The sequence below is a fragment of the Microcoleus sp. SVA1B4 genome, assembly GCF_036700545.1.
GTDB lineage: Bacteria > Cyanobacteriota > Cyanobacteriia > Cyanobacteriales > Microcoleaceae > Microcoleus.
In genome coordinates, this window is sequence record NZ_JAUBPB010000060.1 from 1 (window position 1) to 41543 (window position 41543).

At 46.9% G+C, this 41543-nt stretch carries 39 protein-coding genes and 1 pseudogene; 20 read left to right on the forward strand and 20 right to left on the reverse strand.

Annotated features, from left to right (window positions below; genetic code table 11):
• The first annotated feature begins 280 nt into the window (after positions 1 to 280).
• The 3 genes from QT987_RS22700 (at position 281) to QT987_RS22710 (ending at position 3301) form a co-directional block, all read left to right on the forward strand.
• A complete protein-coding gene (locus QT987_RS22700; protein WP_333244607.1) occupies positions 281 to 877 on the forward strand; it encodes a Uma2 family endonuclease in 597 nt (198 codons plus the stop codon).
• A gap of 154 nt (positions 878 to 1031) precedes the next feature.
• The gene (locus QT987_RS22705) at positions 1032 to 2231 is read left to right on the forward strand and encodes an FAD-dependent monooxygenase (protein ID WP_333244610.1); all 1200 of its coding nucleotides are present in this window, start codon (positions 1032 to 1034) and stop codon (positions 2229 to 2231) included.
• A 254-nt stretch (positions 2232 to 2485) separates the two neighbouring features.
• Positions 2486 to 3301: an alpha/beta hydrolase gene (locus QT987_RS22710; RefSeq protein WP_333244613.1), complete on the forward strand. Its 816-nt coding sequence runs from the start codon at positions 2486 to 2488 to the stop codon at positions 3299 to 3301.
• 27 nt (positions 3302 to 3328) lie between these two features.
• On the opposite strand, the gene QT987_RS22715 is transcribed toward QT987_RS22710, so the two are convergent.
• From QT987_RS22715 to QT987_RS22740, 7 genes are all read right to left on the reverse strand, one after another.
• Complete coding sequence (locus tag QT987_RS22715) at positions 3329 to 3886, reverse strand: hypothetical protein (RefSeq protein ID WP_333244615.1); 558 nt, start codon at positions 3884 to 3886, stop codon at positions 3329 to 3331.
• Positions 3883 to 4128 carry a DUF4365 domain-containing protein gene (locus QT987_RS22720; protein WP_333244618.1) on the reverse strand — a complete coding sequence of 82 codons (246 nt, stop codon included), beginning with the start codon at positions 4126 to 4128 and terminating at the stop codon, positions 3883 to 3885. The genes QT987_RS22715 and QT987_RS22720 overlap by 4 nt, the downstream gene beginning before the upstream one ends.
• A 46-nt stretch (positions 4129 to 4174) precedes the next feature.
• Positions 4175 to 4336 carry a hypothetical protein gene (locus QT987_RS22725; RefSeq protein WP_333244621.1) on the reverse strand — a complete coding sequence of 54 codons (162 nt, stop codon included), beginning with the start codon at positions 4334 to 4336 and terminating at the stop codon, positions 4175 to 4177.
• Between the two features lie 55 nt (positions 4337 to 4391).
• Positions 4392 to 4673 (reverse strand): DUF2442 domain-containing protein, encoded by a 282-nt coding sequence (locus tag QT987_RS22730; protein ID WP_333227438.1) that lies wholly within the window; start codon positions 4671 to 4673, stop codon positions 4392 to 4394.
• Between the two features lie 3 nt (positions 4674 to 4676).
• Positions 4677 to 4910, reverse strand: a complete 234-nt coding sequence (locus QT987_RS22735; protein WP_333244706.1) for a DUF4160 domain-containing protein — start codon at positions 4908 to 4910, stop codon at positions 4677 to 4679.
• A gap of 111 nt (positions 4911 to 5021) precedes the next feature.
• Entirely contained in the window at positions 5022 to 5114 is a 93-nt protein-coding gene (locus QT987_RS30030; protein WP_445299726.1) for a nucleotidyltransferase domain-containing protein, read from the reverse strand.
• A gap of 53 nt (positions 5115 to 5167) precedes the next feature.
• Positions 5168 to 5398 carry a hypothetical protein gene (locus QT987_RS22740; protein WP_333244625.1) on the reverse strand — a complete coding sequence of 77 codons (231 nt, stop codon included), beginning with the start codon at positions 5396 to 5398 and terminating at the stop codon, positions 5168 to 5170.
• Between the two features lie 222 nt (positions 5399 to 5620).
• Between QT987_RS22740 and QT987_RS22745 the strand changes: the two genes are divergently transcribed.
• Complete coding sequence (locus tag QT987_RS22745) at positions 5621 to 5851, forward strand: hypothetical protein (RefSeq protein ID WP_333057522.1); 231 nt, start codon at positions 5621 to 5623, stop codon at positions 5849 to 5851.
• A gap of 96 nt (positions 5852 to 5947) precedes the next feature.
• Positions 5948 to 8716: a DUF3536 domain-containing protein gene (locus QT987_RS22750; RefSeq protein ID WP_333244628.1), complete on the forward strand. Its 2769-nt coding sequence runs from the start codon at positions 5948 to 5950 to the stop codon at positions 8714 to 8716.
• Positions 8717 to 8727: 11 nt separating this feature from the next.
• On the opposite strand, the gene QT987_RS22755 is transcribed toward QT987_RS22750, so the two are convergent.
• Positions 8728 to 8985 carry a hypothetical protein gene (locus tag QT987_RS22755; RefSeq protein WP_333244631.1) on the reverse strand — a complete coding sequence of 86 codons (258 nt, stop codon included), beginning with the start codon at positions 8983 to 8985 and terminating at the stop codon, positions 8728 to 8730.
• A 13-nt stretch (positions 8986 to 8998) separates the two neighbouring features.
• Between QT987_RS22755 and QT987_RS22760 the strand changes: the two genes are divergently transcribed.
• Entirely contained in the window at positions 8999 to 9232 is a 234-nt protein-coding gene (locus QT987_RS22760) for a ferredoxin-thioredoxin reductase variable chain (RefSeq protein ID WP_242722517.1), read from the forward strand.
• Positions 9233 to 9523: 291 nt separating this feature from the next.
• Here the strand turns inward: QT987_RS22760 and QT987_RS22765 are convergent, their stop codons facing one another.
• The 4 genes from QT987_RS22765 to QT987_RS22780 all read right to left on the reverse strand — a co-directional run bounded on the left by QT987_RS22765 (position 9524) and on the right by QT987_RS22780 (position 12895).
• Positions 9524 to 9757, reverse strand: a complete 234-nt coding sequence (locus QT987_RS22765) for a hypothetical protein (protein WP_333047608.1) — start codon at positions 9755 to 9757, stop codon at positions 9524 to 9526.
• A 283-nt stretch (positions 9758 to 10040) separates the two neighbouring features.
• Entirely contained in the window at positions 10041 to 10835 is a 795-nt protein-coding gene (locus tag QT987_RS22770; protein WP_333244634.1) for a YdcF family protein, read from the reverse strand.
• Positions 10836 to 10921: 86 nt separating this feature from the next.
• The gene (locus tag QT987_RS22775; RefSeq protein WP_333244637.1) at positions 10922 to 11248 is read right to left on the reverse strand and encodes a hypothetical protein; all 327 of its coding nucleotides are present in this window, start codon (positions 11246 to 11248) and stop codon (positions 10922 to 10924) included.
• An 87-nt stretch (positions 11249 to 11335) separates the two neighbouring features.
• Positions 11336 to 12895 (reverse strand): AAA family ATPase, encoded by a 1560-nt coding sequence (locus QT987_RS22780; protein WP_333244639.1) that lies wholly within the window; start codon positions 12893 to 12895, stop codon positions 11336 to 11338.
• Positions 12896 to 13047: 152 nt separating this feature from the next.
• Here QT987_RS22780 and QT987_RS22785 point away from each other — a divergent pair, with 152 nt between their 5' ends.
• The 6 genes from QT987_RS22785 (at position 13048) to QT987_RS22810 (ending at position 16401) form a co-directional block, all read left to right on the forward strand.
• Positions 13048 to 14064, forward strand: coding sequence for an adenosine kinase (locus QT987_RS22785; protein WP_333244643.1), 1017 nt, complete (start codon positions 13048 to 13050; stop codon positions 14062 to 14064).
• Positions 14065 to 14199: 135 nt separating this feature from the next.
• Positions 14200 to 14853 carry a Uma2 family endonuclease gene (locus QT987_RS22790; protein ID WP_333244646.1) on the forward strand — a complete coding sequence of 218 codons (654 nt, stop codon included), beginning with the start codon at positions 14200 to 14202 and terminating at the stop codon, positions 14851 to 14853.
• Between the two features lie 116 nt (positions 14854 to 14969).
• Positions 14970 to 15290, forward strand: a complete 321-nt coding sequence (locus tag QT987_RS22795; RefSeq protein WP_333244649.1) for a DUF433 domain-containing protein — start codon at positions 14970 to 14972, stop codon at positions 15288 to 15290.
• A 121-nt stretch (positions 15291 to 15411) separates the two neighbouring features.
• The gene (locus QT987_RS22800) at positions 15412 to 15702 is read left to right on the forward strand and encodes a DUF433 domain-containing protein (protein ID WP_333244652.1); all 291 of its coding nucleotides are present in this window, start codon (positions 15412 to 15414) and stop codon (positions 15700 to 15702) included.
• 11 nt (positions 15703 to 15713) lie between these two features.
• Positions 15714 to 16049: a DUF5615 family PIN-like protein gene (locus tag QT987_RS22805; RefSeq protein ID WP_333244655.1), complete on the forward strand. Its 336-nt coding sequence runs from the start codon at positions 15714 to 15716 to the stop codon at positions 16047 to 16049.
• A 100-nt stretch (positions 16050 to 16149) separates the two neighbouring features.
• The gene (locus tag QT987_RS22810) at positions 16150 to 16401 is read left to right on the forward strand and encodes a DUF2281 domain-containing protein (RefSeq protein ID WP_333244658.1); all 252 of its coding nucleotides are present in this window, start codon (positions 16150 to 16152) and stop codon (positions 16399 to 16401) included.
• 89 nt (positions 16402 to 16490) lie between these two features.
• On the opposite strand, the gene QT987_RS22815 is transcribed toward QT987_RS22810, so the two are convergent.
• Genes QT987_RS22815 through QT987_RS22825 form a run of 3 tightly spaced genes read right to left on the reverse strand, consistent with a single transcriptional unit; the run spans position 16491 to position 17174 of the window.
• Positions 16491 to 16763 carry a type II toxin-antitoxin system RelE family toxin gene (locus QT987_RS22815; protein ID WP_333244661.1) on the reverse strand — a complete coding sequence of 91 codons (273 nt, stop codon included), beginning with the start codon at positions 16761 to 16763 and terminating at the stop codon, positions 16491 to 16493.
• Positions 16760 to 16963: a hypothetical protein gene (locus QT987_RS22820; RefSeq protein ID WP_333244664.1), complete on the reverse strand. Its 204-nt coding sequence runs from the start codon at positions 16961 to 16963 to the stop codon at positions 16760 to 16762. The genes QT987_RS22815 and QT987_RS22820 overlap by 4 nt, the downstream gene beginning before the upstream one ends.
• A 40-nt stretch (positions 16964 to 17003) precedes the next feature.
• Entirely contained in the window at positions 17004 to 17174 is a 171-nt protein-coding gene (locus QT987_RS22825; protein ID WP_333244668.1) for a hypothetical protein, read from the reverse strand.
• Between the two features lie 428 nt (positions 17175 to 17602).
• Between QT987_RS22825 and QT987_RS22830 the strand changes: the two genes are divergently transcribed.
• The 5 genes and pseudogenes from QT987_RS22830 to QT987_RS22840 all read left to right on the forward strand — a co-directional run bounded on the left by QT987_RS22830 (position 17603) and on the right by QT987_RS22840 (position 25043).
• Positions 17603 to 18676 (forward strand): hypothetical protein, encoded by a 1074-nt coding sequence (locus QT987_RS22830; RefSeq protein ID WP_333244670.1) that lies wholly within the window; start codon positions 17603 to 17605, stop codon positions 18674 to 18676.
• 84 nt (positions 18677 to 18760) lie between these two features.
• A pseudogene (locus tag QT987_RS30035) lies at positions 18761 to 18841 on the forward strand (DUF6888 family protein); the annotation flags it as partial.
• Positions 18828 to 18905, forward strand: coding sequence for a DUF6887 family protein (locus QT987_RS30040; RefSeq protein WP_445299725.1), 78 nt, complete (start codon positions 18828 to 18830; stop codon positions 18903 to 18905). The pseudogene QT987_RS30035 and the gene QT987_RS30040, both read left to right, overlap by 14 nt.
• A 475-nt stretch (positions 18906 to 19380) precedes the next feature.
• Positions 19381 to 23514 carry an ATP-binding protein gene (locus tag QT987_RS22835; protein ID WP_333244673.1) on the forward strand — a complete coding sequence of 1378 codons (4134 nt, stop codon included), beginning with the start codon at positions 19381 to 19383 and terminating at the stop codon, positions 23512 to 23514.
• A 206-nt stretch (positions 23515 to 23720) separates the two neighbouring features.
• Positions 23721 to 25043: a response regulator gene (locus QT987_RS22840; RefSeq protein WP_333244677.1), complete on the forward strand. Its 1323-nt coding sequence runs from the start codon at positions 23721 to 23723 to the stop codon at positions 25041 to 25043.
• A gap of 341 nt (positions 25044 to 25384) precedes the next feature.
• On the opposite strand, the gene QT987_RS22845 is transcribed toward QT987_RS22840, so the two are convergent.
• Together QT987_RS22845 and QT987_RS22850 are read right to left on the reverse strand one after the other, a co-directional pair.
• Positions 25385 to 25924, reverse strand: coding sequence for a GIY-YIG nuclease family protein (locus QT987_RS22845; RefSeq protein ID WP_333244680.1), 540 nt, complete (start codon positions 25922 to 25924; stop codon positions 25385 to 25387).
• 59 nt (positions 25925 to 25983) lie between these two features.
• Positions 25984 to 26310, reverse strand: coding sequence for a hypothetical protein (locus QT987_RS22850; RefSeq protein WP_333244709.1), 327 nt, complete (start codon positions 26308 to 26310; stop codon positions 25984 to 25986).
• 323 nt (positions 26311 to 26633) lie between these two features.
• Between QT987_RS22850 and QT987_RS22855 the strand changes: the two genes are divergently transcribed.
• A complete protein-coding gene (locus QT987_RS22855) occupies positions 26634 to 27431 on the forward strand; it encodes a hypothetical protein (RefSeq protein WP_333244683.1) in 798 nt (265 codons plus the stop codon).
• Positions 27432 to 27602: 171 nt separating this feature from the next.
• On the opposite strand, the gene QT987_RS22860 is transcribed toward QT987_RS22855, so the two are convergent.
• Both QT987_RS22860 and QT987_RS22865 read right to left on the reverse strand, forming a co-directional pair.
• Entirely contained in the window at positions 27603 to 28466 is an 864-nt protein-coding gene (locus tag QT987_RS22860) for a sulfite exporter TauE/SafE family protein (protein ID WP_333244686.1), read from the reverse strand.
• A gap of 87 nt (positions 28467 to 28553) precedes the next feature.
• Positions 28554 to 29396 (reverse strand): pentapeptide repeat-containing protein, encoded by an 843-nt coding sequence (locus QT987_RS22865; RefSeq protein WP_333244711.1) that lies wholly within the window; start codon positions 29394 to 29396, stop codon positions 28554 to 28556.
• Between the two features lie 291 nt (positions 29397 to 29687).
• Between QT987_RS22865 and ilvD the strand changes: the two genes are divergently transcribed.
• The gene (ilvD, locus tag QT987_RS22870) at positions 29688 to 31373 is read left to right on the forward strand and encodes a dihydroxy-acid dehydratase (RefSeq protein ID WP_333244689.1); all 1686 of its coding nucleotides are present in this window, start codon (positions 29688 to 29690) and stop codon (positions 31371 to 31373) included.
• Positions 31374 to 31490: 117 nt separating this feature from the next.
• On the opposite strand, the gene QT987_RS22875 is transcribed toward ilvD, so the two are convergent.
• The gene (locus QT987_RS22875) at positions 31491 to 32021 is read right to left on the reverse strand and encodes a hypothetical protein (protein WP_333244691.1); all 531 of its coding nucleotides are present in this window, start codon (positions 32019 to 32021) and stop codon (positions 31491 to 31493) included.
• 1270 nt (positions 32022 to 33291) lie between these two features.
• Here QT987_RS22875 and QT987_RS22880 point away from each other — a divergent pair.
• On the forward strand, positions 33292 to 41543 hold an 8252-nt coding region (locus QT987_RS22880), incomplete at its 3' end, for a PAS domain S-box protein (RefSeq protein ID WP_333244694.1).

Consider the following 41543-nt stretch of genomic DNA (forward strand, 5'->3'; position numbering starts at 1 on the left):
CATGTGTCCTATTTTATAACACTTTTTTTACTCTGCTTACTTTTTTTCTCTGCTACCCCTACTTATTGAGCGGATACTGATTTTCGATTTTCGATTTGGGATTGATTCCACGGATAAATCACGTGGCGGGTACCACCTTTGAAATTCGCTTGTCACACGCTGGAACTATCCTACGGGCAAGAAATCGGATTTACAGTGGAGAAAGCTACTTAAAGTTATAATAAACAAATCGCCCTTCAAACCCGATCGTTTCTCATCTGGAAATAGACTGGAGAATCAAATGACTGCAGCAATCATCGCACCACCCAGAAAAGAATCACCCCTTCTGTTTGACGGACTCACTTGGAGAGAGTTCAAAGCAGTTGAGCAATTGTTAGACCGTCCAGGATATCGACTGTCTTTCCTGGATGGAGTTTTGGAGATTAAACTAATGCCGGGAGAACCCCACGAAATTGTTAAAGCAAGAATTGGTGCATTGGTGGAACTGTACCTGCTGATGGCGGGGTTTGACTTTACTCCAACTGGCTCAATGACTCTGGAAAGTGAAACCGGAAAAGTCAAGCGAGAGGCGGATGAATCTTATAAACTTGCTCCTGGTCGCAGGCTACCCGATCTGGCGATCGAGATCGTGTTTTCCAGTGGCGGGATCGACAAGCTGGAGGCATACAAGCGGCTGAAAATTCCTGAAGTGTGGTTGTGGGAAGATGGATTGTTAGAGGTTTATCACCTCCGGGGAGAGGGCAATACACTTCATTATGAAAAGGTTTCCAGTAGTGAGGAAGTGAAAGGAATCGATTTGGATTTGTTGTTGCGTTGCATCAATATGGTGAATCATGTTGATGCGATTAAGACTTTTCGGCAAGCACTCCAAAAATAGCTGGGATTAAGAAACTTCTCCAAAAAAGCAGGTTTTGAACAGGAAGGATGCCTGTTCCACAATAATTATGGGAGATGTCTAATAGATTGTCGCGCACCCTTTAACCACCTCTGTTCGCATCTCAATATCCGCAACAAGCAATGGAAAATACCAAATGACACAAGTTGTAATTGTGGGATCGGGGCCAACTGGTGCGGCACTTAGTTTGCTGCTGGTGAAACGAGGTATTGCTGTAACGTTGGTTGAGGCTGCAAAAGATTCGTATCGAGTGTTTCGCGGTGAAGGGTTAATGCCCAGCGGATTGGATGCGATCGCACAAATGGGCTTATCCACAATGCTAGAAGGTGTTCCACACCGACAAATTGATGCCTGGGAGTTCATTGTGGGCGATCGACAACTATTTCGAGTTGATGAACCAATGGGGTCAAATCGACCTTGTACACTGGTATCACAACCGCCTTTGCTAGAAACACTAATTGTAGAAGCTCAATTGCATCCAGAGTTTGAATTTATCTCAGGTGTGCCGGTCAAAGATTTACTGTACAACAACGATCGCATTGCGGGTGTAAAGCTAGGAGATGGGCGAGAGATTCCTGCTGCACTTGTGATTGGCACAGATGGTAGAAACTCGGTTGTACGACAACGTGCAGAATTAGAGTTAGTAAAACAGCCGAATAGTATAGATGTTCTGTGGTTTAAACTTGCCGCTCATCCTCGGTTTGTGGCGGATAATGTATTTTATTCCATCCTGAATGGCGGTAGCGGATTCAGTGTCTTTCACGGGGCAGAATCAGGAAAACTTCATCTGGCTTGGGTGCTATCTGCCGATGACAAAACTGATTGGAAACACACAGACTGGGCAGAAACTTTCGCATCGCGATCGCCTGCGTGGATGGCTGAACATTTCCGCAACTGTGCCGATACGATCGAATCTCCGATGCGATTATCTGTTGTGGTTGGTCGCTGTCCGCGCTGGCATCGACCAGGAATCATACTTTTGGGGGATGCGGCACATCCGATGTCTCCGGTTCGCGCTCAAGGAATTAACATGGCGTTCCGCGATGTAATTGTTGCCGCCAATCACCTTGTACCTTTATTGAAAGCAGGGGCTAATTCCGAGGATATTGACTTAGCATTATCGCGGATTCAGGCAGAACGCGAACCGGAAATTATTCGCGCCCAACAACTGCAAGCACAAGAAGCGTGGAAAGGCGAACAACTGCGAAAAAATGGATTATTGCGTTTATTGATGATGCAAGCTGCTCCGTTTTTGGGTGAAAAAATTAAACAATTTTGGGTAAAAGGACAGTATGAATTGCGCCAAGGAGTAACAGATGTAAAATTGGTTGTGTAAAATGAGGAAATTGAAACCTGACTTACCCGTCCCAACCAAAGAAACCGGGTTTTTACCTTTTCTGCGATGCTCTAATATCAATTCCGGTTGTATCGGAATGATTAAACCACAGAGGGCACAGAGGACACAGAGAAAGAGAAGAGAGAGATAATAATTCCGATGTTAACGGATTTGATATAACCGAGTATTTTTGCGAAAAATCCGGTTTCTGACTACCCGTGCGTCTAGGATTATAAAACTTAGGAGAAGTTTTTATGCGATCGACAAATATCAAAGGACCGATCGGCACTATTCACATCATCGAAGCCAGCCCCCCTGTCACCGCTGCGGAATCCGAGTCGCTGCCGGTGGTGTTCGTGCACGGTATGACGGTTTCTGCGAGCATCTGGGAGGCGCAGCTTGCCCATGTCGCCCGTACCCGACGCGCGATCGCCCTTGATATGCGGGGACACGGTGATTCTGCACCGCCGGAGGACGGCAACTATGCGCCCGCCTCCTGTGCAGCGGATGTTTTCGCGGTGCTCGATGGGCTGGGACTCGATCGAGTGGCGATCGTCGGGCACAGTTTCGGTGCTTGTATTGCCCTCGCCACAGCAGCCAGCGCCCCGCACCGCATCGCGCAGTTGATTCTGGCAGACCCACCTGGAGATTTTACCAAGGTGCCTGCAGATGTGCACGAGGCACGCATCGTCCCCTACCAGAGGGCTCTGGAGACGGATGATTGGCGGGCGGCTGTGGAAACCAGTTTCAATGAGGCGCTGACAGGAAGCAGGGCCCATACGCGCGATCGGATTCTCGCTTGCTTGGCGGCGACTCCACAGGATTGCCTGTCTGGAATGTCTCGCGGGATGTTTGCCTTTGATGCTGTTGATAATCTCGATCGCTACCTAGCAGCCCCTGGAACGCGGGCCCACGCGATTATTGCTCCCTCAAACACTTTTCCCTTCAGCCTCCACATCCTCCGTCCCACACTGACGACAAGTACGCTACCCGATACTGGACACTGGCTGATGCTGGATGCGCCGGAGGCCTTTGCTAGGGAACTTGATATCTGTTTGAAAGGTGTTTAATATAGATTTCGACAAAATCTGTTAGTTTTACCACGATTCATCGAGGGTTAAGTTGTGGGGGTTTTTGAGGATGAAGGCATTGTTGTCTTTGATATTGTTGTCTTTGATTAAGTCACCGCTACAGAGAATCGGTAAGCGTTCTTGATAAGCTTTAATCGCCAGGATATAATCTTTGTCGGCGAGTGAAGTTTGAATTTTCTGCAATTTGGCAACTACAAGACCGATGAGAGTAATTTCGCCACTTAATTTTTGGGTATTTGGGGTGTGAATTTGCATAACTATTCCCTGAATTATCGTGTTGGGAATGCGGGTAAGTAGTTCGCTTAAAATTTCAATTTGAGGGCGATTTTCGGCGTTTTCTAGGGTTTGAATTACGCTGCTGATACGCGCTCCATAATCTCGGAGATTTTGCCGATTAGGTAGCAATATTTCTAATTCTTCTCCGTCGGTTGTTGGTTTGTGCCAAAGTGTGGCATTATCTAAAAAAGGTTGGTCTGCATGCCAGCCGTGAGTTTGTAAGTAATTTCTCAGTTGATTTAGCTCGATGGTTTCGAGAGTTTGGCGATCTTTTACGGTGAATTTCATGGTTGGACTCCTTGGCTAATTCCCTCCATAATTGACTGAAGGGCGGCGACTGTAAATTGGTTGGTTCTGGGGATGGTGACGGTGACAGCGTTTGTGTTTTGTGTTTTTGGCTTTCCCCGCAGCGAGCTCCAATATCTGCAGCTTCTCATGCAGAGTTCTGTTTCGGACTGGGTTAACCAGTCTTCGGGTGTTTCGGGGATTAAAACTACAACTAAAATTCGGGGAATGGCGAAGTTATCCATTCTTAAGTCGTCGTAGTTTTTGAGCTTTAGGGGGTAGCGGATGGAGTTAGCGAGGTGCTCTGATGGGGCCAGTCCCGCCTTTCGCAGCTACTCCCCAGTCTACGCTGTCATCGTCTACGAATGGTTTGTAGAGGGAATAGCCGGCAACGGTGGTGACAGCTTGCAGGTAGATGTTGCTGAATTGTTCTTTTTGTTGGTTGATGTCCACTTTTTACGTAGCGATTATTCTTGTTAACCTGTTTGGTTTTAGCTCGTAGATAAAATTACATCATGTTGGTTATGGTTTCCTTGATTTGTATCGGTTGGTTGGTGACAATGGAGTAGAGAACATCGGGGTCTAAATCAGCTCCATTTTCCCAGTAAATTGTCCCCCATTCTGGATTGAGTTTGACTTGGTTAAAGTAAGTCAAGTCTTGCAGGGGGGCGAATATGCCGGTGAATTCGATTAATTGGCTGATGTCAACTACTCCCTCTTGGTTATCTTCAAATTTGAGGTAAAGTTGATAGTTTTCTAATGGTTGAACTGAGCTAATATCTTTGAGCATTGTTTATTCCAAAGGGGCAATAGGTTCTAATGGTGTTTGAAGTCTGGCAAGTTGCCAGTTTTGCATGAGCTCTGTTTGATGAAGGGCAGCCCACTCTACAACTAATCCTAAGATGCGTGGGGAAAGTTCGCCTTCTAGGATTGAGAGGGTTTCGATATCAATGATGGCTTTTTGTTGATTGTAGCGGGCATGAAAGTGCGGGGGCGGGTGGTCGTTATAGTACATCGTAATGATGATGCCTAAAAATCAACCCAGTTCTGGCATTAGATTGTCTCCTCTACAATTCTTTCGGCGTGTTTTCCCAGATTTCGTAAGACTAAATCCGCTCAATATATTCTTTAATATTGCTTAAAACGTGCGTTTTGGTTCCAATTCTACTAAAAAATCTACCTCGCGATCTGCTGTTGCTTCACCCCTGGCAACCGAACCAAAAACGCGCACATTTAACGCGGCTGGGTGAGTCGCAATTCTCAGGATATCGGAGGGCTTGGACTTCAGCAATTCCTCAATTCCCCTAACTCCACCCTCGCCAGATTTTCTTGAATCATCGCCTCTAACTTGCCACTCTCGGCAAATTGCCTCTCCAACTTCCCCGTCAAATGCAGCCTCTTCTCGTCCAAACCCTCCTCATCCTCCAATGCCTCCGCCTCCGCCCCCACATACCTCTCAGGGGTTAAAATATAACAGTTACCGTTTTGCTTTTTTGTTGTCTTTTGACTCCGCACCAGTGTTACATCTCTTCTGGAAAGTACATTTGCAGCAAATCTGCCCCGCCCTAACCCAACCGGCCTAACTTCTCCAGAACTTAGGTAACAAGCACCTAAAGTATGATGCGAAACTCTGGCTAAACTCTTATTCTATAAATCGATCGGGCATTAAACCGATATCCACAATCGCCAAGATTTATCGCCAAATTTTAAATTTTTCCGGCGAAAACTTGCTATTTAATGAATAAGACTTTAAGATCCAGCAATGTAAATCAAAATCTCAATGAGCAGCCCTGCAAGCACGAACCCGAAATGGGTCGCAAGTGCCAAAAAGCAGCAAAAGCTACCTTTTTTAACTCTTTCAACAGCAAAGCATTGGCAAACAAACCAGGGATCGACGGTTGGCATCTTGGAACGAATGCTTTGCTAGCAATACTACAAATGTATCAAAACTTATCTGCCAAAATTTAGCCCGAACAGATGCCTAGCTGAAACTCTTGCTGCGTAAGGTTTCAGTTTCTAAATAGGCTGGTTTTATTGTCTTTAACTACTTGAGGATTCGATCGCATGGTTTCGATTTCTACTACTCAATCCGATGTGCTGCCTTTGTCTTCGCCAACCGTAACGGCTGCAACCCAAAGCAGTGCGGCGACTGCAACTGGGGTGTGCGTGACGGTTCACGGTCACTTTTACCAGCCACCCCGGGAAAACCCTTACCTGGACGCGATCGAACGCCAAGCCAGCGCCTCTCCAGCCCACGACTGGAACGAACGCATTGACATCGAGTGCTACCGCCCGAACGCCTTTGCCCGCATACTCAACGATCGGGGCGAAGTGGCGGGGATCGTCAATAACTACGAGTATATGAGCTTCAACATCGGGCCGACCCTGATGAGCTGGCTCGAACGCTACGACGCGGAAGTCTACCAGCGGATTCTGGAAGCCGATCGCAAAAGCTGTCAGCGGCTCAACGGTCACGGCAACGCGATCGCCCAAGTGTACAATCACATCATCATGCCCCTCGCTAACGAGCGAGACAAATATACCCAAATTCGCTGGGGGATCGCAGATTTTCGCTCCCGGTTCGATCGCGAGCCCGAAGGAATGTGGCTCGCCGAAACCGCCGTAGACTACGCCACCCTCGAAGTTTTAGTCGCTGAAGGCATCCGCTTCATTGTCTTAGCCCCCTCCCAAGCCGAACGCTGCCGCCCGCTAATCGGGCAAAACCACGAAGGGGAACATGGGCATAATTCCGAATGGCACGAAGTCGGCGGGGGTCAAATCGATCCGACTCGCCCGTACCGCTGCTATTTGAAGCCGGAAATGCGGTTGATGGCTGACCACCAACTCTCGCCGCTGAGCACTCACTATTTTGGCCGCCAGCACTCCCAAAATTCCGAAGCCCCACCTGCCAACACTCCCTACATTGATATCTTTTTCTACGACGGCCCGATCTCGCGGGATATGGGCTTCAATGACGTTCTCAGCAGCAGCCACCACTTGGTCGGGCGCTTGGGTCAAGCAGTGCGGGGAGACCACCGACCGGCTCAATTAATCTGCGTGGCGACGGACGGTGAAACTTTCGGCCACCACAAACACAGTACGGAAAAATGCCTCGCCTACGCCTTCACAGAAGAGTTTCCCCGCCGAGGCTGGACGGTGACGAATTTTGCTCATTATTTAAGTCAAAATCCGAGCGCTTGGGAAGTGGAACTCAAACCCGTGACGGCCTGGAGTTGCTCTCACGGGGTCGATCGCTGGCAAGATGATTGCGGCTGCGGTGGTGGCGGCGGATGGCACCTCAAATGGCGCCGCCCTCTGCGGGATACTCTCAATTGGCTGCGCGATCGACTGATTCCGATTTACGAAGAAGCAGGGCGCAAGCTGTTGTGCGATCCCTGGAAAGCCAGAGATGAATATATTGAGGTGATCCGGGATCGATCGCCCAGTAATGTTGACAGTTTCCTCCAACGCCATCAAGTGCGCCCCCTCGATGCCGGAGAACAGGTGGACGCCCTGCGACTGCTGGAAATGCAGCGCCACACCCTGTTAATGTTCACTAGCTGCGGCTGGTTTTTTGAAGAAATCTCGCGGCCAGAAGGCGTGCAAATTCTGCGCTACGCGGCCCGGGCGCTCGAATTGGCGGGGGAAGTTACGGGTATCCAGCTAGAAAAGGATTTTGTCGCTCAACTAGCCCTCGTACCCAGCAACGTTGAGTATTTCCAAACAGGGGCCGAAGTTTACCGCAAACTCGTGGTAACAGCCCAAATTAGTCTCAAACAGGTGGCCGCCCACTACGCGATCAGTTCTCTGTTTGCCAAATATCCCCGCGAACAGCGAGTTTACTGCTATCAGGCCCAGCAGGAAGATTTCCAAATTCAGCGCATGGGCTCGATGACTCTGGCTGTGGGTCAATTGCAGTTAACCTCGGAAATTACGCGGGAAACAGAGGTTTTTGTGTTTGCTGCGTTGCACCTCGGCGGCTGGGACTTCCACTGCTGTATTCAGCCTTTTGGCAGCCGCCGGTCTTACACTATGCTCAAAGAGCGGTTGTTTGGAGTTATGCAAGAAGCTTCGGCAGCCCACGCCATTCTGGAAATGGTGCGGCTGTTTGGGGATCAGTCCTTTAGCTTGCGGGATTTATTCGCTGAGGAACGCCACCGGATCGTGCAGTTGCTGAGTCAGGAAAATTTGACTCGGTTGGATCAGCTTTACACTCAGGTTTACCGCGAAAATTACGGGGTGATGATGGCGTTCCACCGCGACGAGTTGCCGGTGCCGGTAGAGTTGCAGGTGGCTGCTGAGGTGGCTTTGGGACACCGCTGTTTGACGGCGGCCAAGGCCCTGGAAGTGGAAACGGAGGATGTGGAACCGCTGCTGGCCGAAATTGAGGCGATCGCCACTGAAGCCGGCCATCTCCGCTGTCGGTTGAACGTTCCCGAAGTCAAGGAAATTTTGGAAAAGATGGTTTGGCGATCGCTAGACAGGCTGCTGCAAGCAGGATCGGGTGTGGAAGATCGCTCGCCTGTCCAGTTGGAAGCTGAGATCCGCACGATCGAGCGTTTGATTGCTGTGGGCGATCGGCTGAGTCTGGGTTTGTGTCTGGACAAATCCCAGGAACTGTATTTCGATTCTCTGTACAGTCAAATTGTGCCTCTGTGTTTGGGCTGGCTGCAGCGGCAAGAGGCCTCGGCGGGCGAAAATGCGGTGGCTGCTGTTGCCTTGGAGATTGCGCGTTCAGGCGGCGGCTGGGACTTGTCTTCGATCCGGCAGTTGCTGGAGTTGGGTCAAACCTTGGCTGTTGATGTTGAGTGTTGGTTAAATCAGTTAAGTTAATCGTTTCTCGATTAGCCAACCAAATCAATTCCCGCCCTTGAGAATCCGCCCGATCGAGCTTTAAAGGCCGATCGGGCCTGCTGGTTCAACCGAGGATCGATCGGCATGGAGGCTTCCCGGAATCGCGGCGGGCGATCGAAGCACAGACAGAACATCGGCAAGTTTCTTTGAGTTTTCGCTCTACTTGTGTGGGAAGATAAAAAGACTGTCGCCAAAGCGTACAGGTGTTCTACACTTGCACGCTTTGTATAGTTTGGAAGAAAGAACACTAAGTTTAAATTTATGAAAGTTGGCGATCGCGTTTGCATTAAAAACTCTGTTGTTGTCTACCACCACCCTGAAAATCGCAGTCAACCATTTGATATTAAGGGCATGGAAGGAGAAGTCGTGGCGATCGTTCACGAATGGCACGGCCGACCTGTCAGTGCTAATTGGCCGGTTCTAGTACAATTTGACAAAAAATTTCGAGCTCACCTGAAAGAGGATGAGGTGGAATTGATATCTTCGGAAGTCTAGCTGTCTCACAAGGTGAAGCCGTAGCCCAAAGACAATATCAAATCCCGTCAGTCGATTTTAGATTTTAGATTTTAGATTTTAGATTTACTCCAAAGAGGAATCTGGAAGCTTGAACTAGAGTCTAAAATTTTGCGCTGATCGCGACTTCTGTCGGAAAGCAAGTATCCGCTTTTGGGCGGGAGTCATATAGCTGTTGTACAGTTTGTAGTGAGGACTTCAGTTTTTTCTATGGCTTTTAGTCGATCGGCTGAACTAAAGTCCTTACTACCAACCATCTTTTTTATTTAACCCTTAATTTTTCGACCGTCCCCGGTTAAACCAACCGAAGATATTCAAATCTCCCTGCATTTTCTGCAATTCCTGCTGATGCTGCTTGGCTGTAGCGTAATACCACTGGCAGTGAAGTTCTAGTTCTTGACGGTACTTAATTTCATCGTAAAACTCGCGGACAATTTGGTGTCTCTGAAAAATTTCGGCCGCGGGAGTCGGTTCGGGGGCAATGTTTTGCAACTCGTGGGGCAGCATGATTGTTTGGGGGCGACGGTGGCTAATATTGGCTGTAATGACTTTAAGCTAACACACTCAATCAATTTTGGATTTTAGATTTTAGATTTTAGATTTTAGATCGTATCCGTTTGATTTGGAATCTTATCTGATGAAGTTTTGTAGGGGCCGGTTCGCCCAGATATTTGATAAGTATAGACAAATTATATAAACCCGCCCCGCCCCTATAATTGGGATGCAACCGGATTTGATATTTGTTTAAATTCTTCAATCTCAAATCCCAAATCCCACATCTAAAATTCTGTTAAAGCCATCCCCGCAGCCGATAAACGATTAAGCCGATGTATTCTTTCAAAGCTTTAGTTGACTGGTTTAACTGATAGGTGTCCGGCAATAAATCCAAGGCGACTGCTTGCCAATTGCTTTGGGATGCTGCGATATCCTGCTGCGTGATCTGGAAGTCTGTTGGTGCGGCAATTGCTTTTATTCCCTGACGCTGGAAAATTAAGAGCGATCGAGTCATGTGCATCGCCGATGTCACTAGCAAAACCGGCCCTTTTATAGCTTTAGCATCTAAAATTTTCCGCACGTTGACGGCATTTTGATAGGTGTTGTGTGAATCGGGGTCTTGCAGAATTGCTGATGCCGGTACGCCCATTGTTTGGGCAATTTCTGCCATGTCTGCCGATTCGGGAGGCCCGCCACCTTTCCAATCTACTCTACCGCCGCTGAGAATGAGCAGCGGAGCTTTGCTTTGTTTGTAAAGTCGGGAACCGTAGATTATTCGATCGCCCGCTTCCGCTAATTCAACCCAAGGACGGGGAGGTAAAGCTGCTTTGACACCGCCGCCCAAGACGATAATCGCTTCAGCTTGGGGGAGTTCGGCGGTTGGTAAGTTTTGCCATTCGAGCGATCGAACTAACGATTTTGAAACCCAACCGCTACTTCCGAGCAGTAAAATAATTAGAGCCGCAGCAATTGGCGCCGCCGCCCATTTCGGACGCTTCCAAAGTGTGATTAAAGCCGCCATCATTAACAGGCAACTCAACCCCAAAGGATAAATAAACAGCGGCAAGAGTTTCGATAGAAATACAAACATTCAATTGGAAATTGGCATTGGGAATTGGGCATTGGGCATTGGACATTAGTGACTGTTAACTGTTAACTAATGACTAATGACTAAAGCTAGCGACGATCCTCTGGCCCAGATAACCAGCCAAAAAATGTAGCAGCATCACCCCTAGAGGTTTTGCTATATTTATGGGCGTCCGTTTGCACTACTTCTTTATTGAGGATAGCATCCGAGGTTTTGTCCTTGGAATTTATATTCGGGTTGAGTAGTAATTCGTTGTGCCACCAAGCGACAATTAAACCTGCAGCCACCCCACCAATGACACCAAGGGCAAGACTCAGGGGCAGCGTAGATCCTACTAAGCGAAACCCAACGGTAAACAACACAAACCATATCAGCGCGGGGCTAAACCCCTTGGAGTCTCCGGTAAATTTTGGCATGAGCTGCAACTTTTTTTTGTAATAAAACAGAAAGATATTTACAATATTAGCAGATAAGTAAGATTGCCAAGGGCGATCGAACTGCAACTACTCCCCACAAATCAAGTTTAATTGTACCTCTAAGTCTTGTAGGGTATCTATAATGTTTACAGAAATTTGCTCTAATTCTGTAAAAGGTTCAAAAGCTGCTTGCTGCGAGTTCAATAATTCTGCCGTCGCGTCGGCAATATCGCCCCGGCGCTGTTGCAGTCGTTCTCGCAATACTTCAAGTGGTGCGGTGCAGTAAATGATTTGCAAGGGTAAGCCGTGGGATTGAGCCTGATTCATCGCATCGGTTCTCCAGTTTTGGCGATCGAACTTTGCATCTAAAATCACATCCCAACCTCGGTCAGCCAAAATTATCCCCAACTTTAACAATCTACCATAAGTCTGTGCCGTCATTTCATCCGAGTACAAATCTGGCCCCCCGCGTTCATTTAAAGAAATTCCGCCTAAATGTTTGCGAACCGCATCTGATCGAATGTGAATTGCCCCAGTGTGGCGAGCCAAATATCGAGCTGCTGTACTCTTGCCAGAACCCGATAAACCAGACATCAAAGTTAACTTTCCCCGGTGCGGTTTTGTGTATTGCCAAGCCAGTTTATAGTAATGAGCTGCTGTCTGTGAAATCTCTGCTTTTTGGGCAGTTGAAATAGCAGAATCGTCCAACATTAACGAAGTTACTTTTGCTCTAACATAAGCTTGACGGCTCAAATACAGAGGTAACAGTTGCAGTCCTTCCCAATCCCCTGTTTGTTCGATGTAAGTATTGAGAAAAGCATTGCCCAAGTCTCTGCGCCCCCGCGATTCCAAATCCATTACTGTAAAAGCCACATCGTACATGACATCAACAAAGCGAAAAGGCTCGTTAAATTCAATGCAGTCGAACAGCAATATTTTATCTGGCCACAATGCTATATTCCGCAAGTGCAAATCTCCGTGGCACTCGCGAATTTTATTCTTGGCAATCCGCAGGTTAAATAACTCTTGATTTTCCGCAAAAAACGCATCAGTATAATCTTTAGTTTCCTGAAATTGTGCCTGAGTCTGCGGCCCGCCGATATATTTTTGCGAAATCAGGTAATTGTTGTCTATTGCTGTGCGAATCTGACTGACTTCGCCAAAGGTGCGAATGTAGCTATTACTAATTGCCGTGCTGTGAAACTTGGCAACTTCCCGCCCTAAGTCTGCCATAAGTTGCTCAGTCAACAGTCCGCGCTCCAACAAACTGAGCAACAGCGAATCTTGAGGAAACTCCAGCATTTTAAGTGCGTATTCTACAGCAACTTCAGCCGGAGTTCTAGCAGGCAAGTTGCTACCAAATTGAAACGAATCCCCAATTTGAACAATTGGCAAAACTTCTAGATAAATTTCCGGTGCCGTGCGTCGGTTCAGCAGCAATTCTTCGTTGCAGAAATGGTGCCTTTTCTCCAATGTTGAATAGTCCAAAAAGCCAAAATTAACTGGTTTCTTGATTTTGTAAGTATAATCTCCTGTCAGCAGGACAAAGGAAGCGTGAGTCTGAATTAGCTGCACTGGTTCTGTCACCCCGTGCGGGTAAAAACCGGGCTGCAACATTTGCTGAATCAGAGGTGGGAGACAAGTCATAGCGATTTTAGATTTTGGATTTTAGATTTTAGATTGGGGATTTTGGATTGTGAATTTTAGATTTTCAGTTGGGGACTTTAGATTGGGAGTGGGGATGTTGACTTTAATCCGATTTATTATAGAGTTGATAGTTAGTGTAAAAAAAAGCAGCGATGACAGAAAATAATCAAGAATCTGGTTCCGTGGATGTGTTTGGCGTGGGAAATGCCCTGGTAGACATCCTAGCATTGGTAGAAGATGAATTTGTACTCGGCCACGGGCTGAATCGCGGCGGGATGACGCTGATGAATTCGGAAACGCAGGGGGGGATTTTGCATGATTTAGAGCACAATTCGCTGCAAATGCGATCGGGCGGTTCGGCGGCAAATACGATGATTGGTTTGGCTCAGAGCGGCGGTAAAGCGTATTATTCGGGGAAGGTTGCTAAGGATACTAACGGCGAATTTTACCGGCAAGATTTGCTGGCGGCGGGGATTGATTTTAACGTGCATCCTGCTGCTGAGTCGCATGAGCCCACGGGTACTTGTGTTGTGCTGACTACGCCGGATGCGGAACGCACGATGTGTACTAATCTGGGGGTTTCTACTACTCTGGCGGCGACTGATATTGATGTCGATCGACTGGCTCACTGCAAGTACAGTTATGTTGAGGGCTATCTTTGGGATGCTCCCGATCCGAGAAAGGCTAGCATTGAGACGATGGAACAGTCTAAGCGTCTGGGCGTGAAGGTGGCTTTTACTTTTTCGGATGGCTTTTTAGTCGATCGATTTGCTGATGATTTTCACAAGGTGGTTTCGGAATATTGCGATGTAATTTTTTGCAATGCTGATGAAGTTCGGAGCTTTTTTAAGGAGGAATCTCTGGAAGAGTGCGCTCGGAAAATGAGCGAGATTTCTGATTTGGCTTTTATCACGAATGGGGATAAAGGCTGCATGGTGGTGGAGAACAAACAGATTGTTGATGTGGCTGGATTTCCGGTAAAGGCGATCGATACTGTGGGTGCTGGTGATGCTTTTGCGGGGGGTGTTTTGTTTGGAATTACTAACGGTTTAAGTTCTACACAAGCGGCTCGCTGGGGCAATTTCTTGGCTTCTAGGGTGGTGCAGATTCATGGGCCACGTCTGGAGGGTTCTCAGGCTCATCTTTTGAGTGAGGTGATTTCTGGTTAGAAATTGAAAGGGGCGATCGCACTTTTTGGATTAAGGGCGATCGCTCTTTTTTGAACCTATCCATTGTGCCACAGTGGATGCAGATGATAGAAGGGCGTGTTAAAATCAATAAAAGCTTAACTAATCGTACCTCAGATGGTAACAACCACATTGACTTCTCCTCAACAAAGTAGCGAGGAAAAACTAATTACTTTGACAGGCATTAAGTGGCTAACATTTAAAGCGATAATGTCTGATGTCGGCGACGGTAGAGCGTGGAGAATTGCTTATGCTGAAGGAGTTTTAGAAATTAGAATGCCATTACCTAAACATGAAAGACCTAAAGTCATGCTTGAACTATTTATTGGAGCTTTAGCAGATGAGTTAGAAATTGAAGCTATGAGCCTCGGTGCGTTGACTCTGGAACGGGAAGATTTAACTCGTGCTATTGAACCGGACACTTGTTTTTACATTCAAAATGAATCTTTAGTTAGAGATAAAGAGGAAATTAATTTACCCGCCGATCCGCCACCGGATTTGGTAGTCGAATCAGACTACACGAGTTCTTCGTTGAATAAGTTCTCAATTTATGCTGCTCTGGGGGTTCCTGAAATCTGGAGATATCGAAATCAATGTCTTCAAGTCTATCACTTGGTTGAGGGAAGTTATGAGGAGAGGGAGAATAGTTTGGCTTTTCCATTTTTGTCGATCGCCGAAATTCCGGGTTTGATAGAACAAAGTAAAAGTATTGGACAAAGGGCGGCTGTGCGTTTGTTTCGGGAAAGAGTTAGGGAAGTTTTGGCGCAGTGAGTCAACTTTTTTGAGCCGCAGATGAACGCGGATGGAGAAAGGGATCTCGCCCTAAGTCTGTTTGTGCTAAGATTAAATAGCTCTAAAAATTAGCAAATAAGAGCCGTTCGCGCTTTATGTCTAAGCAATCAGTCATCACAAAGTATATTGAAATTACACCGGGAGTGCTTGGTGGTAAACCACGCATTGCGGGCCATCGAATTTCTGTAGCACACATCGCCCAGATGTATCTTAAGATGGGAGAGTCGATAGAAGAAATCGCTAGGGACTATAATTTGTCACCGGCATCGGTTCATGCGGCAATGACTTACTATTACGATAATCGAGAAGAAATTGACCGCCGCACTGCTGAATCAGATTTTTTGATCGAAGAGTTGAAGCGCAAGAGTCTACCCTCTCGTTTGCAGGAAAAGCTGAGCGAAATTAGAGGTGAGTGAACGCATCCGCTTTCATTTAGATGAATCGGCCCGATCGATGTTTTGATTGCAGCGACTTGATATCTTGTGTTAAAGTAATGGTTAAAGACAGTACCAATCAATACGATCGGGAAAATAACTTATGGAAGTAGTAATATCTGAACATATTGAAATTAGTCCAGGTATATGTGGCGGTAGACCGCGTATTGCGGGACATCGAATTAGAGTACAGGATATCGTTGTTTGGCACGAACAGATGGGGCTTTCTCCTGATGAAATTGTCTCCCGGCATCCAATAATTACGCTATCTGATGTGTATTCAGCTTTGGCTTATTATCACGATCATTTTCAGGAAATCAGGCAGCAAATGCAGGAAGATGAAGATTTAGTGAAGGAAATGCAGGCTGAAATTCCCTCTAAGATGCCCCGATAGAGATAGAAAAAATGACAGAGAAAGTTCGGTTTCATTTGGATGAAAGCGTTGAGAGTGCAATTGCTGATGGTTTAAGACGTAGAAGTATAGATGTGACAACGACACCAGAAGTGGGGCTTTTAGGTGCATCGGATGAAGAACAGGTGGCTTTTGCTCTAGTTCAAGGTCGGGTAATATTTACTTACGATGCTGATTTTTTGAGGATTCATCGTAGAGGGGCGGAACACGCAGGAATTATTTATTGTCACCAAGGGCGACGAAGTATCGGGGAAATTGTATTGGCCCTTGTGAAAGTATGGGAGTTTCAAACTGATGAATCTATGTACAAGCACGTTGAATTTATTTAAGGCGATCGCGCTTTTTGTCGTCAAGGGCGATCGCCTGTGGAAGTAAACCGATTATAATTGCTAAAATAAAACTGAACTGCTCTTTATCTATAATCAGATTATGACTGTTATTGAACAGATTTATGCGATCGTAAAAACTCTTCCCCAAAATCAAGCTAGCGAAATTCTCACTTTCGCACAGTTTATTCGTGCCAAGTACCTGAATGGGAACCAATCCACCGACACAGTAGATGCTTTAACTCCTTGGACAGAATTGGTTTATTCCCTAGCTGGAACATGGGCAGAAGACTTTCCTACTCTGGAAGAGATTCGTGCTGAGTCGGGGGAAGACATCTTGCGGGAGAGCTTTTAGATGTATATTTTCGATACAAACACATTAATCTACTACTTTAAAGGACAAGGACAAGTTGCCCAAAACCTTCTGTCAGAGTGAAAACAGCTTTATGGTGGAAAGTAGCGATAAATATCTTTCCGGTGCAGCACCCTTGCAAAAGTAACAGTTTCGCCATCAAAATAAAAACCTATTCGATAGTCGCCAACCCGAAGCCGATACGCATTATCATCGCCTTTCAATTTTTTTAAGTTAACAATTGTCTGTAAATCATTACTATTCGGAATTTCTGCAAAAGCAAAATCCTTGATTTGCTGAAAGACAGGCGTACTTTTAAGAGCTTTTAAATCCTTTAAAAAACTGGGTAGATATTCGACTTTCATTCTGTTTCGAGTTCGGCAAGTGCTTGCTGTAAATTTAAGGGGGTTTCATTTTTTACTGCGCCCATAGCCAATAGAAGTCCTCTATCTTCCATCGCTTCTAGGAAATACTGATAGTCGGTATAATCTAGAATAACTTGACTGATGTTGCCCTCGGCATCGAATATCAATTCTTTAGCCAGTGGATAGTCTTCTATTTTCATACACTTTTATGGTGAGATGAGTTGGGAGGGAATGATGCTTCTATTTTAACAGCGATATCTCAGAACCAGATGAAGGGCGATCGGGTATGTTGGCTATTGGGTCTAATAAAATTTGTCCGGCTTCGTTGACGAGAACGCGATATTCTGTTGACTTGGGTTCGAGGTTTAAACTGAGGTGTCCTTGTGGATCTGTGCTGATTAAGTTTTTCATACTCCCAAACATATCTTTCAGCTATTATATAATTGAGTAAAAATCGGTTGGTTGAGTTTTACTCAATTATAACAAATTAGATGTTGTTTGTTTATTCGGATTTTAAGGACGATCGCACTTTTGGTCGTAAGGGCGATCGCACTTTTTAGGAACCGCAGATGAACGGGGAGGGACGCGGATGAATTAAGGGCGATCGCTATTTTGGTCGTAAGGGCTATAATTCACGGGGATGCTGGTGAAACCGGAGATTGGGATTGTTCTTGGTTTAATTGCTCTTGTGTTACACAACACTCAGGAGAAACCTCGATTGAAAGATTTTATCCACCCCGCTTTATTTCAATAAATGTATTCCGAAATATTTTATTGGGTGGCCTTGTTGTTATCTCACTTATTTGACTCATTGTTAAGTACAATTTATACCAAATTAGATGAGCTTACCCTGCTCCAACGGCGACATTACCGCCGCCGCCAACGCTCAAAATGACTGCGGCAAAAAAACCGAAAATCTGCTGAAAATCCTCAGAGAAAAACCTTGCTTGCTCGTATTCGATCGCGCCGACACACTTTTGAAAGCAGGAGAAGCCAAAGCCGCTGGTTATTTCGCAGACGATTGTGCAGAATATGCTTGGTTATTCAAACAACTATTAGAAACAGAACATCAAAGCAAAATTATTTTCACCAGTCGCGAAAGCTTAGCCGAATTGCCGTCAACACTCACCCGCGAAATCCAGCTAAACGGATTGGATCGAGATGCCGCAGTTGCCCTATTGCAATCTTTTAATCTGACTGCCGTTCGACTACGCTCAGGGATCACAAATGTAGATGAATTAGCCGAAATGTGCGATCGCTATTCAGGACATCCCAAAGCCTTACAACTCGTCGCAGCCTTGATTCGAGATGATACCGAGTTTCAGGGAAATGTCGGGATTTTTCTGCACCAGAGAGACTGGTTGCTGATTCGAGATATTGAAAGTGCGATCGATGAAATGATAGCCCGTCTCAGCGACAGCGAGCAAACTTGTCTCAGCCGAATTTCTGTCTATCAAACCTCAGAATATCCGCTATCTTTTGCTGGAATTAGCGCTCAACTGCCAGAAGTTAGCAAGTATGAACTTAAAGAAAATATTATTCAGGCACTCAAACGCCGACAATTGCTATATTACGATCGCCACCTCAAATCCTATCAGTTGCATCCGCTAGTCCGAGAAAAGGGCGAGTACCTGCTAAGTCAAAACCCTGACAATCTCCGTACCGCCCACAGCCAAGCGTATAACTATTATATCAGCATTCCCCTCAAACCTAAATCGGAATGGCAAGATATCGAGGATATTAAGCCGTTAATCATAGCGCACTATCATGCTTCTCAAGCACAAGATTTAGATGCAGCAAATGCAATTATTTCTGAAGTGTATGAGTATTTGCGGCAGTGGAATTGTGCAGAGTTAGTATGTGCAAATCTACCGTTGCCATTGTTAACGGAAGTAAAAAACATAACTCGGTAGATACTGTCTTGAACTGTCAAGACAGTATCTACATATTCCACACGAATGGTGCGACATCTCAGATGCTACCGGACATAATATAACGTCTACATTTTGGCGGGTGAAACTATCGAAATAGAGATTTATCCTAACGAGCTATGGAGATACTCTGATGAACAGACATAATTTTCAAACTATGAGCAGAAAGGAATTGCGAGCTTACGTACTTGCTCACCGAGATGATAATTAGGCTTTCTATGCTTTTGTCGATCGGCTGCATGAATCTGTAGCCGTAACAGAGGCAGCAGTTGTTAAATGGTTGCGCTTCCAGCACCCGAATCAAACTATTAATAAACTTCCCGAAAGCTAATCTAGCTTGACTTTGACAGATTTAGAGGGAAATCAAACATAAGTAAAAATTCAAACGATGGGCAGTTATCTGCCAACCCATAAGCCATTTATAGAGCTTTTAATTAACGACATGATTGCCGATAAAAACAAAAAGATTAGAAAACTTATCACAATTTTTGTAAGTAAAAATGAATCAAATGCCCAACAGTTAGAAACAGAACTGACATAAGCAAATTTTGACAGCCGCGTCCAATCTTCGCTAGTAGTTGGCTATATTGAACCGGGCGGAAATTTCACAGTAGGGCGCGCCAATTGCCGATAAAGGCACGCTACAGCGGTTAAAATACGATTATCAGCGCAATTGGTTCATACCCATGCCCATTTATCACTTCAACCGCCTAACCGCCAATTTTTTTAGCAAGCTGCCGCTGCGAACGGTTCTGATTGTTCCGTTTGTTTTGCAAACGGTAAGTGTAGTTGGGCTAGTGGGCTATCTTTCTTTCAAAAGTGGTCAGGAATCAATCGAGGATGTAGCACATCAGTTAATCGAACAAGTAGGAGAACGTACCCGCGATCGCCTCACGGATCATAATGGGCCCTCGGCAATCAATACCTTTTTGGCTAGGCTGCAATTCTCGGCGTCAGGACAAACTTTTATTATGGATCGATCGGGAAATCTGATTGCCACATCCACACTAGAAACACCCTTGGTGACGCCAACAACAAAAAAACAACCGACGCCATTGCTAGCCACCAACAGCAAGGATGCCCGCACGCGAGATATTGCTCGACAACTCGCCAACCGATTTGGCAACTTCCGCACGCTGCAAACAACCGAGAAATTGACTCTAGCGAGCAAGGGCGATAGGCAATTTGTCCGTGTCACTCCCTATCGAGATTTCCGTGGCTTAGATTGGTTGATTGTGGTGGTGGTGCCAGAGTCTGATTTCATGGCTCGCATTCAAGCAAATACGCGCCATACATTGTGGTTATTGATCGGTACACTGCCACTGGCGATCGCGATCGGATTTTTGACTTCCCGTTGGGTGACAAAACCAATTAGGCGTTTGAATACCGCAGCCAAAAATCTTGCCACAGGAAAATGGGATCAACCTTTAGAAATTAGACGCTTCGATGAAGTCGGAGAACTCGCCAATTCCTTCAATTTTATGGCAGCCCAACTGCAACAGGCTTTTGCAGACCAAAAATCTTTAAATGAAGCTTTAGCGCAAAGAGAGAGCCAACTCAAGCAATTTATCGAAGCCATACCTGCGGGAGTATCTATCCACGATGCCTCCGGTAAAGTCGTGTACTTCAACGAAACTGCCAAGCATTGGCTCGGCGTAGAAACTATTCCCGATACAACTTTAGAAAAAGCAGTAGAAGTTTATCAAATCTACCGCCAAAACCAGCTTTATCCCACTGAAGAACTGCCCGCATTCCGAGCACTGCGTGGCGAAACAGTATTCCTGGAAGATGTAGAACTTCATCGAAAGGGGAAATTTATTCCTTTTGAGGTGCGCGCCACACCAATTTTTGACGAAGGCGGAAATATTGTTTATGCCATCAATGCTTTTTATAACATCGCACAGCGCAAACAATCTGAAAAAATATTAACTGACTACAATCACACTTTAGCCGCCGAAGTTGCCGAACGTACCGCTGCTTTAGGTCGTGCTAACGAACTATTACAATATGAAATTGCTGAGCGCAAATTGCTAGAACAAAAACTTTCCACTTCTACTGAGCAAGTTGTGAAAATCTTTGAGTCGATTACAGATATTGTATTAATTTTTGAGCTTCAAGAAGAAACCATCCAAATTATACCCACTAAGGGAATTTTTCAATACAACTCTAATACGAATCAGATCGACTCCATCATCGAACAATTTTTTAATGAGGCAAGGAAGGAGATTTATTTTGCTCAAGTTCGACAGGCATTGGCAACCCAACAAACTATTAGTTTTGATTACAGTCTGCCGATTAATAACCAAGAAGTTTGGTTTGCTGCTAAAATTTCGCCACTTTCCGATAGCTCTGCGGTTTGGGTAGCGCGCGACATTAGCGATCGCCAGTTAGCCGAATCCCGACTGCTGGAAGCCCAAAAAATTGCCCGTATTGGCAGTTGGGAATACGATATTGCCACAGCAACAACTACTTGGAGTGAAGAACTCTATCGCATTTATGAGCTCGATCCTACTCAAAAACCGCTGCCAAACGAACAATTAATCGAGCGTTTTCATCCAGAAGATCGATCGCGCTATCTGACAATGGTGCGCGATCAAGCTATGTCCGGGCAAAGCTTTGAAATTGATCTGCGGCTGATCCGAAGAGATGGCTCGCTCAGTTACATAGAAGTTCGAGGGAAATCGGTTTATGATGAAAAAGGGCAGTTGATCCGTTTGTTCGGCACTGTTTTGGATATTAGCGATCGCAAACAAGCCGAGTCAGCTTTGCGAGAAAGCGCCCAGGGAGAACAAGCCATCGCCCGCAGCATCGATCGCATCCGTCAATCCTTAGATATTGACACAATATTCAAAACCACAACCTCGGAACTGCGACAAACCCTAAAATGCGATCGTGTCGGTATCTATCGCTTTAATCCTGATTGGAGTGGCGAATTTGTTGCCGAGTCAATGGCTTCGGGCTGGATATCTCTGATCCCACAAGCCGACGATTTTAATGTGCCAAACAATCTCGTCGAAGACTCTCGCTGTACCGTGAAAACTATGCAAGCCTCCGGTGAACCAGTGCTGGATACCTATCTACAAAGAAATCAAGGTGGTATGTATGCTAGAGGCGTTCCTTACCGCATAATTGAAGACATATACACCGCTGGGTTGAGTCCTTGTTACCTAGAACTGTTAAAACAATTTCAAGCTAGAGCCTACGTTATTTTCCCCATATTTTGCGGCAGTCAACTTTGGGGTTTGCTCGCCAGCTATCAAAATTCTGTACCCCGCACTTGGCGCGAAGCAGAAATCAATATTGGGCTGCAAATTAGCACCCAATTGGGAGTCGCCTTACAACAAGCTCAATTGCTCGAAGCCACTCAACAGCAAGCAGTACAGCTTCAACAAGCCGCCTGGGCCGCAGAAGCCGCCAACCTTGCCAAAAGCACTTTCCTGGCAAATATGAGCCACGAACTCCGCACCCCGCTAAACGCAATTCTGGGATTCTCCCAATTGATGCAGCGCTCTACCAACCTCACTCGCGAACAACAGGAAAATATCCGCATTATCAACCGCAGCGGAGAACACTTGCTCGCTCTAATCAATCAAATATTAGATTTAGCCAAAATAGAGGCGGGACGCATTACAATCAACCCAACAGAATTTCAATTAAGCAGCCTGTTGAACGATTTGGAAGAGATGTTTCAACTCCAGGCAAGGGAGCAACAATTGCAGTTAATATTTGAGTGCTCTAGCGAAGTTCCCGAATATGTGCAAACAGATCAACTTAAGTTGCGCCAAGTTTTAATCAATCTCCTCTCTAACGCCATTAAGTTTACGAAACAAGGAGAAATTAGGGTAAGAGTAAGTGCGGTTAATGAGGGTGAAGATCAGCAATTACTAATTAGTAATTACCAATTACATTTTGAAATAGAAGACACTGGCTCCGGCATAGCTGCTGATGAGTTAGATAAACTTTTTCAAGCCTTTGTGCAAACCAAAACAGGAACAAAATCTCAGCAAGGAACAGGCTTGGGACTGGCTATCAGCCAACAGTTTATCAAGCTGATGGGCGGCGTGATTACTGTACGCAGTGAAGTAGGAGGCGGCACCACCTTCGCGTTTGATATCCCCGTCAGCGCCGTTGATGTCCCGGCGCCTCAACCCGTACAGCCACCGCGTCGGGTGATAGCGCTGGAACGCAACCAGCCACGCTATCGTATTTTGATTGTGGACGATCGATCGGACAACCGCCAACTGCTGATCAAACTCCTCGCTGACTTTAACTTTGAACTCCAAGAAGCCACAAACGGCATGGAAGCTATTGAAATGTGGTCGAGTTTTGAGCCACACTTAATTTTTATGGATATGTGGATGCCCGTGATGGATGGACATGAAGCGACCAAACGCATTAAAGCCACCGTTAAAGGTCAAGCTACGGCAATTATTGCCGTGAGTGCCAGTAACGCCGAGGAAGCGCCAACCGTTACTGTATCAGATGATTGGGATGACTTTATCCACAAACCCTTTCGAGATACAGAAATTTTTGCCACCCTGCAGAAACATCTGGGAGTGCGTTACATTTACGGTGAACCGGAGAGTGTTCCCGAGTCAACTCAAATTGAGGCTCCGACTCCAGAGAGTCTGGCAGCTTTACCCGCAGATTGGCTGGCAGCTTTAGAGAAAGCCACAATTGAGTGCGATTTAGAGTTAATTCTGATCCACATTGAGCAAATTCGCGATCGTAATGACGCTTTAGCTAGCGCCCTAGCCACATTGGCTAACGAGTTTCAGTTCAATCAAATACTAGCTCTCATCCATCCCGAAGCAAAATAATCAGGATATGAGATAGGTTTGTAATGAGTACGATCGTCCTCATAAAACGCGATCGGGCGATCGTACTCACTACAAGCCTATAGCCATCCTAAATCATTTGTGAATTTCTTACTCCCTCCCCTTGATAAGGGGAGGGTTGGGGTGGGGTCAAAAATTTACGACTCCTGCAAGGATTGCTATATAAAGGTTATTTTACCGCAATAGATATGAATTACGAAGCAACTCCCGTCTTAAAAGGGAATATTTTAATTGTTGATGATATTCCGGCTAATTTGCAACTTTTAGCTCAAATACTCTCGCAGCAAGGGTACAAAACACGCACCGCACCCGACGGCAAACTAGCGCTGCGGTCGATCGAATTAACTCCTCCTGACTTGATTTTGCTCGACATCATGATGCCCGGTATGGACGGCTACCAAGTCTGCCAAGCATTGAAAGCTTCTCCCACAACCAAGGACATTCCAGTTATTTTTATCAGTGCTTTAAATGAAGTATTAGATAAAGTCAAAGCCTTTGAAGTTGGTGGTATAGATTATATCACAAAACCGTTTCACGAACAAGAAGTTCTCGCCCGCGTCTCAAATCAACTCGTGCAGCGCCAGTTGTTCCAGCAAACACAATCCTACGCCCAGCAACTCGAACAAACCGTAACTGAACTAAAGAAAACTCAAGCTCAGTTAATACAGAAGGAAAAAATGGCTTCTTTAGGTCAGCTAGCGGCAGGAATTGCTCACGAAATCAACAATCCCGTCAGCTTTATCTACGGCAATATTTCTCTAGCGGCGGAGTATGCACGAGATTTGCTTCGCCTCGTCGAATTGTACCGACATTACTACCCCCACCCCGTTGCAGAAATTATCGGCAAATTGAACGAGATTCAACCCGAATTCATCGCAGAGGATTATCCAAAACTGCTGAATTCCATGACAGAGGGTGCTTCTCGGATTAGCGAAATTGTGATGTCTTTGCGGAACTTCACCCGCCTTGGCGAACAAAAGTACAAGCCAGTGGATATTCATGAAGGCATTGACAATACTTTAGTTATTTTGCAACACAGACTGAAGGGGACAAACAAAGCTGGGGAGATAGAGGTCATTAAAAACTACAGCCAACTGCCAAGAGTCACCTGTTACGCCAGTGAGTTAAATCAGGTGTTCATGAACCTGCTAAGTAATGCTATTGATGCCTTGGAAAATCAATCGTCTCCCCGAAAAATTACCATCAGCACTTCAGTAGGTTTTGAGTCAGAAGCTGCGCTGCACAATCAAGATTCAATATTAGCCACTCAAAACACTCAATCCGTTGTGATTAACATTGCCGATAACGGTTGTGGGATGAGTGAGGAAGTGCGCCACCAGATATTTGACCCATTTTTTACTACGAAGCCTGTAGGCCGCGGTACTGGATTAGGGTTGGCAATCAGTCACGATATTGTAGTGGAAAAACATCGAGGTCAAATCAGTTGTATTTCTGCTCCGGGCCGAGGAACCGAGTTAATTTTGCAGATTCCGATATCTGTTAAATTTTAATACATTTCAACATTTTAAAATTTAACCGACCCAGAGAATATATGAGATAGATTGTACACGAGCATCTGTTTAAGGTAAAACCGATATTCCGTCAGTCCGTCAGGGGTTGAAACCCCTGCCTCAAAGTGAAAGTCCTCTAAAAGAGGACTGAATAATTTATTAAGCTGTTGGGCCTTTAAATTGTCTGTCAAAAAAAATCCAAGTCTTGTGGGGAGTAGGTGTTGGGCGTCCCGCCCGCCCAAAAATACAATCTAGATTCGTAACAGCTTAGTCCTCTTTTAGAGGACTTTCGCTATTAGACAGGGAATTCATTCCCTGGCGGACTGCCGGGTGAGCGGTATTTACTTTAAATCCAGCAATCCGCTAGTTTTGAGCTTGGGATTAAACCGGATTTCTTCTGTTACGCCGCGAGTTTTCAGCAGCGCGAAAATTTCATTTTCCACGCGCCGCGCGACATTTTTCAACAATTTATCTTTGGCAATTTCATCGGCGAAGATACCTTCATAATTTGCCGTTTCTTGGGCAGTCATTACAGTTTTTGTGTCGATGGGATCGTTCCACTTGGCAGCATCGGCACCGTTACCTTGGGGTTGGGAACCGTTTTCGGCAATCCAACTTTCTCTAATGCTTTCTAGAATCGTGCGGCTGGGCTTGTCAATAGTTTGGACTTTCAGCCAGTAGCAATATTGGGTTTGGCGTACCAAATGCTGTTTGAGGCTGAGGTAAATGTCGCGAGAATAGCCGACAAATTGCAGGACTTTATCGCTGTCAAAAATTGCGTAAACGCCGATTTTTCCTTGGACAAAATCGGGCAATTTCCCCTCGGAGTCTATGTATGGAATGAATTCTAAGCTGGCGAGAGATTGAATGTCTTCTGTCATCCGATTTTAGATTTTAGATTTTAGATTTTAGATTAAACCACAGATGAACCAGCTTTTACCTAATTCTTAAAAACTCGATAGATTGCACAGAGGCGGCTGGGTTTAAATATTTTGGCTTGGAACATGAAATTAGGCGGGACGTTGACGATCGCAAAATCGCTCGATTGATGATACTTTTCAAATTCCGCAGGCATTCCCTTCGGCGTCTCGCTGCTGTAAGGGACTGGCTGAAACAGTAACTCGGCAAACTCAATGCGCGAGCATTGCAATTGTAGCGCTATTTGTTGGAGAAAGCTTTCACCGGTTAATGAACCGAACAGTGCTGTTTTAGCATCGGGTTCGAGGACAAAACTGCTATCGTAGCTTTCAATAATCTTAAGACCCATTTTCTCTATACTCCTGACAGACGGCGGTGAACTTTTATTGGTTAACTGTTGAGCGATCGACTTAATCCTGAATTTTACCTGAGATTGACCGTTTTGAAGGCAGAAGGTCAATCGATTTTAGATTTTAGATTTTAGATTTTAGATTTTAGATTTTAGAATTGAAGCATTAACTTGCGCGAGATGAATCACGTGGCGGGTATCCTGGATGCTTTCGGTGAATTAAAATACCACAATCAGGAAATTTTGACAAATAGGCCTGATTTATTTGCCGATCGCTTTTATCATGTCGGTATCGCCATCTATCCGACTACGACTAAAAGGCTATGCAGAAGATTGAAAAAGCATCATTCCCAGCTTCCAGAAGTGGCCCGAACCAGCCGGACTGGCTAGAATTGGTAGAATACGCCTCTGTTGCTGGTTCAGCTATTGGCACGATTGCTGCAGGATTGTCGGGCCAAATTGTCTACGCTGCCGCCCCCTTAACCGCAGCACTATCGATAAATCTCGCCAATCGCCAGCGTTTCGAGCAACAAATGCAACAAAAGGCAAATTCTGCGATTACGGACGTACAGGCCGCAGTAGAACGTCGATCGCAGCAAGTTCAGATACTACCTGGAGAACCTGCGGAACTCTACACCGCCGTCTCCGACTTGCAGCAAAAACTCCTGGGCTTGGAATCCGGCGTCATCGCCGAGGTACAAGCTGCCGTAGCCTCCCTCGAACGCCAAGCCCAGGCGCTGCCGGCTGATTCTCAGGAACTCTACACCACCCTGTCCGATTTGCAGCAAAAACTCCGCATTTTGGAAAATAGTGCCCTGAGAGAGCATGATTGGGAAAATGTCAACGTCCGATTTTTATTGATGGGCGAACAGTTAACTGAAGTTAAAACTATTACGGCTCAGTTACAGGAGCGATCGAACGAAGTAGACTTTGATACAATCCAAGGTTCTCTCCAGCAATTGCAGGACTTGCTCGATCGACCCACAATAGACACAGGGATGTTGCAAACCGAGATTCAGCAGTTGCAGCAGCAAGTGTCCGAATTGCAGAGACAAAATCAAGAAATTGTCAAGCCTTATTTGCAGCGTCTGACTCGCGCCGTGAAGAAACTCAGTCAATAGTCATCAGTCATTAGTCATCAGTCATTAGTCATTAGTAAAGTGTCAACTGTCATTGTAGCCTTAGCCTTGTTCCCAGGCTCTGCCTGGGAATACATACCCGGAGGCTCTGCCTCAATAACCAATGACCAATAACCAATGACCAATGACCAATGACCAATGACCAATTACCCATTACCCGTTACTAAATTTTTGCCAAGCTTGCCAGAAAACATAAATCGATAACACTGCCAAGAGCGATCGAAAAGCTAAACTAACAATACGATCGGGCAATCTCGGCAAAAACCGCGTGCTCACCTGCGCGCCCAACAAACCGCCGCCGCCAAGAATTAACCCCACAACCCACAAAACATTCCCGCGCGCCGCGTGTCCCGCCGTCGCCGAAATTGCCGTGATGACGATGACGCCCAAGCTGGTTTGAATTGCGGTTTTAATGCTTTCTCCTAACAGCAAAATTTGCAGGGGAACCATAATTACGCCGCCGCCTACGCCGAACAAACCCGCTAATAAACCCGCCGCACTGCCGGTAGCAACTTTAGCAAAAGTTGGATGGAATAAAATATTGGAATTATTGGGTAATTCGTGATTAGTAATTGGTAATTGAGCATTTTCTCCTTGTCCCGCTTGTCCTCCCAGTTCCCCTTGTTCTAGTTCCGCTTTCTTCTTAGCTGTCAGGTGCTTGCGAACTTCAATCAAATAAATATTCAACCACAGCAACAACCCAAAAGTAAGTAACAGCAAGTAAGGCGGAAATATCCCCGCCAAATAAGCACCGATTTGTGCGGTGATGACGGCGGGAAATCCGATGCCTGCGACTTGACTCAAGTTGAGGTAGCCCATGCGCCAATTCTGGATGCTGCCAGAAATAGCTGTAATGACGATCGACAAACCGCTAGTAGCAACCGCCTGCACCGGAGCGTAATTGAGAGCCACCAACAAAGGCACGAGCACCGTACCGCCGCCGATACCCAAAAATCCAGCTAGAATTCCGGCAAAAATTCCCGCCGCACCCAACATCAATAATTCAGTGATAGTCATTAGTCATTAGTCATTAGTCATTAGTTAGTAGTCAGTAGTCAGTAGTCATTAGTTAGTAGTCAACAGTCCACAGTCAACAATCAAATTTTAAGAATCATTAGTTGTGCCATCGGGCATAATTGCCCGCCTCAAATCTGCATCGCGGAAGTTAGTTCGATTGAGATTAGCATCAATCAAAACCGCTTCCACCAAAACAGCCCCGCTAAAATTAGACCAGCACAGCTTGGCACGGTACAAATTAGCACCGCTCAAATTAGCTCTTGCCAACGTTGACCAACTAACATTAGCAACTCTCAAATTAGCATTGCTCAGATTAGCGTCGGTGAGATTAGCTCCAACCATCGTTACTTGGCGCAAGTCTGCACCAGCCAAGTTTGCCCCGCTCACCATCGCCCCGCTGAGAATTGCCTGATTTAGGTTAGCTCTTTCTAAAAGCGACTCGCTGAGGATGGCATTTGTCAGGTTTACCGCTTTGAGAGTTGACCAACTCAAATTTGCCTTCATCAAATTAATGCGAATCATGCTAGCCTCGGTTAAGTTGGCCGCAAACAAATTCGCTTCGGTAAAGTTGGCTTCGGTCAAATTAGCTTCCGTCAAATTAGCCTTAGTCATGTTGACTTCTCTGGCCATTGAGCCGCGCAGGTTGGCTCCCATCAGGTTAGCCCCGCTGAGATTGGCACGGCTCAAATCGGTACCGATGAGATTTGCTTCGCTGAGGTTGGCTTCCGTCAAGTCCACCCCTGCCAATTTCACCTCGCGCAAGTTCGCTCCCGTCAGGTTAGCGCCTTTGAGGTTTGCGTCTTGGAAATTCGATCTGGTAAAGTTAGCCTCGCTGAGGTTTACCCCTTTTAAGTCGGCCCCGGCGAGGTTAATTTCTCGAAAATTTCTTTCTCCGGCCGCATATTGCCTCAGAATTCGATCGGCCTCCATGTCATTCGCCTCGCAATTTTTTTTAAACGTTAGAGTGATGGGTGTTACCACATCATCCCAGATAACCACGGTATTCACTCTGCACGCTGTAGTATCTGTAGAATCTTTGCATTGCTTTCCGGGCACTGCGGTGCCACTGCCTCTTAAAAGGCCTGACAAATATGAACGCTTCTGAGAAAATTAAAAATAGCGTAAAACTCTCGGCACTGGGCAGTCAACAGCCAGCGGCAAAGAAAAACAGACAACAGACAACAGAACAACCGACAACTAACTGACAAAGGAAATTTTAAAATGCCTGAAAATTTGAGAAGCCAAGCTGTGACTGGAGGCGTGCAGCGCGCGCCCAACCGAGCAATGCTGCGGGCAGTCGGTTTTGGTGACGACGATTTCACTAAGCCGATTGTGGGGATTGCCAACGGGTACAGCACGATTACGCCCTGCAATATGGGATTGAACGACCTCGCTTTGCGGGCTATTGCGGGTGCAAGGGAAGCGGGCGCTATGCCGCAGATGTTCGGTACGATTACTATCAGCGACGGAATCTCGATGGGAACAGAAGGGATGAAATATTCTCTGGTGTCGAGAGATGTGATTGCGGATTCCATCGAAACAGTTTGCAACGGCCAAAGTATGGACGGGGTGCTGGCTGTCGGCGGTTGCGATAAAAATATGCCGGGGGCGATGATTGCGATCGCCCGCATGAACATTCCTGCTATTTTTGTTTACGGCGGCACGATCAAACCAGGACACCACAACGGACGCGATTTAACCGTTGTCAGCGCTTTTGAAGCAGTCGGCCAATTCAGCGCGGGCAAAATTGACGAAACAGAACTCAATGCAGTCGAACAAAAAGCTTGTCCGGGTGCGGGTTCCTGTGGCGGAATGTTCACAGCAAATACCATGTCGAGCGCTTTTGAAGTGATGGGCATGAGTTTGCCTTATTCTTCGACAATGGCTGCTGAGGATGCCGAAAAAGCTGACAGCGCTGCCGAATCTGCAAAAGTGCTGGTGGAAGCTGTCCGCAAACAGTTGTTACCGAGCCAAATTTTGACACGCAAGGCCTTTGAAAATGCGATCGCGGTCATCATGGCAGTCGGCGGTTCAACCAACGCTGTGCTGCATTTATTGGCCATTTCCAATGCGATCGGCGTTGAACTGTCCCTCGACGATTTTGAAACTATTCGAGCAAAAGTACCAGTGCTGTGCGACCTCAAACCCAGCGGCAAATACGTAGCAACCGATTTGCACACAGCCGGCGGCATTCCTCAAGTAATGAAAATGCTGCTAGAACAGGGTTTGCTGCACGGCGACGCCCTGACAATTACCGGTCAAACTGTTGCCGAAGTGTTAGCAGATATTCCAGCCGAACCCCGCACCGACCAAGATGTCATCCGCCCTTGGAACAACCCGCTTTACGCCCAAGGACATTTAGCAATTCTCAGGGGAAATCTGGCAACAGAAGGAGCCGTTGCTAAAATTACTGGCGTTAAAAAACCGCAAATTACCGGCCCGGCGCGGGTATTTGAATCTGAAGAAAATTGTTTGGATGCAATTTTAGCAGGCAAAATTCAAGCCGGAGATGTGATTATCATCCGCTACGAAGGGCCCAAAGGCGGGCCGGGAATGCGCGAAATGTTAGCACCAACTTCGGCAATTATTGGCGCAGGTTTAGGCGATTCTGTCGGGTTAATTACTGACGGCCGCTTCTCGGGCGGAACTTACGGCATGGTTGTCGGTCACGTTGCACCCGAAGCGCAAGTTGGCGGGACAATTGCTCTGGTAAAAGAGGGCGATTCGATTACAATTGATGCTAACAATCGCTTGTTGCAGCTCAATGTTTCTGATGCAGAATTGGAGCAGCGGCGCGCTCTTTGGCAGCCTCCTAAACCTCGCTATACTAGGGGCGTTTTGGCTAAATATGCTAAGTTGGTTTCTTCTAGCAGTATCGGTGCTGTGACTGATTTAGGTTTGGGTTAAAGTAGGAATTTTTTTTAACCGCAGATGAAGGCAGATAAACGCAGAGGAACGCAGATAAAATCCTATCTGCGTTCATCTGTGTCCATCCGCTGATATCTGCGGTTTCAAAATCCCAAATTAACGGCGCTGATTCAAAAAGCGGCTAGCCATCGACATGGCGTCAGTAATATCTACGTCGCCGTCTCCATCTGTATCTAAAAACGTATTCAAAACGGGATTTCCACCCTGGGCTGGATTTTGGGCGTTGCCGCCGGTTTGTAGCAAATTCAGTATGAGCGGCACCAAAACAGGTATCATCGCCTGCACTGTGGCGTTATTCAAACCAGTTCTTTGGGCTATATCGGTCACTATCTGCGTGAGTTGGCCGGCTCCGAACAAACTCTGTACTGCTTGGGGATTGGGATTTGTACCGCTAAATTGGTTGACAAGTTGTTGAGCTTGTGCGTCTCCTGACTGCGATCGCACGTTTTGCAATGCCGATCGCACGTATCCGCCCAAAACCGACATCGCCAACTGAGCCGTACCCGCATCGACGCCCTGGTTTCCCCTCAACTGCTCTACCGCACCGAGAATGTTGCCCAACTGATTGGGACTTGCTTGTTGGTTGGGATTGTCGATCGCGCTCAAAATTTGGTCAAATAGTCCCATAATTTTCGCTCCGTACAGTTGTTTTTCAACTTTAAATTATAGCAACTCCTGTTTTTCAAGATTACCGAAAATAGTTTTGATTTGGGTCTTATAGCAATCATAAATGATTTGTGTAATTCTTGTAGGGTTCTCCCCACGCCCGGTTGCCCCGATGCAGGCTGGGGTAGGCAAAGAAAGGCACTACCCCCTACATATTTTTACAACTGATGCGAGGATTGCTATATAACTCATCTATTGGCGTAGCGACAGCCCTTCAAGAAGCAATCTCATACCATTTTAGATTTTAGATTTTAGATTTTAGATTTGGAATGAATTATGGCCTCAGAGTTGGGAGCACGGGCCTGCACTTGCCTTCTTTTTTGAAACTCGTTTCTCCTCTAACTTCTACTCCATGAATTACGGCGTAGGCGAGATATAGCAACCCTAAATCATTCGCGTAATTATTGTAGGGGCAATCCCACGCCCGGTTGCCCCGATAGATAGGGGGTAGGCAAAGAAAGGCACTACCTACAAATTTACATGAATCATTTAGGATTGCTATATAACTCCGCTTCAAACATTTGTGCCGCTAATTCATCTTTTTTAAGATGTTGCCACTTCCATTTAATTGGGTTCATTTGGGAACAATCTTCTGGCAATAAGAAGATATATGACCCCTGCTTCTCCCACTTTGACCCTAACTGTTGGACTTGCCTTAATCGGTGTATTAAGCCATTGTTTTGTACGATTATGCTGAGCGTCCAAAAGGTTTAACCTAGCCTCTCTCCAGCGTTCTAATTTTCAAGTAATTCGCTTAGGAAATGCAAGAGTGTTTGTTCATGGCTTAATCCCACTCCACGAGATATGGCTGGTAGTGTTTTACGCTTAATATCAGAAAAGCCCCACATGAAAGTAATTAAACGCATCACAACTTCTCACTTGGGGGAATAGCGATCTGTATACTGTAGAATTCCCAGTAATCGTCAAGAGTCAACAAATTTGATCGTTACGGCGCCTTCTCCGAGATTTCACTTAATCCAGTAAAGGGTTGAGGGCAATTCCTGTTTTTATCATCTCATGAAAAGGATGCAAAAGCGTTAGCTTAGAGTGGCAGAAATTCCCTAAGTCATTTCCGGCAAAAGCGAACTGTAAGTAAATATAATATTTAGAGAATGTCGTGCAGCTACGTAACTCTTCTCGTTACTATGGCTGACCCCCGGCTACGCTATCAGCTCATGTGTTTAAGGCGAAATGGTTAAAAAAATAATCAGCAAAAAAACCCTATAAACTCATGTTCATTCGTACTACTGCTCTCACTCCCATAGAACTCAGGACTGCGATCGTGCGAGAGCCCTTGGTGGTTTCGCCCGATACGACGGTGATGGATGCGATCGCCCAAATGAGTGGCGTGCGATCGCTCTGCAACACCCCTAGAACGGCGGATGGTCAACTCGACGACCTCCACAAGGAGGCGCGATCGAGTTGCGTGTTGGTAGTCGAAAACGAGCAATTGGTCGGCGTACTGACCGAGCGAGACGTGGTGCGGCTGAGTGCCCAGCAGCGTTCCTTGGAGAATTTGGCGCTCCGGGAGGTGATGGCACACCCCGTCGTCACCCTCCGCGAGTCCGCCTTCACCGATTTATTTTTTGCGATTAATCTGCTCCAACAGCACCACATTCGCCATTTGCCCATCGTGGACGAGCTCGATCGCCTAGTGGGCCTAGTCACTCACGAAAGTCTGCGCCAAATATCTCGACCGATCGACCTGCTGCGGTTGCGTATGGTAGCAGAAGTGATGACCCGCGAAGTGATTTGTGCTGCGCCGGATTGTTCCCTACTGGCGATCGCTCAACTTATGGCAGAGCATCGCGTCAGTTCCGTGATGATTGTGCACCCAGGCGGAATCTCTGCTGAACCGCTACAAATGCCAGTGGGGATTCTCACCGAGCGGGATATTGTGCAATTTCAGACATTGGGCTTGAACCTGGAAACCTGTCTAGCTCAGGCGGTAATGAGTACGCCGATTTTTGCCGTTAGACCCGACGATTCACTCTGGACTGTGCAGGAGCTCATGGAGCAGCGATCGATCCGTCGGTTGGCGGTGACAGGGGAACAAGGGGAGTTACTGGGTATTGTCACCCAGACCAGTTTGCTGCAAGCCCTCAACCCGCTGGAGCTATACAAGCTGGTCCAGAAGTGGGAAGAGAAGGTGGTGCGGCTAGAGGCGGAAAAGGTAGCGCTGCTAGCAAATCGCAACCTTGAGCTCGAGCAGCAGGTGGAAGCTCGGACAGCCGCTCTCAACACCAAGGTACAACGAGAGAAATTAGTCGCAGACTTGGCTACCCAAATTCGCTCGTCCCTAAGCCTGCAAACGATTTTGGATACGACTGTGCAGCAGGTGCGGCAAGTGCTCGGCTGCGATCGCGTCAATATTTGGCGGTTTGAAGCCGATCGGGAAATCATTGTCGTGGCAGAATCCACCGACTCGTCCCTGTCTCTGTTGGGCCAACGGGTCAATGAGACCTGCTATAAGCAAGACAATCCTGAGATTTATCGTCAGGGATATGTTCGCGTCGTACCAGATATCTCCACAGCCAACATATCAGACTGTCATCGGCAGATGCTGAGCCGCCTCCAGACAAAAGCCAAAATTTTGGTGCCGCTACTGTGTGGCGATGAGTTATGGGGCTTGCTCAATGCCAGCGAAAGCCAGCACGCCCGCGACTGGCAACCGGAAGAAGTCGAACTGATACAAGCCTTATCAGTGCATCTGGCGATCGCCATTGGGCAAGCCACGATCCACCAAAAATTGCAGAATGAACTGGTAAAGCGACAGCGGATCGAAGCCACCCTGATCGAGAGCGAACAACGCTACGCCTCCCTTGCCGCCGCCGCTCCGGTGGGGATTTTTCGCACCGATGCCGAGGGGCTATGTACCTATGTCAACGATCGCTACTTTCAGATCAGCGGACTCACAACAGGAGCCACTATCGGACAGGGATGGCAACAAGGAGTGCACCCCGACGATCGCGATTGGGTCATTGCCCAATGGGAGCAATTCATTCAAGGTAACGACTCTTTTGAACTCGAATATCGCTTTCAACGTCCCGACGGTGAAGTAACGTGGGTTTATGGGCAGTGCGTCGCCGAACTCGATGCCAATGGACATCGGATCGGCTATATAGGCACCATTACCGACATTAGCGATCGCAAACGAACTGAAGTCCGCCTGCAAGAAAGCGAAGAACGCTACGCCAGCCTAGTGGAAGCCGTACCAGTGGGGATTTTCCGCGCCGATGCTAGGGGTAAGTGCATCTATGTTAACGATCGCTGGTTTCAGATCAGCGGACTCACCCCAAAAACCGCTTTCGGGGAAGGATGGCAACAAGGGCTACACCCCGACGATCGCGATCGGGTCATCGCCGAATGGGAGCAATTCATTCAAGGAAATCGCTCTTTCCAACTCGAATACCGCTTTCAACGTCCCGACGGTGCTGTGGCTTGGGTATATGGGCAGTCCGTTCCCGAACTGGATGCAGACGGGCAAGTAGTCGGCTATGTAGGAACTACTACAGACATTAGCGATCGCAAACTTGCCGAAACCGCCCTGATCCAGAGCGAAGCCCACAGCCGAGCCATATTAGCAGCAGTTCCCGACTTCATGTTTCGCATCGGTGCCGATGGTATTTATCGGGGGAGCGTGACAGCCAATCGTCAGCTCGACTTTCTCGGTACAGGTTTCGATACCCCTGGTGTGGGGATGGTGGATATGATGTCAGGAGAAATTGCGACCCGACATCTAAACCACCTAGAACAAGCCTTACGGACAGGAGAACTGCAAGTTTATGAACAGCAGGTGTACATTGGCCCACGCCTGAAATATGAAGAGGTCAGAGTTGTCAAGAGTGGCGAAGATGAAGCCTTGTTTATGATTCGAGACGTTACGGCTCGCAAACAGGCTGAGCGACAACTGTACCAACTAAACCAACAGCTAGAAGCAAAAGTTGAAGAACGCACCCAAGAGCTTTGGCAAGTCAACAGCCTGCAACGCGCCATCCTCGATTGTGCTGATTACTCCATCATCTCCGTAGACCCAACTGGCATCATCCAGACCTTTAATGTCGCAGCCGAAAGGATGCTGGGTTACAGCGCAGCAGAAGTGGTCGGCAAAGCTACGCCCGCACTCATCCACGATGCAAATGAGGTAATTGACCGGGCATCATCACTCTCTGCTGAACTAGGGCAAAATATTCCTCCCGGCTTTGAGCTTTTTGTTGCCAAAGTACGCCAAGGTATTGTCAGCGAAGAAGAGTGGAGCTATATCCGTAAAGATGGTTCTCGATTTCCTGTGTCGCTATCCATCAGCACCCTCAAGGATGTCAATCAACAAATTATCGGCTTTTTAGGCATCGCCAAAGATATTAGCGATCGCAAACGTGCAGAAGCAGAACTACAGACAGTATCGGATCGCCTCGCTTTGGCGCTCAAATCAGGGGCGATCGGTTGTTGGGACTTCGATCTTGTACAAAACACCGTCTTTTGGGATGAGCGGATGTACGAACTGTACGGTGTCACAAAACAATCTCATTCCCCTCTGCCTTACGACATTTGGGCAAACCGACTACATCCCGAAGACCGCACCGCCACCGAAACATTGCTCCAACAAGCCCTCTTAGGACAAGCAGAATTTGATACCGAGTTTCGAGTGTTGCATCCCGATGGTAGCCTCCACTTTATTAAAGCCTATGGTGTCGTCGTGCCAGATGCCCAAGGCAATCCCCAGAGCATGATTGGGGTCAACTTTGATATTAGCAGAGGCAAACAGGCTGAACTCCAACGACAGCAGTTAATTCAAGAATTATCAGCCTTTAAACAGGCCTTGGATCAGTCTGCCATTGTGGTCATCACCGATCGCCAAGGGGTGATCTCCTACGTCAACGATCCCTTCTGTGCGATCTCTGGCTACTCCCGCGATGAACTCATGGGCAAAACCCATCGCCTAGTCAACTCTGGCTATCATCCCCCTGCATTTTTCCAAGATTTGTGGCAGACCATTACTAGCGGTCATGTTTGGCGCGGTGAAATTTGCAACCAGGCAAAAAACGGTAGCCTGTACTGGGTTGCTAGCACCATTGTCCCCTTTTTGGACGAAGGCGGGCGACCTTTTCAGTATCTAGCCATTCGCTTCGACATTACCGATCGCAAGTTTGCCGAAGCAACGCTTCGGCAGGAAAATACTTTCCGTCAACAAATTGTAGAAAACATGACTGAAGGGCTGTGCGTTTTCTATGAAGTTGAGGAGTTTCCATTTGTCCGCTTCACAGTCTGGAATCAGCAAATGCAAACGATTACGGGTTACACCTTAGAAGAAATTAACCGTCTGGGGTGGTATCACAGCTTGTACCTGAATAATCAAGAATCTCAAAAACAGACGATTGCCGACCTGAAAAAGATACGACAAGGGGGCAACTTGATCGCCGTGGAAAGGGAAATCCGGCGCCCAGATGGACAGTGCCGCACTATCTCCTTTTCCACTTCTATCCTATTGATGGATGATGAACATCTCTATGTGCTTGGCCTGATCCAAGACATTACCGATCGCCAACAGACAGAGCTAGAAAATCGCCTTTTGAAAGAACGCCTCGAATTTCTTCTGGCATCGAGCCCCGCCATGATCTATAGCTGTAAGCCCTATGGCGACTATGGAGCAACCTTCATGAGCAAAAATATCGAAGCCATTTTGGGCTACAAACCAGAAGATTTTTTATCGGAATCTGGCTTCTGGGCTAACCATATTCACCCAGAAGATGCCCCTAGAGTTTTTGCACATTTATCGGCTCTCTTTGAACACAACACTCATCAGCATGAATATCGATTTTTGCATCGCGATGGTCACTACGTTTGGCTACGGGATGAAATGCGTCTGCTGCGAGATGAAGAAGGCACGCCAATCGAGATTGTTGGCTATTTTGCAGATATTAGCGATGTCAAACAAACCGAAGAAACCCTAAAACGACAACTGGCAGCAATTGAGGCGGCGATCGACGGCATTGCAATTATGCAAGGAGACACCTACCTTTATTTGAATCAAGCCCATCTAGAACTGTTTGGCTACGAACATCCTCAAGAACTGGTGGGCAAAACCTGGAAACTTTTGTATTCCCAACACGAGTTAGAACGGTTTGAGCGGGAAGTCTTGCCGGTGCTGGGGCGCGATCGCGCTTGGGAGGGAGAGGCGATCGCCACCCGCAAAGATGGCTCTACCTTTGCCGAAGGGCTATCCCTCACCCTCACAGAGGATGGATTATTGATTTGTGTATGCCGCGATATCAGCGATCGCAAACAAATCGAAGCCCAATTAGCAGAGAGTGAAGCTAAATTCCGGCGCCTGGTAGAAGGGGCTAATGATTTGATCTGGTCATGTGAACCCGATGGGATGCTCACTTATTTGTCACCGCAATTCAAGACCATGTTTGGCTGGGACGAGAGTGAATGGATGGGTAAGTCGTTTATATCCCTGGTGCATCCAGACGATCGCCCTTTGGTGGTTACTGATTATCGGGAGAATGTCAAACTTGGTAAAAAGTCAAGTGATTATGAGTTCCGACATCGCCACCGAGATGGCAATTATGTCTGGGTGAGAAGCAGCGCCCGACCTGTTATCAATGCTGAAGGGGAATTGATTAGCATCCAGGGAATTATATCGGATATCCGCGATCGCAAACAAGCTGAACTCGCCAGGGAAAGCAGTGAAATCCGCTTCCGCCGTGTGTTTGAGTCCAGTGTGAGCGGCATGATGTTTGCCGATTTTCATGGGAACATTATCGATGCCAACGATCGCTTCTTACAGATGATTGGCTACACTAGGGAGGAACTAAATGCTGGGATGATTCATTGGGATGCTATGACCCCGCCCGAATATCTCCCCGCTGATGTTGTAGCGATGGAGCACCTGATGCAGGATGGCGCGATCGATTCCTTGGAAAAGGAATACTACCGTAAGGATGGCAGCCGGATTTCTGTGCTGATCGGAGCCGCACTTCTTCCAGGCTCAGAGGATCAAACTATTTGTGTATTAGTAGATATCAGCGATCGCAAACAGGCCCAGAAGGCTTTGCAGGAATCTCAGCAGTTTCTGCAAACGGTACTCGATACCATCCCGCTTTCGGTGTTTTGGAAGAATCGAGAGTCGGTTTTTTTAGGATGCAATCAGCAGTTTGCCAAAACTCTAGGCTTGCCATCTACGACCGAAAGTATAGGTAAAAGAGATTTAGATATTTGCCAGAAAGAAGTCGAGGCGAACGAGTATTGTGCGATGGATCGGCGGTTAATCGAAACGGGTGAAGCTATATTAGGGATCGAAGAAACGCTAACCCTACCCAATGGTAAACCAATATTTCTCGAAACCCACAAGGCTCCCCTGCGAGACTGCTCAGGTAATATTATTGGTCTGGTAGGCACGTTTCAGGATATCACCCATCGCAAAGAAGCCGAACTGAGATTGCAACAACAAGCAAAACAGGAACGTTTGCTGGGAGCGATTACTAAACGGATGCGATCGTCTCTGAATCTGGACGAGATTCTCAATAGCACTGTTGAGGAAATCCATCAGCTCTTGCAATCAGACAGAACGCTGGTTTATCGGGTTTTTCCTGAAGGGACGGGGGCTGCCATTGCTGAATCAGTTTCGCCAAATAGGCTTAAGCTTCTGGATATCCTCTTCCCAGAAGAGGTTTTCCCCGAAGAGAACTACGATCGCTATATCCAAGGAAAAGTTTATGCCCTCAACGATAGGGAAGATGAAAACGAGTCAATCTTACCCTGCTTGGTTGAATTCCTCGCAGAAATCCAAGTCAGAGCTAAACTCGTAGTTCCAATTATTCTGAATCAAACCCTCTGGGGGTTACTGATTGTTCATCAATGCGATCGTCCGCGCCAATGGCAAGACTGGGAAATCAATTTACTTAAACAAATTGCTAACCAATTAGCGATCGCCATTCAGCAATCTTACCTCTACGAACAGGTACAATCAGAACTGGCTATCCGCAAGGAAACACAAAAGGCGATCGCTTTACAACTGCAACGGCAGCGAACTTTGGGAGAAATCGCCCAGCAAATTCGCGAATCGTTGGATATTAAGGAAATTTTGGCGACTGTGACACAGCAAGTCAAAGAAATCTTGCAAGGCGATCGAATCATCGTAATCCGGCTATTTGGCAATGGCAGAAGTCAAATAGTTGAAGAATCTGTGTTGACCGAGTTTCCCGCCCTCAAAAACCATCACTGGGACGAGCAACTGTGGTCTCAAGAAATCCTCAACCACTATTCCCAGGGCAAGCCCCGTATCGTCCCCGATATCATGACCGATATGGGGACTAATTGCTTGGTGGAATACGCAAGCGTTGGTGAAGTCAAGTCCAAAATGGTTGCACCTATCCTGCAAGAAGTCCGAAGCAGCCAAAGCCATAGAGGGGTTGCCCCTGGCCCAACCAACAAGCTCTGGGGGGTTTTAGTCGTCCATGCTTGCCGAGAAAAGCGAGTCTGGCAAGAGTCTGAAGCGCAACTCCTGCAACAAATTGCTAACCAGTTGGCGATCGCGGTTCAACAAGCTAGCCTATTTGAGCAGTTGCAGCAAGAACTCACCGAACGGCAGCAAGCCCAGCAGCAACTCACCGAGCGCAACGAACAACTGGCAGTCTCTAACCAAGAACTGGCCCGTGCTACCCGTCTCAAAGACGAATTCCTTGCCAACATGAGCCACGAACTCCGCACCCCCCTCAACGCCATTCTGGGCATGAGCGAGGGGCTACAAGAGCAAGTCTTTGGCATCGTCAACGAACAACAAATCAAAGCTTTACAAACGATCGAGCGGAGTAGCTCTCACTTACTAGAGTTAATCAATGACATTTTGGATGTCGCCAAAATTGAATCGGGTCAAATGGAGCTCGATTGCACCCCAGTTTCAATCAATCATCTCTGTCAATCCAGTCTGGCATTTATCAAACAACAAGCCCTGCAAAAACGCATCCAGCTAGAGATTAAAGTGCCACTCAATCTGCCCGACTTATTGATTGATGAACGGCGGATGCGCCAAGTCTTGATCAACCTGCTCAATAACGCGGTCAAATTCACTCCTAACGGAGGACGCATCACCCTAGAAGTCAGCCGTCAACAGCCCCGGACAGACCCAGATTCTGCCGATTCCTCACCCCATTTTTTGGTCAAAGAGAGTCTGCGAATTGCCGTCATCGATACAGGTATTGGTATTGCCCCAGAACATATCAACAAACTGTTTCAGCCCTTTATCCAAATCGATGGCGCGCTGAATCGTCAATATACAGGCACTGGCTTGGGGCTTGCCCTGGTGAAACGTATTGTCGAACTCCACGGCGGGCAGGTGTTGCTCACCAGCACTGTGGGTGTAGGAAGTTGCTTCACGATCGAATTCGAGGGCAGGCACGGGGGCATCGAATTCGAGGGCAGGCACGGGGGCATCGAATTCGAGGGCAGGCACGGGGGCATCGAATTCGAGGGCAGGCACGG

Coding starts and splice junctions, on each gene's coding strand:
- QT987_RS22700 (WP_333244607.1), top strand. CDS start 281: ATGACTGCAGCAATCATCGCACCACCCAGAAAAGAATCACCCCTTCTG.
- QT987_RS22705 (WP_333244610.1), top strand. CDS start 1,032: ATGACACAAGTTGTAATTGTGGGATCGGGGCCAACTGGTGCGGCACTT.
- QT987_RS22710 (WP_333244613.1), top strand. CDS start 2,486: ATGCGATCGACAAATATCAAAGGACCGATCGGCACTATTCACATCATC.
- QT987_RS22715 (WP_333244615.1), bottom strand. CDS start 3,886: ATGAAATTCACCGTAAAAGATCGCCAAACTCTCGAAACCATCGAGCTA.
- QT987_RS22720 (WP_333244618.1), bottom strand. CDS start 4,128: ATGGATAACTTCGCCATTCCCCGAATTTTAGTTGTAGTTTTAATCCCC.
- QT987_RS22730 (WP_333227438.1), bottom strand. CDS start 4,673: ATGCTCAAAGATATTAGCTCAGTTCAACCATTAGAAAACTATCAACTT.
- QT987_RS22745 (WP_333057522.1), top strand. CDS start 5,621: ATGAATAAGACTTTAAGATCCAGCAATGTAAATCAAAATCTCAATGAG.
- QT987_RS22750 (WP_333244628.1), top strand. CDS start 5,948: ATGGTTTCGATTTCTACTACTCAATCCGATGTGCTGCCTTTGTCTTCG.
- QT987_RS22760 (WP_242722517.1), top strand. CDS start 8,999: ATGAAAGTTGGCGATCGCGTTTGCATTAAAAACTCTGTTGTTGTCTAC.
- QT987_RS22765 (WP_333047608.1), bottom strand. CDS start 9,757: ATGCTGCCCCACGAGTTGCAAAACATTGCCCCCGAACCGACTCCCGCG.
- QT987_RS22770 (WP_333244634.1), bottom strand. CDS start 10,835: ATGTTTGTATTTCTATCGAAACTCTTGCCGCTGTTTATTTATCCTTTG.
- QT987_RS22775 (WP_333244637.1), bottom strand. CDS start 11,248: ATGCCAAAATTTACCGGAGACTCCAAGGGGTTTAGCCCCGCGCTGATA.
- QT987_RS22780 (WP_333244639.1), bottom strand. CDS start 12,895: ATGACTTGTCTCCCACCTCTGATTCAGCAAATGTTGCAGCCCGGTTTT.
- QT987_RS22785 (WP_333244643.1), top strand. CDS start 13,048: ATGACAGAAAATAATCAAGAATCTGGTTCCGTGGATGTGTTTGGCGTG.
- QT987_RS22790 (WP_333244646.1), top strand. CDS start 14,200: ATGGTAACAACCACATTGACTTCTCCTCAACAAAGTAGCGAGGAAAAA.
- QT987_RS22795 (WP_333244649.1), top strand. CDS start 14,970: ATGTCTAAGCAATCAGTCATCACAAAGTATATTGAAATTACACCGGGA.
- QT987_RS22800 (WP_333244652.1), top strand. CDS start 15,412: ATGGAAGTAGTAATATCTGAACATATTGAAATTAGTCCAGGTATATGT.
- QT987_RS22805 (WP_333244655.1), top strand. CDS start 15,714: ATGACAGAGAAAGTTCGGTTTCATTTGGATGAAAGCGTTGAGAGTGCA.
- QT987_RS22810 (WP_333244658.1), top strand. CDS start 16,150: ATGACTGTTATTGAACAGATTTATGCGATCGTAAAAACTCTTCCCCAA.
- QT987_RS22815 (WP_333244661.1), bottom strand. CDS start 16,763: ATGAAAGTCGAATATCTACCCAGTTTTTTAAAGGATTTAAAAGCTCTT.
- QT987_RS22820 (WP_333244664.1), bottom strand. CDS start 16,963: ATGAAAATAGAAGACTATCCACTGGCTAAAGAATTGATATTCGATGCC.
- QT987_RS22825 (WP_333244668.1), bottom strand. CDS start 17,174: ATGAAAAACTTAATCAGCACAGATCCACAAGGACACCTCAGTTTAAAC.
- QT987_RS22830 (WP_333244670.1), top strand. CDS start 17,603: ATGAGCTTACCCTGCTCCAACGGCGACATTACCGCCGCCGCCAACGCT.
- QT987_RS30040 (WP_445299725.1), top strand. CDS start 18,828: ATGAACAGACATAATTTTCAAACTATGAGCAGAAAGGAATTGCGAGCT.
- QT987_RS22835 (WP_333244673.1), top strand. CDS start 19,381: ATGCCCATTTATCACTTCAACCGCCTAACCGCCAATTTTTTTAGCAAG.
- QT987_RS22840 (WP_333244677.1), top strand. CDS start 23,721: ATGAATTACGAAGCAACTCCCGTCTTAAAAGGGAATATTTTAATTGTT.
- QT987_RS22845 (WP_333244680.1), bottom strand. CDS start 25,924: ATGACAGAAGACATTCAATCTCTCGCCAGCTTAGAATTCATTCCATAC.
- QT987_RS22850 (WP_333244709.1), bottom strand. CDS start 26,310: ATGGGTCTTAAGATTATTGAAAGCTACGATAGCAGTTTTGTCCTCGAA.
- QT987_RS22855 (WP_333244683.1), top strand. CDS start 26,634: ATGCAGAAGATTGAAAAAGCATCATTCCCAGCTTCCAGAAGTGGCCCG.
- QT987_RS22860 (WP_333244686.1), bottom strand. CDS start 28,466: ATGACTATCACTGAATTATTGATGTTGGGTGCGGCGGGAATTTTTGCC.
- QT987_RS22865 (WP_333244711.1), bottom strand. CDS start 29,396: ATGGAGGCCGATCGAATTCTGAGGCAATATGCGGCCGGAGAAAGAAAT.
- ilvD (WP_333244689.1), top strand. CDS start 29,688: ATGCCTGAAAATTTGAGAAGCCAAGCTGTGACTGGAGGCGTGCAGCGC.
- QT987_RS22875 (WP_333244691.1), bottom strand. CDS start 32,021: ATGGGACTATTTGACCAAATTTTGAGCGCGATCGACAATCCCAACCAA.